Source organism: Streptomyces bungoensis, assembly GCF_001514215.1.
Lineage (GTDB): Bacteria > Actinomycetota > Actinomycetes > Streptomycetales > Streptomycetaceae > Streptomyces > Streptomyces bungoensis.
Genome location: NZ_KQ948860.1, coordinates 196083 through 253109, shown reverse-complemented (window position 1 = coordinate 253109; position 57027 = coordinate 196083). Strand labels below are relative to the sequence as shown.

The following is a 57027-nucleotide window of genomic DNA, read 5'->3' as shown; positions in this document are numbered from 1 at the left end:
ACTTGCCCTCGTAGGACTTGTGGTGGATCTGCTCGAACTCCTTGCCCTTCTCCAGCGAGACGCAGGCGGTCAGTTCGAACTCGGGGAACTTGTCACCGACAGTGAGCACAGGCTCTCCTAGCAGCAAAGAATCGCCCCTTTTGAGGGCTTTCCTCGTATGGGTTGGACGCTGTCGATGTTGGCACAGGGTGCATTGATTAGTGAAATAGCTACACTCGGTCGGGTTGATCGGAGGTATCTATCAGTGACCATCAGTAGCGGCAAGCGGCGACAGCCCAGTCTCGCGCAACTGCGCGCCTTCGCCGCCGTGGCCGAGCACCTGCACTTCCGGGACGCGGCGGCCGCCATCGGGATGAGCCAGCCCGCCCTGTCCGGAGCGGTCTCGGCGCTGGAGGAGACCCTGGGCGTCACCCTCCTCGAGCGTACGACCCGCAAGGTGCTGCTCTCGCCCGCCGGCGAGCGGCTGGCCGTACGGGCGAAGGCGGTGCTGGACGAGGTCGGGGCGCTGCTGGAGGAGGCCGAGGCGGTCCGGGCGCCGTTCACCGGCGCGCTCCGGCTCGGCGTCATCCCGACCGTGGCGCCCTACCTGCTGCCCACCGTGCTGCGGCTGGTGCACGAACGCTACCCGCAGCTGGACCTGCAGGTGCACGAGGAGCAGACCGCCAGCCTCGTGGACGGGCTGCACTCCGGCCGCCTCGACCTGCTGCTGCTGGCCGTGCCGCTCGGGGTGCCCGGGGTCGCGGAACTCCCGCTGTTCGACGAGGACTTCGTGCTCGTCACGCCGCTGGACCACCGGCTCGGCGGGCGCGAGGGCATCCCCCGCGAGGCGCTGCGCGAACTCAACCTGCTGCTGCTGGACGAGGGGCACTGCCTGCGCGACCAGGCCCTCGACATCTGCCGGGAGGCCGGCCGCGAGGACGCCCCCGTGACGACGACCGCGGCCGGCCTGTCCACGCTGGTCCAGCTCGTCGCGGGCGGCCTCGGCTGCACGCTGCTGCCGCGCACCGCCCAGCGGCTGGAGACGGCCCGCAGCAGCCAGCTGCTCACCGGCTACTTCGCCGACCCCGCGCCGAGCCGCCGCATCGCCCTCGCGATGCGCGCGGGAGCCGCCCGCGGCGCGGAGTACGAGGAGCTGGCGGCGGCCCTGCGCGAGGCGCTCCGGGCCCTGCCGGTACGGGTGCTGGACGCCGCCGCCTGAGCGGCGGCGCCGCCTACTCCGTCCGCAGGCCGTCCGGGCGCATCAGCCGGAACAGGGGCGGCATGCTGAGCAGGGTCACCGCGAGGACGACCGCCGCGCCGGCGCCGGCCATCGACAGGACGCTCGCCCAGTCGACGCGCACCGGTGTGCTCGTCATGCGCAGCAGCACCGCGCCCAGGGTCAGGCCCACCGTGGTGGCCAGCAGCAGGCCGAGGGCGATCGGCACGGCCGTCTGCCACAGCACCGACAGGCCCAGCGTGCGGCGCCGGGTGCCGAAGGCGACCAGGGCGGAGAGCAGCTTCCTGCGCTCGCGCAGCTGCTCCAGCTGGGACACCAGCAGGCTCGCGCCGATCAGCGCCAGCACGCAGGCGGCGCCCACGAGCAGGCCGGTGCGGATGGAGGTGAACCTCTTGGACTGCTCGGTCGACGCCCACGCCGCCGCGTCCGCCATGGGCGAGATCTCCGCCGCCGTGTTGCGCGCGTACTCCTTCGCCTCCGGAACGGACTCGTCCAGCGACAGGTAGACGTACTGGTACAGGGTCCGGGCCGCCCCTGCGGGCAGCGCGCCGGGCGTCATCAGGAAGCCGCTGCGCCGCACGTTCGTCGGGTCCTCGACGGACCGGGCCCGCTTCATGCTCCGCGGCACGGTCCAGGCGATCTCGGCGCCGCGATCGCCGGAGTAGGACGGGTCGAAGTACAGCGTCCGGCCGGAACGCGCGAGCTGCGGGGTGTCGTGCTGGCCTCCCTCGAGGACGAAGACGTCACCGTCCCGGCAGGACGGCAGCGCGGCCACCTCCCGCAGGGCCCGGCAGTCGCCGACGGTCAGCTCACCGGACGACCGGGGGTCCTTGCCCGAGTCCCCTAGTTCACCGCCGGCCAGTCCCTCGGCCCGGCGCACGCCCGGGGTGCGGGCGAACTTGCGGGCCGCCGCGGCGAGGGGGATCCCGCTCGGTACGGACACCTGCATCTGGGCCCGCGACACATCGTTCGCCGACTGCGTGGTGTAGACGCTGTCCACGCCCGAGAAGAGCATCTGCAGCGCGATCGCGCCGGCCACCGCCACCGCGATGCCGTTGACCATGCGGGCGGCCGTGCCGCTGCTCAACTGCAGCCTGCGGACGGCCAGTTGCCAGGCGACCGAGCCGGAGCCGAGCCGGGCGACGACCGTCTCCACCGCCCACGGCAGCAAGGCCGTGACGCCGACCAGCAGCAGGATGACACCACCGGAGACGAGGTACTGGTTGAAGTTCCCCTGGTCCCGGCCCTGCCCGAGCATCGGGGCGAGCATCGCGAGCCCGGCCACCGGCAGCAGCAGCCGCCACCACAGGCGCCGCCGGGCCGGCCGGGCCGCGCGCACCACGCCCAGCGGCTCGATCACCACCCCCCGCAGCGCGAGCAGGGTGACGGCCACCGTCGCCGCCGGAACGGCGACCGCGACCAGCACGACGAGCAGCGGGGAGGGGTTGAGGTAGCTGGGGAAGACGCTGATGTCGAGGATCTCGACCGAGCCCGCCGCCTGACGGCCGGCCAGGAAGAACACGGCGCCGAGCACCAGGCCGAGCAGCGAGCCCGCGAGGGCCTCGCCCGCCGCCGTCCGGCGGGTCATCCGGCTGTCGGAGCCGACCAGCCGCAGCGCCGCCAGCCGGCGGTCGCGCCGCTCGCCGCCGAACCGCGCGGCCGCGGCGATGAACACGGCGACCGGCATCAGCAGCACCACGAACACGACGAGGGTGAGCAGGACCAGCACGGGGTCCGCCCGTTCCGTCGACGGGGCGGGGTCGCCGTAGTGGTCGAGGCGGTTCACCTGGGAGTGGTCGATGCGCGCGGCGAGCCCCTGGGCCCCCGCGTAGTAGGCCAGTTCGTGGGAGCCGACCAGACCGGGCTCGCCGATCGTCCCGACGATCCGGTACGGCAGCCGCTTCCGCAGCAGCTTCCCCCCATCGGAGGCGAGCAGCGACTTCAGTGCCGGGGAGACCACCATCTCGCCGACCCCCGGGTACCGCCCGACGCCCGGCGGCAGCGGCGCGCGCGGGCCTTCGGGCTCCACCAGGCGCCCGCGGACCTCGCTCTGCCGGAACGTCGTGTCGGTGTCGGCGATGACGAAGGTGTCGTCCGCCCTGGGCTGGGTCGTGCGGCCGTACGTGTAGTCCAGCCGCGCCTCCTCGCGCTCGTGCCGCACCGCCAGCGCGTTCGGCACCGCGGTCGTCAGCAGGAGCAGGGCCACGCCCAGCCCGACGCCGACGCCCGTCAGCAGCATCCGCACCCAGCCCTCGCGCCCGCCGGTGAAGGCGAACCGGGCCCCCATGGCCAGATCCCTCCACCACTGCCGCACGTTCATACGGCCCGCTCCATGTCCCGGGACTTGCCGTCCCGTACGACGATCTCGCGGTCGGACCAGGCCGCCACCCGCGCCTCGTGCGTGACCAGGACGACGGCCGCGCTGGTCGACCGGGCCGCGTCGGTGAGCAGCTCCATCACCCGCTCGCCGTTGAGGGAGTCGAGCGCGCCGGTCGGCTCGTCGGCGAACAGCACCTTGGGGGTGGTGACCAGCGCGCGCGCCACCGCGACCCGCTGGCCCTGGCCGCCGGAGACCTCGCCGGGCCGTTTCTTCGCGAGGTCGTCGACCTCCAGACGCTCCATCCAGCCGAGCGCCGTCCGCTCCGCCTCCCTGCGGGACGTGCCGTTCAGCCGCAGCGGCAGCGCCACGTTCTCCACACAGGTCAGCTCCGGCACGAGCTGGCCGAACTGGAAGACGAACCCGAACTCGCTGCGCCTCAGCGCGCTGCGCTGGGCGTCGTTCATCGTGGCCAGCTCGCGGCCGGCGTAGGTGATCGAGCCGGAGTCGGGCGGCACGATCCCCGCGAGGCAGTGCAGCAGCGTGGACTTGCCGGACCCGGAGGGGCCCATCACGGCGACGACCTCGCCGGGGTGGATGGAGAACGCCGCGCCGTCGAGGGCGACGGTCGGCCCGTAGGCCTTGCGCAGGTCTTCGGCGGCCAGCAGGGAACCGGGGGGCGGGGTCATCGGGCCACCTCCGCACGGAGCTTGTCGAGCCGCGCCGCCGTCAGTTCCAGCCAGCGCAGGTCGGCCTCCAGATGGAACAGGGCGTGGTCGCAGATCAGCTGGTCCGCCAGGTCGCCCCTGCGCTTGCGGTCGGTCAGGATCCGCATGCTGCGCAGGTGCTCGGCGCGCTGGACGTCGAGGATGTCGGCGGCGTCGCGGTGGGTGAGCAGCGCCAGCACGACCTTGGTGTACAGGGTCGACTGGAGGTACTCCTCCGGCTTCTCCGGCGTCGCGAGCCACCGCTCGACGTCGGTGACGCCGGCGTCGGTGATGGCGTACCGCTTGCGTTCGGGGCCGCCGCCCGACTCGATCCCGTCGACTTCCACGAGGCCGTTCTTCAGCAGCCGGGACATCGTCGAGTAGACCTGGCCGTAGTGCAGCGGCCGGTCGTGACCGAACTTCTCGTCGAAGGCCCGCTTCAGGTCGTAGCCGTGGCGCGGGCCGGACTCCAGGAGCCCCAGGAGGGTGTGACCGATGGACATGCCCCGACTGTACACACGGTGTATACGCGAGGTGTATACGCGGCGTGTGCGGATCATGGCGGGTGGTGCGCCCGTGCAGGTGGGGGCCGATTGTCAGAGTTCGGTAACAACGCCCGGGCCGCACGGCGTACCCGGCGGGAGGCCGTCAGGCGGAGGGGGGTCCGGCGGAGTCCCCGGGCGGCCGGCCCCGCCGGGGCAGCGGGCCGGCGTCGCGGGGCAGGCGCCCGGTCTCCGCCAGCGCCTTGCGCAGCAGGAACTCGATCTGCGCGTTGGCCGACCGCAGCTCGTCCCCGGCCCAGCGGGCCAGCGCCTCGTACACCGACGGGTCCAGCCGCAGCAGCACCTGCTTGCGCTGCTGCGGCCGGCGCCGCGGGGACTGTTCGGGGGAGTCCGTCACTGGTACAGCGTCCCGGTGTTGAGGACCGGCTGCGGGGCCCGGTCCCCGCACAGCACCACCATCAGGTTGGACACCATCGCCGCCTTCCGCTCCTCGTCCAGCTCCACGATGTCCTTCCCCCACTGCCTGAAGGGCGTGGGAGGTGCCCCCATCGCGATCCGGGCGAGGGCCGCCTCCACCATGCCGACCGCGCCGTCGACGATCTGCCGCCGGGCGGCGACGACCGCGCCGGCCTGCTGCCGCTGGAGCATCGCCGAGGCGATCTCGGGAGCGTACGCGAGGTGCGTGAAGCGCGACTCGACGACCCGCACGCCGGCCGCCTCCACCCGGGCCTGCAGCTCCACGGCCAGCTTCTCGGTGATCTCCTCGGCGTTGCCGCGCAGCGACAGCCCGTCCTCCTCGTGGGCGTCGTACGGGTACTCGATGGCGATGTGCCGGACGGCCGTCTCGGTCTGCGTGGCGACGAACTCCGCGAAGTCGTCCACCTCGAAGGTGGCCTGCGCGGTGTCCTGGACCTTCCACACCACGACCGCGGCCAGCTCTATCGGGTTGCCGTAGGCGTCGTTGACCTTCAGGACGGCCGTCTCGTGGTTGCGCACCCGGGTGGAGATGCGGGTCCGGGAGGTGAAGGGGTTCACCCAGCGCAGGCCGTCCTGCCGGATCGTGCCCCGGTAGCGGCCGAGGAGCTGGACGACCCGCGCCTCGCCGGGCGCCACCGTGTTCAGGCCGCGCATCGCGATGACGGCGGCGAGGAAGACGAGGACGCCCGCCACGACGAGGCCGCCCTTGGCACCGGGGGCGGAGGCCGCCGAGGCGCCGGCGAACAGGGCGGCGGTCGCGGCCAGCCCGAGCAGGCCGAGGAGCAGGGCGAGCCCGCCGCCGATGCTGTGCGCCGGGAACTCCCGCACGCGCGGAGCGGGCATCTCGGGTACGTCGGCGGTCGCGGACGCGTCGTGTGCGGACACGAGTGGAACCCCCCGTTCTCGGGACGCTCGTACTCGGTCGAGCGTCTAGCGTGCTTCTAGCTAAGTGATATCACTTTTCCTTGTCAAGCAACCCTTCACCGGTGAGAACCGTCGGTTCCCTTGGGGCGGGTGCTGATTGTCACGTCCGTAAAGGAACGGATCGGACGTCCTTTGTCATATGGACGGGTGTTAGTTTTCGGAGCTGACCCCGATACGGAAGCGGAGTGCAGGGACTCATGGGACGAGCGGAAGAGAGACGAGCGCGACAGCGTGGTGGGCGCCGCGCGGCGCCCAAGAGCCGCCGCTCGCCGTCCACGGCCGGCGCCTCCACGGCGACCGCCACCCCGACCGCGCCCGCCAGCCCCGCGCCCGGCGGCCGGGCCGCCGCCCGCGGCCGGTCCGCGCCCGGCGGCAAGCCCGCCAAGGGCCGAATACGCCGGCTGTTCACCTGGAAGAAGATCCTCGGCACCTTCTTCGGCCTCTGCCTGCTGGGCATCGGCGGCTTCGTCGTGCTGTACCTGATGGTGCCGATCCCCGCCGCGGGCAACGTGGCGGCGAAGCAGGAGAGCAACGTCTACGAGTACGCCAACGGCGACGTCCTCGCCCGCTCCGGCAAGGTCAACCGGGAGAGCGTGTCCCTCGCCAAGGTCCCCAAGGACGTCCAGCACACCTTCGTCGCGGCGGAGAACAAGACCTTCTACCACGACTCCGGCGTCGACCTGAGGGGCACCGCCCGCGGACTGCTCAACACGCTGTCGGGCAAGGGTGCGCAGGGCGGTTCCACGATCACCCAGCAGTACGTCAAGAACTACTACCTCACGCAGAACCAGACCGTCACACGCAAACTGAAGGAACTGGTCATCTCGCTGAAGGTGGACCAGAAGCTGACCAAGGACCAGATCCTGGCCGGCTACATCAACACCAGCTACTACGGCCGCGGCGCCTACGGCATCCAGGCCGCCGCGCAGGCCTACTACCACGTCGACGCCTCCAGGCTGAGCGTCCAGCAGGGCGCGTACCTCGCCGCCCTCCTCCAGGCGCCGAGCCAGTACGACTGGGCCGTGGCGAGCCCGACCGGCAAGAAGCTGGCGAAGGCGCGCTGGAACTACGTGCTGGACAACATGGTCAAGCAGCACTGGCTCGACGCCGGCGACCGCCAGAGCATGACGTTCCCGGTGCCCAAGGAGCCCAAGGGGGCTCCCGGCCTCGAGGGCCAGAAGGGCTACCTGATCGAGCTCGCCAACAAGCAGCTGGAACAGAAGCTGATGAAGGACGAGGGCATCTCCGCGTCCCAGGCGGAGGCCGAGGTCGTGGGCCGGGGCTGGACCATCACCCTGAACATCGACAAGAAGAAGCAGGCCGCCCTGGAGAACGCCGTCAAGGACCAGCTGACCAGCAAGCTGAACCCGAAGAAGCGGAAGGTCGACGGGAACGTCCAGGCCGGCGCGGTCTCGGTCGACCCGAAGACGGGGAAGATCGTCGCGCTGTACGGCGGCCAGGACTACTTCAAGCACTACTACTCCAACGCCACCCGGAACGACTACCAGCCGGCCTCGACCTTCAAGCCGGTCATCCTGGCCGCCGCCCTGGAGCAGGGCGCCACGACCCAGGACGGCAAGCCGATCAGCGCGAACACCATCTACGACGGCACCAGCCGCCGCCCGGTCGTCGACCACGGCAACAAGGTCGGCTTCGCCCCGCCCAACGAGGACGACGTCGACTACGGGCCCATCACCGTCCAGCGGGCGATGAACGCGTCCGTCAACTCCGTCTTCGCGCAGATGGGCATCGACGTCGGCATGGACAAGGTGATGTCCGTGGCCGGCAAGCTCGGCATGGACACCAAGGGCATGCAGGCGGTGCCGGCGCAGACGCTGGGCTCCATGGGCGCCAGCCCGCTGGAGATGGCCGGCATCTACGCCACCCTCGACAACCACGGCAAGAAGGTCACCCCGACGATCGTCGCGCGCGCCGAGAACAAGACGCGCCAGGTGCAGATGGACGACCCGATCGGCGACCCGGTCATCAGCAGGGAAGCTGCCGACACCGTCACCTCCGTGCTGACCGGCGTGGTCGACGACGGTACGGCCAAGGTGTCCGTGGCCGGCAACCCGCTGCGCGCCGGCCAGCAGGTGGCGGGCAAGACCGGTACCTCCGACAAGAACCGGTCCGCCTGGTTCACCGGCTACACACCCGACCTGGTCACCTCGGTGGGCCTGTTCGGTGAGGACCCCAAGCCCCCCAACGCCCACGTGTCCCTCCAGGGCGCGACCGGTCTGCTCCCGCCGCCCGGCCGCATCAACGGCGGTGGCTACCCGGCGCAGATCTGGGCGGCCTACACCTTCGGGGTCACGCACAAGGCCAAGTTCGACCTGGAGACCACCCAGGGCGCGGCCGTCCAGCCGTCGGACACGCCGAGCCCCAGCCAGAGTACGTCCGAGACGCCGTCCAGCACGCCGTCCTCCAGCTCCCCGTCGGCCTCCCAGTCGCCGAGCCGGACACCCAGTCAGACGCCGAGCCGGACGCCGAGCCAGTCGCCGTCCAGCCAGACGCCGTCGCAGACCCCGAGTTCGGAGCCGCCGACCGGGGACGTCTCCCCGCAGAACCCGCTCGACCCGGCGGCCGGGTAGCAGCCCGGGCAGGAGCAGCGCACGAGGAAGGGCGCCCGGTGGACCGGGCGCCCTTCCTCATGCCGACGTGCCGGGCGTTCAGCCCCGGTTCAGCTCGAACCAGACCACCTTGCCGGTGCTCAGCCGGGTCGCGCCCCAGCGCCGGGCCAGCCGGTTGACCAGGTACAGCCCGCGGCCGCCCTCGTCCGTCGCCCGGGCCTGGCGCAGCCGGGGCAGCTGGGGGACGTCGTCGCCGACCTCGCAGCGCAGCACGTCCGTGCGCAGCAGCCGCAGGGTGACCGGCCGCGTGGCGTACCGCACGGCGTTCGTCACGACCTCGCTGACCAGCAGCTCCACCGAGTCCGACAGCTCCTCCAGGTCCCACCGGGACAGGGCGCGCCGGGCCAGCCGGCGCGCCTCGCGCGGGGCGGAGTGCTCCGGCTCCAGGGTCCAGTACGCCACGTCGCTCGGCGCGATCCCGTCGAACCGGGCCGCGAGCAGCGCGATGTCGTCGTCCCGGTCGCCCGGGCCGAGCATGTCCAGCACCTCGTCGCACAGCGCCTCGAGGGGTGGCGGATGGTCGGGACCGGTCAGCTGCGCGGTCGCGGCCAGCTTCTCGCGCAGCTGCTCTATGCCGGTCCACACGTCCCGCAGCCGGGACTCCACCAGACCGTCGGTGTACAGCAGCAGCGTCGCGCCGGCCGGTGCGTCCAGCTCCACCGCCTCGAAGTCCACCCCGCCCACGCCGATCGGCGCGCCCGGCGGCACCCGCAGGACCTCCGCGTGGCCGCCGAGATGCAGCAGCACGGGCGGCGGATGACCGGCGTTGGCGATCGTGATGCGGTGCGTGACCGGGTCGTACACGGCGTACAGGCAGGTCGCCATGCGGTCGGTGCCCAGCCGCTGCGCCTGCTCGTCCAGGTGGTGCAGCACCTCCTGCGGGGGCAGGTCGAGCCCGGCCAGGGTCTGCGCGGTGGTGCGCAGCTGGCCCATGATCGCCGCCGAGGTCATGGAGTGGCCCATCACGTCACCGACGACCAGCGCCACCCGGCTGCCGGGCAGCGGGATCGCGTCGTACCAGTCGCCGCCCACCCGCGCGGTCTCCGCGGCCGGCAGGTAGCGCGAGGCCAGCCGCACGCCCGTCGGGCGGGGCAGGGTCTCGGGCAGCATCGTGCGCTGCAGCTCGTCGGCGATGTAGGCCTCCCGGCCGTACAGCACCGCCTTGTCGATCCCGAGCGCGCTGTGCGTGGCGAGCTGGGCGGCCACCAGCAGGTCGTCCGCCTCGAACGCCGGCCGCTCCGGGCGGCGCAGGAACAGCGCCGCGCCGATCACCCGGCGCCGGCCGCGCAGCGGCGCGAGGATCGCGTGCCGCCCGTCCGGTACGACCGACTCGCCGCTCTCGCCGAGCAGCTCGGGCAGCGCGGCCCGGGCGGCCGGCGCGTCCGCGAACACCGGCCGCACCCCGCGCAGCACCTCGTTCAGCGCGCCGCCCGGGCGCACCTCGCACAGCTCGGTCGTCAGCGAGGACAGCTCGCCCAGCGCCGACGCCTCCGGCTCCGGCTCCGGGTAGGGCGGGAGCAGCAGACCGCTCTCGGTGTCCCGCTCGTCCGGTATCCGGTCGGTACGGCGCAGCCGCAGCACCACCGGGCCGGTGGGCCGCTCGTCGCCGACCGGCAGCGGGTCGCGCAGGTACACCAGGATCGCGTCCGAGAACGTGGGCACGGTGGCCCGGCACAGCCCCATCACGATCTCGTCCAGGTCTATGCCGCGCGCGATCCGCCGGGTCGCCGCGCCCACGAACCTGAGCCGGTCCCCGTCACGCCGCATCGGCATCGGCCGCCCCGGCGGCAGTCCCCGCCCGGTACGGCGTTCCGGGCCGCCGGGCGTCCGCTCCTGCTCGGTGCCCGGCTGTGGCGGAATCGCCTCCGGCGCGGGACGCGGGCGGTGCTCACCCACGCTGGAATCCGCTCGCGCGGGAGGTGCGCCCACCGACTCGGCGGTGGCCGGCTGGGAGTGCTCGGGGCCGTTGACTGAGGGCTCCTTCCCCTTGGTCCCCTGGCTGCGCCGGGGGTTCGCGGTGCCGTACGGCACGGCCGGTCCCGGGCCGGCGGGTGCTCCGTCGGCGCGGGCCTGCGCCGGTAAGGCGGAGTTCCCGAGCGGCTTCGGGGTACGCAGGAGCGCCCCGCGGGCCTCCGCGGGGTCGACGCCCGGCTGGGGGCGTTCGTAGGAGGTGGGCTGCTCCGTCACGCGTGTCGCATCCGTCCGTCCGGGGCTGCGTGCCGGGCACGCAGGTGGTCCCGCCGAAATGCCGATACCCGGAATACGTGCCCCAGGAACGGAATTCCCGCGTGGTCAGAGGCTGTTCCTGTGCCGCCCGCGCACCCGGCCGGGCCCGCGGTGGTCCTTCCCTCGTACCCCTCGCTCACGTCCTGCCGCCCCTCGGTGACGTATGGTCAGGCCCGGCACATGCTCCGGGAGTTGCTCCTTCGCGCCCTTGCGGAGGACGATCCTACGTTTCTTGCCCGGGGGCGCATCAAGGGTCTCATGAGGACACGTGCGCGGGCGTACGGTCCCAGTCCTCGGGGAGTGACGGTACCGCCCAGGAAGGCTCCGGGCGCCAGTGCTGCCAGCCTTGCGAGAACGGCGGGCCCCACGCGGCGATCACCTCCACCGCGGCCCGCCCGGCCGCCCGCACCCGCTCGGCGGTCGCCCCGTCCAGCAGCCCGTCCCGCTGGGCCTGTGCGAACTCGTCCTCGTCGCGCCAGTGCCAGCTGCGGTCCGGGTGCACGGAGATGTCCAGGAAGTGGTCCTCGGAGTCCACCCCGCCCGCCCAACGGGCCAGCGGCTGCTCGAGATTGACGTACCAGTTCTTGAACCGCCAGCCCGGCTCCCAGAACAGCCACACCGACCAGGGCTCACCCGGGCGGGCCAGCTTCAGCACGCCCGTGCCGAACCACCGGTCCCGCTGCACCGCGCGCGGCTTGGTGTAGCGGGACTCCAGCGGCTCCAGATGGACGGGCGTGCCGTCCGCCAGCACCGGCTTCACGCACTCGGTGCCCGGCGCCATCCACACCGCCAGCAGCTCCGCGTCGTCCCGGACGACGGTGACGGGCCGGGCGATGTGGAAGCGCTCACCGGCGTTCTCCCGGTACCGCCACAGGATCGGTGTCCCGGGAGCCCAGCGCCGCACCGAACCCTCTGCCGCTCGTCTCATCGCTCCGTCGTCCGCCATGGACAGATATTAGGTGCCCTGGCCATCCGACGCTGCGGCGGACGTCACGGTTCACCACTGCGGGGCGTGTCGTCCTACGGCCGGGTCATCCGCAGCACGTCCAGCGCCTCGTCGAGCTGCTCCAGGGTCAGGTCGCCGCGCTCCACGTAACCGCTCTCCAGCACGACCTCCCGGACGGTCTTCCGCTCGGCCAGCGACCTCTTGGCGACCTTCGCGGCCTCCTCGTAGCCGATGTACCTGTTCAGCGGGGTCACCACCGAGGGCGAGGACTCTGCGTACTCACGGGCCCGTTCGCGGTCGGCGGTGATGCCGTCCACCGTCCGGTCGGCCAGCAGCCGCGAGACGTTGGCGAGCAGCCGGACCGACTCCAGCACGTTCCTGGCGATCACCGGGAGCATCACGTTCAGCTCGAAGTTCCCGGAGGCGCCGGCGGTGGCGACGGTCGCGTCGTTGCCGATCACCTGCGCGGCGACCATCAACACGGCCTCGGGCACGACCGGGTTGACCTTGCCCGGCATGATCGACGAGCCCGGCTGCAGGTCGGGCAGCCGGATCTCGGCGAGGCCGGTGCGCGGCCCGGACGACATCCAGCGCAGGTCGTTGGCGATCTTCGTCAGCCCGACCGCGATGGTCCGCAGCTGCCCGCTGGTCTCCACGAGCCCGTCCCGTGCGCCCTGCGCCTCGAAGTGGTTCCGGGCCTCGGTGAGCGGCAGCCCGGTGACCCGCGCGACCTCCCTGATCACCGCGGCGGAGAACCCGGGCGGCGTGTTGATCCCGGTACCCACGGCGGTCCCGCCGAGGGGGAGTTCGGCGAGACGGGGGAGCGAGGCTTCGAGCCGCTCGACGCCGTAGCGGATCTGGGCAGCGTATCCGCCGAACTCCTGGCCGAGGGTGACGGGCGTGGCGTCCATCAGGTGGGTCCGCCCGGACTTCACGACGTCGGCGAACTCCTCCGCCTTGCGGGCGAGCGAGGCGGCGAGGTGCTCCAGCGCCGGGACGAGGTCGTTCGTGACGGCGGCGGTGGCCGCGATGTGGATCGAGGACGGGAAGACGTCGTTGGACGACTGCGAGGCGTTGACGTGGTCGTTGGGGTGCACGTCCCGGCCCAGCCGCTCGGTGGCCAGGGTCGCGATCACCTCGTTGGTGTTCATGTTGGACGAGGTGCCCGAGCCGGTCTGGAACACGTCGACGGGGAAGTGCTCGTCCCACCGCCCCTCGGCGACCTCCTGCGCCGCCCCCTGGATCGCCTCGGCCACGTCCTCGTCGAGGACCCCCAGCTCGGCGTTCACCTTCGCCGCCGCCCCCTTGATCCGGGCGAGCGCCTCGATGTGCGCCCGTTCGAGGCGCTGCCCGGAGACGGGGAAGTTCTCTACGGCGCGCTGGGTCTGGGCCCGCCACTTGGCGGTGGCGGGGACGCGGACCTCGCCCATGGAGTCGTGCTCGATGCGGTAGTCGCTCATGGCTGCTGTAGCGATCGAGCGGGCGGGGTTGTTCCCGGCCGTCACGGTGTGTGAGCGCGCCGGCCGGGAAGCGGCCCCAGCGGTCGGGTACTACGCCAGCCCGGGTCCCCGCACCGGAATGGACGTGAACGTCGGCTGGGGCGCCGGGTCCTGGAAGAAGTCGTTGCCCTTGTCGTCCACGACGATGAACGCCGGGAAGTCCTCGACCTCGATCTTCCAGACCGCCTCCATGCCGAGCTCCTCGTACTCCAGGACCTCGACCTTCTTGATGCAGTCCTGGGCGAGGCGGGCCGCGGGGCCGCCGATGGAGCCGAGGTAGAAGCCGCCGTGGGCGTTGCACGCGTCGGTGACCTGCTTGGAGCGGTTGCCCTTGGCCAGCATCACCTTGGAGCCGCCCGCCGCCTGGAACTGCTCCACGTAGGAGTCCATGCGGCCGGCCGTCGTCGGGCCGAAGGAGCCGGAGGCGTAGCCCTCGGGGGTCTTGGCCGGGCCGGCGTAGTAGACCGGGTGGTCCTTCAGGTACTGCGGCATCTCCTCGCCCGCGTCCAGCCGCTCCTTGATCTTGGCGTGCGCGATGTCGCGGGCCACGACCAGCGGGCCGGACAGGGACAGGCGGGTCTTGACCGGGTACTTGGTCAGCTCGGCGAGGACGGTGTCCATCGGCTGGCTGAGGTCGATCCGGACGACGTCGCCGTCGGTCTCGAGGTGCTCGTCCGTCGTCTCCGGCAGGAAGCGCGCCGGGTCGGTCTCCAGCTGCTCCAGGAAGACGCCCTCGGCGGTGATCTTGGCGACCGCCTGGCGGTCGGCCGAGCAGGAGACGGCGATGGCGACCGGGCAGGAGGCGCCGTGCCGGGGCAGGCGGACCACGCGGACGTCGTGGCAGAAGTACTTGCCGCCGAACTGCGCGCCGATGCCGATCTTCTGGGTCAGCTCGAAGACCTTCTCCTCCAGCTCCTCGTCCCGGAAGCCGTGGCCGAGCGGCGAACCCTCGGCCGGCAGGTTGTCCAGGTAGTGGGCCGAGGCGTACTTCGCGGTCTTCAGCGCGTACTCCGCGCTGGTGCCGCCGACGACGATCGCCAGGTGGTACGGCGGGCAGGCGGCCGTGCCGAGCGAACGGATCTTCTCCTCCAGGAACTTCATCATGGAGGCCTCGTTCAGGACGGCCTTCGTCTCCTGGTAGAGGAAGGACTTGTTGGCGCTGCCGCCGCCCTTCGCCATGAACAGGAACTTGTAGGCGCCGCCGTCGGTGGCGTAGAGCTCGATCTGGGCCGGCAGGTTGGAGCCGGTGTTCTTCTCCTCCCACATGGTGAGCGGAGCCATCTGCGAGTAACGCAGGTTGAGCTTGGTGTAGGCGTCGTAGATGCCGTGGGAGAGGTGCTTCTCGTCCTCGCCTGCGGTGAGCACGTTCTGGCCGCGCTTGCCCATCACGATCGCCGTGCCCGTGTCCTGGCACATCGGCAGCACGCCCGCCGCCGCGATGTTCGCGTTCTTCAGCAGGTCCAGCGCGACGAACTTGTCGTTGGCGGACGCCTCGGGGTCGTCGATGATGCGGCGCAGCTGGGCGAGGTGGGCCGGGCGCAGGTAGTGCTGGATGTCGTGGACGGCCTCGGCGGCCAGCTTGCGCAGTGCCTCCGGCTCCACCTTGAGGAACGTCCGCCCGTCCGGGCCCTCGACCGTGGAGACGCCCTCCGACGTCACCAGGCGGTACGGGGTGGTGTCCTCTCCCTGGGGGAGCAGATCGGTGTACGCGAACTCAGGCATCTCAGCCCATTCCTCACTCTGACGGACGGCCGCCCGCCGACGTTGGCGGGCCCGTCCAGCGTAGGACCTGCCGTCGGCGCGGAACCTGTGAGGTAAGGCTCACCTCGACACGCCCGGCCTGCCGCCGACCCCTAGTCGCGATCTATCGCGTTTCGGTACGCTGCCGTCGTGGACCTTCAGAAGCAGGCTCAAGACCAGGGCCCCGCACCGCGTCTCGCCGAGCTGCGTGCCTCGGACGCCGACCGCGACCGGGTCGCCGACATCCTCCGCGAGGCCCTGGCCGAGGGCCGGCTGACCGCGGACGAGCACGCCGAGCGCGTGGAAGGGGTGCTGCACGCCAAGACGGTCGGCGAGCTGGAGGTCTTCATGCGCGACCTCCCGGCCGCCCACCAGCAGCCCCAGGCGCCGGCGTACACCCCGGTGCCGCCGCGCCCCAGTCCCGGCGCCGTGCCGGCGGAGGCCGACGCCAACGTGGTGGCCGTCTTCAGCAGCGCGATGCGCCGCGGCCGCTGGCGCGCCGGGCGCCGGCTGCACGCGTACGCGGTCTTCGGCTCCGTCGAGATCGACCTGAGCGAGGCGATCTTCGAGTACCAGCAGGTCGTGATCAAGGCCGTCTCCGTGTTCGGGGACGTCCAGATCCGCGTCCCGGAGAACATCTCGCTGCGCGGCACGGGCGGCGGCGTGCTGGGCAACTTCGAGGTGAGCCCGCTGGACTCGGTGGAGTCCGACGCGCCCGTGGTCTACGTCGACGGCTGGGCCGTCCTCGGCAACGTCGAGGCACGGCCCAAGCGCGGCAGGCGGGTGGCGGACATCCTGGATCGCGTCCAGGACAAGGTCGACAGGAAGCTGCGCAAGCACCTGGACCGCTGAGGCGCGAACGCACCGGTGCCGGAGGGGGTTCGTGCGTCGCGCCGGGCGTGCGGGGGCGTGAACAAGCCGTCGCGCGCCAGCGGCCGGGAACGCAGTGCATAGGCGCGCGCACAGCGGGTAGGCCTTGCGCATCGTCGCTCACTCGCGAAGCCGTCGTCAGGAGTAGACCGTGCTGCAACCGCCGCATTCGTCCCTGCAGGTAGCTGCCGTTCCGGCCCAGCGGGTGCCAGCGCGAGACAGGGACCAGGACGCACCGTGGCACACCGAGGCGGTGTGCCGGCGCGACGAGGCGGGCCTGTTCTTCGCCCCCTCGAAGGAGCCGACGGCCGCGCGCCTGTCCCGCGAGGAGGCGGCCAAGCGCGTCTGCGCCCGCTGCCCGGTCATGGTCGAGTGCCGCGAGCACGCGCTCCTCCAGCCCGAGCCGTACGGCGTCTGGGGCGGCCTCACGGCGGCCGAGCGCCGCGTGGTCCTGGCCAGGCGCCGCCGCCGGGAGCTGGAACTGAAGAAGGCGACCCGCGCGACGGCGAACCGCATAGCGGGCTAGAGCACGGCGATGGGGACGCGCCCCCTCCGCACAGGAGGCGCGTCCCCACCCCGGATCCGTCCGCCGAGGCGCTACTTGGCGCGGTCGAAGTCGATCGCGCTGTAGGCCCGCAGCTTGCGCAGCCGGTGCTCGGAGTCGATCCGGCGGACCGTCCCCGACCTCGACCGCATCACGATCGACTCGGTCAGCGCCGTCTCCGACCGGTACCGCACGCCCCGCAGCAGCTCACCGTCGGTGATGCCGGTCGCCACGAAGAACACGTTCTCGCCGGAGACCAGGTCGTCGGTCGTCAGCACCCGGTCCAGGTCGTGCCCGGCGTCCACGGCCCGCGCCCGCTCCTCGTCGTCCTTGGGCCACAGCTTGCCCTGGATGGTGCCGCCGAGGCACTTCACCGCGCAGGCCGAGATGATGCCCTCGGGCGTGCCGCCGATGCCGAGCAGCAGGTCGACGCCCGTGCCCTCGCGCAGCGCGTAGATCGAGCCCGCGACGTCGCCGTCGGAGATCAGCTTGATGCGCGCGCCGGCCTCCCGGACCTCCCTGATCAGGCCGTCGTGCCGCGGCCGGTCCAGGATGACGACCGTGACGTCCTCCGGCGTGGACCGCTTGGCCTTGGCGATGCGCTTGATGTTCACGGCCACGGGCGCGTCGATGTCGACGAAGTCCGCCGCCTCGGGGCCGGTGACCAGCTTGTCCATGTAGAACACGGCGGACGGGTCGAACATGGCTCCGCGCTCGGCGGCGGCGAGGACGGCGATCGCGTTGGGCATGCCCTTGGCGGTCAGGGTGGTGCCGTCGATGGGGTCGACCGCGATGTCGACCTCGGGGCCGGTGCCGTCGCCCACGTGCTCCCCGTTGAAGAGCATCGGGGCCTCGTCCTTCTCGCCCTCGCCGATGACGACGACGCCGTTCATCGAGACGGTGGAGACGAGGGTCCGCATGGCGCGCACCGCGGCACCGTCGGCGCCGTTCTTGTCACCGCGGCCGACCCAGCGGCCGGCGGCCATCGCCGCGGCTTCGGTGACCCGGACCAGTTCGAGCGCGAGGTTGCGGTCGGGGGCCTCGGAGGGGACGTCCAGCTCGGACGGCAAGTGATGATGCTCGGTCATCGGAGCGCACCTTTCTGATACGACGACGGCCGGATGAGGGTGTACTGCCTTTCGACTCTATCGTTGGGCAGACAAAATGAGCAGGGGACCCCACGGATGAGCGCTCCGGACACCTGCGACGATAGAGGGCGTGGCAGGTTCGAACGGCAAGCAGAAGACGGTCCGGGACATGATCCTCTCCCTGGGCCTCATCGGGATCGCGGCGGCGCTCGTCTACTTCCTGGGCATTCCGCACGACGATCACGCTCCCGAGCTCAAGCGGGTCGACTACCAGGTCGAACTGCAGACGGCACGCCGGGCGGCGGGCTACCCGGTGGCCGCGCCCGAGGGGCTCCCGAGCACCTGGAAGGCGACCTCCGTGCGCTTCCAGGGCGAGAACGGCAACCGCTGGCACCTCGGCTTCCAGGTCCCCGGCGGTCAGTACGTGCAGATCGAGCAGTCGACTCAGAAGCGCGCCCTCTTCATCGACGACGCCACCCAGGGCGCCACGGCCACGAAGAAGAGCGAGAACATCGCCGGCCGCACCTGGACCCGCTACACCGGCGGCCGCTACGACGCCCTCGTGCTCGAGGGCACGCCGGGCTCCACGACGGTGGTGGCCGGCACGGCCCCCTTCGGCAAGCTGACGCAGATGGCGCAGGCCCTGCGGACGAAGTGAGCGCCCGCCCTGGACGGGCGCCCCGGCGCTTACTCGGCGTCCTCCCCGGCCTCCTCCGCCGCCAGGGCGGCGTCCAGCCGGGCCCGCGCCCCCTCCAGCCAGCGCCGGCACACCGCGGCCAGCTCCTCACCGCGCTCCCAGAGCGCCAGGGACTCCTCCAGCGTCGTACCGCCCGCCTCCAGCCGCCGTACGACCTCGATCAGCTCGTCCCGCGCCTGCTCGTACGAGAGCGCCTCGTCCACCTTGCCGGTCATTCGCCCACCTTCACCGTGAATTCACCGCCGGCGACGCGCGCGCGCAGCGCCTCGCCCGCCGACACCTCGTCCGGGCCGCGCACCACGTGCCCGTCGTCCTTCTGCAGCACGGCGTACCCGCGCCTGAGCGTGGCCGCCGGAGAGAGGCCCACCACGCGCGCGTGCGTGTGCGTCAGCTCCGAGTCGGCGCGGTCCAGGAGATGACCGAGGGTGCGCCGCCCGCGGTCCAGCAGCGCGGCCACATGGTCGGCGCGCTCGTCGATCATCCGGTGCGGATCCTCCATCGAGGGCCGCGCCAGCGCGTGCGCGAGCCCGCGCTCCTCCCGCTCCAGGGACGCGTTCACGCAGCGCCGCGCCCGGTCCCGCAGCATCCGCACCCGCTCGAACTCCTCGCCCACGTCCGGCACGACCTTCTTGGCCGCGTCGGTCGGGGTGGAGGCGCGCAGGTCGGCGACGTGGTCCAGCAGCGGGTTGTCCGGTTCGTGCCCGATCGCGGACACCACGGGCGTACGGCACTGCGCCACCGCGCGCACCAGCTGCTCGTCGGAGAACGGCAGCAGGTCCTCCACGCTGCCGCCGCCGCGGGCCACCACGATGACGTCCACGTCGTCCCGCGCGTCCAGCTCCTTCACGGCCTGCACCACCTGCGGGACGGCGTGCACGCCCTGCACCGCGACGTTGCGCACCTCGAAGCGGACGGCGGGCCAGCGGTGGCGGGCGTTCTCCAGCACGTCCCGCTCCGCGGCGGAGGCCCGCCCGCACACCAGCCCGATCAGCTGCGGCAGGAAGGGCAGCGGCTTCTTGCGCTCCGGTGCGAACAGCCCCTCGGCCGCCAGCGACTTCTTCAGCCGCTCCAGCCGCGCCAGCAGCTCCCCGACACCCACGGGCCGTATCTCGGCGGCCCGCAGCGACAGCTGCCCGCGCGGCGCGTACCACTCCGGTTTCGCCAGCACGACGATCCGGGCGCCCTCGCCGACCACGTCGGCGACCGCGTCGAACACCTGGCGGTAGCAGGTCACGCCGACGGAGATGTCGTGCGACGGATCGCGCAGCGTCAGGAACACGACCCCCGCGCCCGGCCGCCGCGACAACTGCGTGATCTGCCCCTCGACCCACACCGCGCCCAGCCGGTCGATCCAGCCTCCGATCAGCCGGGACACCTCACCGACGGGCAGCGGAGCCTCCGCAGACGTGTTCACAGCCATGCCGCGAGCGTAACGGCCACCGCCGACATTCCCGGCCGCCCCGCCCCTCGGGCGCAGGGGGTCGCCGACCGCACCTCTACGATGGGTGGCATGACCGCTTCGCCTGGCCGCCGTGTCCTGCTCGCCGCCCCCCGGGGCTACTGCGCCGGTGTCGACCGCGCCGTGATCGCCGTCGAGAAGGCCCTGGAGCAGTACGGGGCCCCGATCTACGTCCGGCACGAGATCGTCCACAACAAGTACGTGGTGCAGACCCTGGAGAAGAAGGGCGCGATCTTCGTCGAACGGACCGAGGAGGTGCCACCGGGCAACATCGTGATGTTCTCCGCGCACGGCGTCGCCCCGGTCGTCCACGAGGAGGCCCGGCAGGGCCGCCTGGCCACCATCGACGCGACCTGCCCGCTGGTCACCAAGGTCCACAAGGAGGCCGTGCGGTACGCCGGCGAGGACTACGACATCCTCCTGATCGGGCACGAGGGCCACGAGGAGGTCATCGGCACCTCCGGCGAGGCCCCCGACCACATCCAGCTCGTCGACGGCCCCGATGACGTCGCCAGGGTCGAGGTCCGCGACCCGTCCAAGGTCGTCTGGCTGTCGCAGACCACGCTCTCCGTGGACGAGACCATGGAGACCGTCGACGCCCTGAAGACCAAGTTCCCCGGCCTCGTCTCCCCGCCGAGCGACGACATCTGCTACGCCACGCAGAACCGCCAGCTCGCCGTGAAGCAGATGGGCGCCGAGGCCGAGCTGGTCATCGTGGTCGGCTCGCGCAACTCCTCCAACTCCAAGCGGCTCGTCGAGGTCGCGAAGCTCGCCGGCGCCCGCGCCGCGTACCTGGTGGACTTCGCCGACGAGATCGACGAGGCCTGGCTGGAGGGCGTCACCACGGTCGGCGTCACCTCCGGCGCCTCGGTGCCCGAGGTGCTGGTCGAGCAGGTCCTCGAGTGGCTGGGCGAGCGCGGCTACGGCGACGTGGAGATCGTGAAGGCCGCCGAGGAGTCCATCACCTTCTCGCTGCCCAAGGAGCTCCGCCGCGACCTGCGCGACGAGGCCGCCGCCCTGGTCGCCGAGCGCGGCGGTTCGGGCGCGCCGGACACCACCGCGCCCTGAGGCCGGCCTCGCGCCGGGGGAGTACGCCGTAGTGACCGTCAGTCGTCCGTCGTAACGTGGGGCCATGCAGATCTTCGGCGTGGACATCGGCGGATCCGGGATCAAGGGTGCCCCGGTGGACCTGGACAAGGGCGACCTGGCCCAGGAGCGGTGCAAGGTACTCACCCCGCACCCGGCGACCCCCGACGGGGTGGCCGACGGCGTGAAACAGGTCGTCGACCACTTCGGCTGGACGGGCCCCGTGGGCCTGACCTTCCCCGGAGTGGTCACCGGCGGTGCGATGGTCCGTACGGCGGCCAACGTCGACAAGGGCTGGATCGACACCGACGCGCGGGCGCTGTTCAGCGACCGGCTGGGCGGCCTGCCGGTGACCGTGGTCAACGACGCGGACGCGGCGGGTGTCGCCGAGATGCAGTTCGGCGCCGGGCAGGGCCGCCGCGGCACCGTCGTCCTGCTCACCTTCGGCACCGGCATCGGCAGCGCCGTCTTCGTGGACGGCCTGTTGCTGCCCAACACCGAGCTCGGGCACCTGGAGCTGAACGGCAAGGACGCGGAGAAGAAGGCCTCCAGCAAGGCCAAGGAGGACGAGGACCTCAGCTGGGAGCACTGGGCGCGCCGCGTCCAGAAGTACCTCGCCCACGTCGAGATGCTGTTCTCCCCCGAGCTGTTCATCATCGGCGGCGGGGTCAGCCGCAAGGCCGAGAAGTTCCTGCCCCACATCGAGGGCATCAAGGCCGAGATGGTCCCGGCCCAGCTGCAGAACAACGCGGGGATCGTAGGCGCGGCGATGAGGGCGGCGCAGGACCAGCACGTCTAGGGGTGCGGGCGCCGAGGGCGGGGCGCGCCCCGCCCTCGGCGCCCGCACCGGCGATGACGCCCGCTGCCGGCGGCCCCGCGCCCGTTGATCAGGTACTGCGCCGGCGGGCCCGCACTTCCAGTGCCCGGCGGACGAGCGCGAGGACGCCGGCGATCAGTGTCCCCCCGTACAGCCAGCCCGCCTCGGTGGCGAGGGCCGTGACAAGGCCCATCAGCCTTCCCGCTGTCCCCCCGCCCCCGTCGGCGACCGGGAGCAGGCCCACGGCGAAGGCGATCGGTGCGACGACGGGTGCGGTGAGCAGATCGCCCCCGCGCAGCCACAGCGCGGTCAGGACGCACACCGGCAGGAACAGCACGCCGTACAGGGTCAGCGACCCCCCGATCAGTACCTCGTCCAGCCAGCCGAGCAGGAACATGACGGCCGCGCAGAACACGCCCCCGCCGAGTCCGGTGAGCCGGAGCCCCGCCAGCCGCCCGCCCGCCGGGCCCGTCCGGGCGTCGGATAAGGGCCGTACGCCCCGCTGTGTCCCCGGCGCACTCCCGCCCTGGCCGCCCTGGTGGCGCCGGGCCTGCGGTGGCAGTGAGCGGGGCGGTGGGCCACCTCGCCGTCCGCCGTTCGGGGGTCGGATCCTGCGTTGCTCCATTGGACCAACTTAGGTCTGCTTATGTGCTTGATCGGCCATGAGACACGCCGGTGCAGGGAGCTTGGCCGGGCGTGCGACGCTCCCGCGAGTCAGCCACCGCGGACGCCGTAGACTGGTGGATCGGCCAGCGTTTCCTGGCCCCTGGCAGCCCTGGCCCACTCATCTACGGGAAGTCGCAACGTGTCGCTCACGATCGGAATCGTCGGCCTGCCGAATGTCGGCAAGTCGACCCTGTTCAACGCCCTGACCAAGAACGACGTGCTGGCGGCCAACTACCCGTTCGCCACGATCGAGCCGAACGTCGGCGTGGTCGGCGTCCCCGACGCCCGCCTCGCCCAGCTGGCCTCGATCTTCAAGTCGGAGCGCATCCTTCCGGCCACCGTCGACTTCGTCGACATCGCCGGCATCGTGCGCGGCGCCTCCGAGGGCGAGGGCCTGGGCAACAAGTTCCTCGCGCACATCCGTGAGTCCGACGCGATCTGCCAGGTCGTCCGCGCCTTCAAGGACGAGAACGTCGTCCACGTCGACGGCAAGGTCTCGCCCAAGGACGACATCGAGACGATCAGCACCGAGCTGATCCTCGCCGACCTGCAGACCATCGAGAAGGTCCTCCCGCGCCTCCAGAAGGAGTCCCGGATCAAGAAGGACGTGGCCCCGAAGGTCAAGGCGGTCGAGGAGGCCAAGGAGATCCTCGAGAAGGGCGACACGCTCTTCGCGCACGGCATCGTCCAGGGCGGCGAGCGCGCCGAACTCCTGCACGACCTGCACCTGCTGACGACCAAGCCCTTCCTCTACGTCTTCAACGTCGACGAGGACGAACTGGTCGACGAGGACTTCAAGAACGAGCAGCGCGCCCTGGTCGCCCCCGCCGAGGCGATCTTCCTCAACGCCAAGCTGGAGGCGGACCTCGCCGAGCTGGACGAGGAGGAGGCCCTGGAGCTCCTGCAGTCCGTCGGCCAGGAGGAGCCCGGCCTCGCCACGCTGGCCCGCGTCGGCTTCGACACCCTCGGCCTGCAGACCTACCTGACGGCCGGCCCCAAGGAGTCCCGCGCCTGGACGATCAAGAAGGGCGCCACGGCCCCCGAGGCGGCCGGTGTCATCCACACCGACTTCCAGAAGGGCTTCATCAAGGCCGAGGTCATCTCCTTCACCGACCTCCTCGCGGCCGGCTCGGTCGCCGAGGCCCGCGCCAAGGGCAAGGCCCGCATGGAGGGCAAGGACTACGTCATGCAGGACGGCGACGTGGTGGAGTTCCGCTTCAACGTCTGACACGTCCGGCGAAAGGCCGTCCGACCCGCGCAGGAGTGGGTCGGGCGGCCTTCGCCGTCCGCACGGAGTCCGCAAGCCGGCTGGATGAGTCCGGCACGCGGGGGAGCGGTTACGCCCGCCGACCGCCCCGCCGTGATCCGCCGCTGGGCCAACCAGGTGGCGGCCGCCGTGAGGGCGGTGGACCCCACGGCGTGACACGTCCGCGTTACCCGTTTCCTCGGCCGTGCGCCTAGGGTGATGAGCGTGGCGGAAGGGTGGAAGTCGTTCCCCGGACCTACGCCGCCGGGTTCGGACCGGCCCGGCCGTGCGCCTGTGTCCGGCAGCGGCGTACCGCCTCTGCTGAGCGCGATGCGTGCGGCGGCGCGCATCGGCAGCACGCTCGACGAGGAGACCACGTGGTCCGAGCTGACCGGGGTGGTCGCCGGGCTCGTGGGAGGTGCGGCCGCCGTGCTGCGCACCGGGCGCGACGACCGCCCGCGGTATCAGGCCGTCGTCGGGAATCCGGTGGTGCTGCCCGCTGCCGGGTGGGCCGGTGCTGCCGCGCGGGAGGCCGCGGGGGCGCGTCCCGTCCTGGGGGCCGGGGGGCTCGCGCTGTGCGTGCCGCTGGTCGTCGGCGGCCGTCCCTACGGCGTGCTGGTGAGCGGCCGCGAGGCGACGCCGTTCACCCCGGCGGAGGCGGACGTCCTGTCCGGCCTCGCAGAGATCGCCGCCGCCCACGTCCGGCACGCCCGGGAGCACGACGCGGTGAGCGGCATGGTCGGCACACTGCAGCGTGCCCTGCTGTCGGAACCCGGCCGGCCCCATCCGAACCTGGACGTGGCCGTCCGCTACCTCCCGGTGGGGCGGAACGCCATGATCGGCGGGGACTGGTGCGAGACCGTGCGGCTGCACTTCGGCCGGACGCTGCTCGTGGTCGGCGACGTCATGGGACACGGCCTGGAGGCCGCCGTCGACATGAACGCCTACCGCTCGGCCCTGCGCTACATCGCCTCCGCCGACCTGCCGCCGCACCGCATCCTGCGCCAGCTCGACGACATCGCCTCCGCGGAGCCCGACCGCAGGCCCGCCACCTGCCTCATCGCGCAGGTCGACCCCAACCGCGGCCGCGTGACCCTCGCCGGCGCCGGCCACCTGCCCCCGGCGGTGGTGGACGGGCACTCCGGCACCTCTCTGCTGCCGGTCCCGGTCGGCCCGCCGCTGGGCACCGGCCTGGGCGGTTACGATGCGGCCACCTTCCGGCTCGCCCCGTCCCAGACCCTGCTGCTCTTCACCGACGGGCTCGTCGAGCGCCGCGGTGAGGACATCGACCGGTCCCTGCACCGGCTGGCCCGTGTCGAGTTCGATGCGTGCTCAGGTGTCGAGGACATCCTCGACACGGTGCTGGCCCGCCTGGACGCCCGGCACGCGGAGGACGACGTCGCGGTGCTGGCCGCGCGGCTGCACCACCGCTGAGTCTGTTCACCTGCAGTTCGCCGGCAGTACCTCTCGACGGCACCCGCGGCGCGGGAAAAGGGTGCATCGTCGTTTTTCGGGACATCCGTATCCGAGAACAGAAAGTCAGCCGACATGGCCGAGATACTGGCAGCCGTGGCCACGAAGATCGTCGGAGCGCTCGTCGAGGCGCTCGTCCTGCGCCTCCTGTGGCAGATGTGGTCCGCCTACTCACCTTCTCTGCGCAGGGCCGTGCGTCCGGCCGCCGCGTAACAGCCCGGCGCGGCGGCGCGCACGCCACCGCGCGTCACTGGTCTTCGGGACCGCCTAGGCCCGGGCGCCGGCGGCCTGCCTCTCCTCCTTCCTCTTCCTCTCCTTCCGTCCGCTGCGCACCAGCCAGGTGGCCCCGCCGACGGCGAGGGCGACGGGCCACTCCAGAGCTCCCGCCACGGCCAGTGCTCCGAGCCCGCCGTAGAACGCGAGGTCCTTGACCGGGGGCGTACCGGGCATCCGCGCCGTCGCCGCCCGGGCCGTGCTCGTCAGCTCTTCCTTGGTGACGTACGGAACCGGCACCGGAGGATGCAGTGTGCGCAGGTGCAGGTGAAGGCCCCCGCCGTCGCCCGCGTGGGTCTGCTGTCGCGGTGTCTCCGCTGTCTTGGCCATCCCCCTCCTCCCTTCGTCGGAGTCGGTGTGACGTGCCCCTTCAATTCTCGTGCACGTTCGGCTTCGGGCAAGTGCCGGGCAACGTAAGCACCGGAGGCGCCAAAACTCTGGCAAAGGGGTCTGGGGGGACGGCCGGACCGCATGTCATCGTGCCTGCCATGACGACTGATCACCTCACCACTCACACCAGGCCCGCAGGCCGCATACGTCACGCGGCGAGCAAGGTGCCGGAGGTGACCGTCTACTTCTGGATCATCAAGGTGCTGACGACCGGCATGGGGGAGACGGCCTCCGACTACCTCGCCCATGTGCTCGGCCCGGTCCCCGCCGTCGGCCTCGGCGGCATCGCCCTGGTGGCCGCCCTCGTGGTGCAGTTCGCCGTCCGCCGGTACGTGGCCTGGGTCTACTGGACGGCGATCGTGATGGTCAGCGTCTTCGGCACGATGGCGGCCGACATCCTGCACGTCGGCCTCGGCGTGCCGTACACGCTCTCCACCCCGTTCTTCCTGGTCGCGCTCGCCGCCGTCTTCGCCCTCTGGTACCGCGCCGAAGGAACCCTGTCGATCCACAGCATCCACACCCGGCGCCGGGAGGCCTTCTACTGGGCCGCCGTGCTCGCCACGTTCGCGCTGGGCACCGCGGCCGGCGACCTCACCGCCACGATCGGCCTCGGCTACCTGGGCTCCGCCGTCGTCTACGGCGCAGCGATCGCCGTTCCGGCCGTCGCCCACCGCTGGGGCAGCCTGAACGCGGTGGCCGCGTTCTGGGCGGCGTACGTCATCACCCGCCCGCTCGGCGCCTCCGTCGCCGACTGGATGGCCGTCGGGCACGCCCGGGGCGGGCTCGCCCTGGGGCTGGGGCCGGTCACGCTGTCCTGGACGGTGGCCATCCTCGGTTTCGTCGGTTACCTGGCCCTCTCCCGCAAGGACGTCCAGCACGACGTCACGCCGTGACCCGGCCGGGCCGCCGGGCGGACGTGCCGCGACGACCGTGAACGGGGAGGACAAGGAGGACACCCCCGGCGCCCGCGCCGCCTTCGCGGGCATCGCGACGACCACCCTCGCCGACGTACCGGGCCGACGGCAGGTCATGGACATCGGCCTCCGCCCCCTGTGGCAGCCCGTGCCGCGGATCGCCGGGCCCGCGTTCACCGTGCGGTGCCCGCCGGGGGACGACCTCGTGCTGCACGCCGCGATCCACCGGGCCGGGCCGGGCGCGGTCGTCGTCGAGTCCCGCGACCGCGGCCACGTGCCGGCCGGCGGCGACGTGTGCGCGGTGGCGCAGCGCCGGGGCGTCGCCGCCTTCGTCGCGGACGGGCCGATCCGCGATCTCGCCGAGGTCCGCGAGACGGGCTTCCCCGTCTTCGCCCGCGGGTGATCCCCTTCCCCGGTGCCCAGCAGGCCGCCGGGCCGCTGAACGTGCCGGTGCGCTGCGGCGGGGTGGCGGTGGACGCCGGCGACATCGTCGTGGCCGAAGAGGAGGGCGTCGTGGCCGTCCCCGCCGCCCGCCGGGACGAGGTGCTGACCGCGGCCCCGGCGAATCCGGCCGAGGAGGCCGGCGAGACGTTCGACGTGTGGGAGGAAGCCCGCCGCACGCGTGTCGACGGGATCCTCCGCGACCAGGGCTTCGAGGACCGACCCGGGCTCCTTCCGCCGATCAGGACCTGCCGTTCCCCCGGCGCCCACCTGGTTCGGTGTCATGCGCTGCACGCCGAGCAGGAGATGGACGCTGCCGCCCTACAGGGTGCGGTGAACGGCCTTGCCAGGGGCCGGAGTCGGGGCGCAGCACCGTTCCCGTGAACGGCTGCACCGCGTCCAGGCCGGGCGCCGCCCCGACCGCGGCGAGCAGGCCCACCCCCGTACCGTCCCCGTTCGCGACCCGCTTACCATGCGCACTCGTACGTCAGTCCAGCCGCCGGCCGTCGCCGGTCCTGCGCTGCCGCCGCCCGAACCAGGAGCACGGTACCGGTGTCCATACCTCCGCCCCCCGGCCCCCACCAGCCGCAAGACCCCTGTCGGCCACCTCAGCAGCCGTACCCGCACAACCCCTACGGGCCGCCGCCGTACCAGCAGGGACCGCAGCAACCGCACCACCCGTACGGGCCGCCCGGGTACCAGCCGTGGGCGCAGGGCTACAGCCCCTACAACCAGCCCGCGCCGGTCAACGGCCTCGCCATCGCCTCCCTCGTGCTCGGTCTGCTGTGCTGTCTGCCGGGTGTCGGCCTGGTGCTCGGGCTGATCGCGCTGCCGCAGATCCGCCGGCGGGGCGAGCGCGGCACGGCGCTCGCGGTCACCGGGTCGGTGCTGTCGGGGCTCGGGCTCGCGCTGAGCGTGCTGATGTTCGCCACGGGCGGCGCGTCCGACTTCTGGAAGGGCTTCAAGGAGGGGGCGCGCGGCGGCGCGAGCATCTCCCTGGTGAAGGGCGAGTGCTTCGACGCGCCCGGCGGACGGCTCAGCGGGGAGACGTACGACGTCGACAAGGTGCCGTGCTCCGGCGTGCACGACGGCGAGGTCTTCGCCTCCTTCCGTCTGCGCGCGGGCCGTTACCCCGGCGACGACTCGGTGACCGGTACCGCCGACGAGCGCTGCTACGGCCTCCAGGACGCGTACGCGATGGACGGCTGGGCCGTCCCCGGGGACGTCGACGTCTACTACCTCACGCCCACCGAGGACAGCTGGTCCGCCGGGGACCGGGAAGTCACCTGCGTGTTCGGCAACGTGACCGAGGGCCGGAACCTCACCGGGTCGCTGCGCAACGACGAGACGGTCCTCGACTCCTACCAGGTGGCCTATCTGAAGGCCGCTCACATCCTCAACGCGGCCATGGACACCGCGCCGGACGCCGAGTACGTCGAGGACGACCTGCCCGGGCACAAGGCGTGGGCCGGGCGGGTGGCGGCGGCCCTGTCCGAGCAGGCCGGGGCGCTGCGCGCGCAGTCGTGGCCGGGCGGCGCCCGCGGGCCGGTCGGCGCGCTGGCCGCGGACCTGGACAAGGCGCGCGCGGAATGGGCGAAGGCGGCGAAGGCCGAGGACGCCGACGGCTTCTACCGGCACTACGACGCCGGCCTCGGGCTGCTCGACCCGAAGGAGTCCGTGCCCGCGCGCAGGGCCCTGGGACTGGAGACCACACCGCCCGCCGACGACAGCGGCAAGGGGGGCGCGGACGGCCGCGACACCGGCGGCGCCGGCATGCAGGTGTGAGCGCGCGCTCAGTGGGGAGTCTCAGGGCAGAAAGTGCCTGCGTAAAGGGCTCCTTAGCCGTAAGTCATCACATCGAGTGATTCTCTGGCCTTCACTTGCACGGCACAACCCACGGTTGCCAGTCTGTTGCTGTCTGTACAACCTGATGGGAGCGGCCAGTGACTTTCGGTGAGCAGCCGGCGTACCTGCGCGTCGCGGGTGATCTCCGCAAGAAGATCGTCGACGGTTCACTGCCGCCCCACACCCGGCTCCCCTCACAGGCCCGCATCCGCGAGGAGTACGGCGTCTCGGACACGGTCGCGCTGGAGGCGCGCAAGGTCCTGATGGCGGAGGGGCTCGTCGAGGGCCGCTCCGGCTCGGGGACGTACGTGCGCGAGCGGCCCGTTCCCCGCCGGGTGGCCCGCTCGGGCTTCCGCCCGTCCGGGGGCGCCACGCCGTTCCGGCAGGAGCAGGCCGACGTCACGATGCGTGGCACCTGGGAGTCCAGCAGCGAGCAGACCGAGGCCGGGGCGGCCATCGCCGAACGGCTCGCCGTCAGGCGCGGTGACCGGGTCATGCGCACCCGATACCTGTTCCGGGACGCCGGGGAGCCGATGATGCTCTCCACCTCCTGGGAACCCCTCGCCCTCACCGGGCGCACCCCCGTGATGCTCCCGGAGGAGGGCCCGCTCGGCGGCATGGGCGTGGTGGAGCGGATGCGGGCGATCGACGTCATCGTCGACAACGTCACCGAGGAGGTCGGCGCCCGCCCCGGCCTCGCCGAGGAGCTGCAGGCACTCGGCGGCGTCCCCGGCCACGTCGTCATCGTCGTCCAGCGCACCTACTTCGCCTCCGGCCGCCCCGTGGAGACCGCCGACGTGGTGATCCCGGCCGACCGCTACCGGGTGGCCTACCACCTGCCGGTGAAGTAGCCCGGCCGAGGGCGCGCGCGCCGTGAGGTAGCGCACACTCCGGCACACCCCCGGACGGGCGCGCACCCCCGCGATCGGCCGTCCGGGCCGTCACCGGGCCGCAGCGATCCGGCCGTTTTCCCAGGTGGTCCCCGGTGTGCCCGGTGCGGCCCCGACGCACGGCAGCGCCGTTCCGGGCGGCGCGTTCGGTGTCGTGCGCCCCCTGCGTTCTGGCTGGTTGCGTACCTCTTTGTGAAAAGGCGTATTCGCTCCGTGAAGGTTGGGCGTACGCTCGGGCATATGCGGATTGCGGTTTCCTTAGGCGCGGCACGCTGGAGCGCCCGGAGGGGAAGCGGGTGGGGCGGTGCGAGAAGGAACGGTGGGGGCGATGAGTGAGGGCACGGTCTCGCTGCCCTGGATCGTCATACGGCAGGACGACAACGGCAATCGCTACCGCGTGGGCCGGTACGCGACCCGGGCCGAGGCGCAGAAGATCGCCGACAGCCTCGACGACCGCGGCCACAAACAGCTCTACTGGGTCGAGCGCATCGGCCAGCACGGCGACGGCGCCCGCAACTGACCCGCCGCGCCGTCCCGTAGGCTCCGCCCCATGACCGAACGGATCGTGGTGGTGGGAGCCGCCCTGCTCGACGCCGGCCGCCTGCTGGCCGCGCGCCGCAGCGCGCCCCCGGAACTGGCCGGGCGCTGGGAACTGCCCGGCGGCAAGGTCGAGGCCGGCGAGCGGCCCGAGGACGCCCTGGTGCGCGAACTGCGCGAGGAACTCGGCGTCGACGCCGAGCCGGTCGCGCGTGTACCGGGGGAGTGGCCGCTGAAACCGCCGTACGTGCTGCGGGTGTGGACTGCTCGGCTGCGCCCCGGTTCCCGCGCGCCCCAGCCCCTCGAGGACCACGACGAACTGCGCTGGCTCACCCCCGACCGGCTCTGGGAGGTGCCCTGGCTCGACCAGGACGTCCCGGCGGTCCGCGCACTCCTGGCGCCGTCCCTCTTCCCGGCCGGGTCCTGAGAGCACCGGTCCATGCGCCGGATGCGCGAACCGGCTCGTACCCCGTTCGTGCCATCACGCGCCCCCTCGTGCGGTATTGCGCCCCCGATACCGGGTATGTGCCCAGTAGCCCCATTGATCCGGACATGAGTGGACTCACTGGCCTGGGAAGTGATCGGCGTGATCGACACCGATGGCGACTGCGCCGAGTGGTTCTTTCCCGCGGAGCCGGACGCCGTGCGCTCCGCCCGCGAGGCGGTCCGCGGCCAGCTGCACGGCTGGGACCTCGACGCCCTCGCCGACCTCACCGCCCTGCTGGTCAGCGAGCTGGTGACCAATTCCCTGCGGTACGCCACCGGTCCCATCGGCGTACGGCTGGTGCGCCCGGCCCGTCTTGACGGCGCGCTGCTGGTCGAGGTGTCCGACCCGCTCCCCGACCTGCCCCGCGAACGCGCCGCCGACCCGGAGGACGAGAGCGGCCGTGGCCTGCAGTTGGTGGCCGGCTCCTCGCGCCGCTGGGGCACCCGGCCCGGCGACGCCGGAAAGACCGTCTGGTTCGAACTGGCGGTGCCCGGGTGAACCGGGTGTACAGCGCGCCGTGTGCCGTCCACGGCGCGAGCGGGCGCGCGACCGGGTGCCGGGACAGCGACGGAACTCCGGGATTCGAGGGCGTGTTCCCTGGTTAGAAGACTGGAAGTGTTGTCGCGGCCCGGTCCGAAAAGCGCCTGGACCGAGCTGTGATCGTGAACACCGTGTCGTGCGGCGCCGTAGTGCTGGATACTGCGGGCAGCCGCCTTCGGTGACCGGTACCGGGCGCGGTGAGCTGGAGGGGACGGTTCGCGTGAGCGAGATACCAGCGAAGGCCACGGAGTCCGAGGACCCGTCGGGCGGCGCGAGGGGCCAGGCCACGGAGGCCGGACCCGGCGACGCCATGTGGCAGAGCAGTCCGCCCGGCTCGATGTACGACTACATCAGGGTCGCGTCCTTCTCCATCAACCCCGGCGGACTCGTCGAGCAGTGGAGCCTCCGCGCCGAGCAGATCTTCGGCATCCCCGCCGAACGGGCCGTCGGCATGGACCCGATCGAGGCCTTCATCGACCCCGATCTGCGCGAGCGCAGCCAGCGCAAGATGGCCGAGATCCTCGACGGGCGGGAGTGGACCGGCGTGGTCCCCTTCCGGATGCCCGACCGGGCGGACGGCGGACGCGGCGAGGAGGGGCTCGCCGAGGTCTACGTCATGCCCACCCGGACCGCCGAGGGCGACAAGGCCGCCGTCTGCATCGTCGTCGACGTCCGCACCCTGCGCAGCATCGAGACCGACCTCGCGGCCTCACAGGCGATATTCGGCCAATCCCCGTTCGGGTTCCTGCTCATCGACGGCGACCTGAGGGTCCGTCGGGCCAACATGCGGTTCGCCTCCATCTTCGGCGGAACCCCCGACGACCACCGCGGCAAGGGGGTTCACGACTACCTGCCGCGCAGCGAGGCGGAGCGGGTTTCGGCCACCCTGCGCCGGGTCCTGGAGACCGGCGACTCCATCACCGACATGCACGTCACCGGCTTCGTCCCCGGCTCCGACGAGCGCCGGCACTGGTCCATCAACCTCTACCGCGTGCACAGCGGCAGCGGCCGGCCCATCGGCATCGCCTGGCTCGGCACCGACATCACCGCCCGCCGCGCCGCCGCCCGCGAGGCCGCCGCCGCCCGGCGCAACCTCGCACTGCTCAACGAGGCCGGAGCCCGCATAGGCAACTCCCTCGACCTGGAGACCACGGCCCGCGAACTCCTCGACGTCGTGGTCCCCGGCTTCTGCGACCTCGCCACCGTCGACCTCTACCAGGGCCTGCTCACCGGCGACGAGACCCCGCCCGGCCTCGCCGACGGCAGCGCGGAACTGCGCCGCGTCGCCTTCGCCAGCGCCGTCTCCGACGCGCCCTTCAGCGGCTCCGGCGAACCCGTCGCGGTCGGCGCCGTCCACCACTTTCCGTTCAACTCGCCGTGCGCGGACGCCCTGCGCACCGCCCGTCCGCAGAGCGTTCCCGCGGAGGACGGCGGGCTCGTGCAGTCCACGCTGGCCGTGCCGATGGTCGCCCACGACACCGTCGTCGGCCTCGTGCAGTTCGCGCGGACCAAGGGCAGCGAGCCGTTCGGCGAACGCGACCGGGACCTCGCGGTCGAACTGGCCGCACGCGCCGCCGTCTGCATCGACAATGCGCGCCTGTACCGCCGCGAGCACGAACGCGCGCTGATCCTGCAGCGCTCCCTGCTCCCGCCCGGCGACCCCGAGGCCTCCGGCCTGGACATCGCCTGCCGCTACCTGCCCGGCAACGCGGCCACCGAGGTCGGCGGCGACTGGTTCGACGTCATCGAACTCCCCGGCCACCGCACCGCGCTGGTGGTCGGTGACGTCATGGGGCGCGGCCTGCGGGCGGCCGTCGCGATGGGCGAACTCCGCACGGCCGTACGCACGCTGGCGCTGCTGGACCTCGAACCGGCCGAGGTGCTCTCGGCGCTGGACGAGATCGCCCGCGGCCTCGGCACGCCCGGAGGCGTCCAGCAGGCCACCCGCACGGCACGCCAGCCGCGCGACGCCGACCTCTCCGAGGTGTACCTCGCGACCTGCGTGTACGCCGTCTACGACTCCGTCACCAGACGCTGCACCTTCGCCAACGCCGGCCACCTGCCCCCGGTGCTGGTGGAGCCCGGTGAGGCGGCCCTGATGCTCGACGTGCCGCCCGGCATGCCGCTCGGCGTGGGCGGCGAACCCTTCGAGGAGGTCGAGGTCGAACTCCCCGAGGGCGCGCTGCTCGCCCTCTACACGGACGGCCTGGTCGAGTCCCGCGACCACCCGCTCGACGAGGGCCTCCAGGCGTTCGTCGGCGCGCTGACCGACCCCGCCCACCCGTCACCCGACCACCACCCCTCAACGACGGCGCTGCGCGCCGACACCCATCGAAACCTCGAGGACGTCTGCGACCACGTGCTCAACACCCTGGACACCCATCACGGCGAGGACGACATCGCGCTGCTGATGGCCCGGGTGCAGGGGCTGCCCGCCGAGTCCGTCGGCGACTGGACCCTGCCGCGCGAGCCGCGGAGCGTGGGGCGGGCCCGTGAGTACGCCCGGGCCCAGCTGGTCGCCTGGGAGCTGGAACCGCTCGTCGACACCACCGAACTGCTGGTGAGCGAGCTGGTGACCAACGCGCTGCGGTACGGCGAGGGGGAGATCAGGCTGCGGCTGCTGCTGGACCGCACCCTGGTCTGCGAGGTGTGGGACTCCGGGCTGGTCCAGCCGCGCCGGCGGCGGGCCCGCGACACCGACGAGGGCGGCCGCGGCCTGCAACTGGTCGGACTGCTCAGCGCCGCCTGGGGATCCCGGCGGACGCCCCGCGGCAAGACGGTGTGGTTCGAACTGCCGCTCCCCGGAGGGGAGAACGGGCTGACCGACCCGGCGGAGGCCCTGCTGAGCCTGTTCTGACGCGGACGCCCGGTCCGTGGGACCTGCCTGGCGACTACCGCCGGCCCCGCGACGCCTGGCGCGTCCTACGGCAGCCGGCGGCGGCCCCGGGTCTCCGGGCCGCCGAAGCTCACCGGCGGGCCCGCGTCCGGTTCCTCGGCGAGCAGGATCCCGCCGAGCACGGCACCGGCGACACCGGCCGCGTGGCCGTCCGCCCCGGCGTACGGGTTGCCGTGCGTCCGGACGTCCCGCTCCGCCAGCTCCCGCGCCTGCCGGGCCGGCTCCTCCACCTCGGCACCCCGCGCGGCCCCCGCGCCGAGGGCCCGCACCGCCTCCGCCAGCCGCGCCCGGGCCGGTGCGCCCACCGCCGCCCGGTGGACGGCGACGTAGTCCCCGGCCGCGCCGACCGCGGCGCGCGCCACGAGCCCGGCGGCGGCGTCCATCACCCCCGACCGCCCGACCTCCAGGCGCTCCACGGCCCGGGTGACGCGCCGCAGGGCGTCCAGCGGGTCGTACGCCCCGCCGGTCAGTTCGGCGCGTACGGCCGACAGGACGGCGTCGGCGTGCGCGAGCCGGGCGTGCCTTTCCCCATCGGCCAGCCGCCCGGCCCCGCCGCCCTTGCGGGCTTCGGCGATGTCCGCCTCGGCGCCGGTCAGCGCGGCCGGCACCAGACCGGCGGCCTCCCGCAGCCGGGCGGCGAGCCCCTCGACCCCGCCCACCAGGACGCCGGCCTGGGTGACCCCGCCCTCGGCGGCGCGCAGCTGCCGGGCCGCCCGGGCCCCGTCACCCGCGTCGGCCGCCTGGCGGGCCTCGTTGAGCCGGCCGGTGGCGAACACCAGCCGGTCCTTGGCCTGTTCGACGTACCCCGTGACCGGCGCCCCGGCCGAGGCGCCGTAGCGCTCCTGCAACCGGGCGGCCGTGGTCTGGGCCGCCGCCGTCCGGGCCGTCAGCTCCCGGAACCGGGCCTCGGCGACCTCCAGCGCCTCGCCCACCCCCTGTTCCAGACCCCGCAGCCGGTCCAGCTCCGCCGCCCGCGCGTCCAGCAGCCGCCCCGCCTCCGCACACCGCCCGACCACACCCACCAGTGCCTGCCGCCGGGCGGCCGCGTCCCCGGGAACGCCCTCCTCGTATCGACGCCAGATGGCGAACGCCGCCGCCAGCTCGGTCTCCGCGGCCCGCAGCGCGTGCGCGAACGGCTCGACCGCCTCGGCCGGGAACAGCGCCCGCACGAACGCCAGTTCTTCTTCGCTGCCGCGCACGCAGTCGTCGGCCAGCACCAGTGCCGCTCGGGCCTGCCGCTCCGCCTCGTGCACGGTGGGCACGGGCGGCGCCGCCGACACCACACCCGGCGTCGTCCGGGTCCGGGCCCGCCGGGTGCGGCGCAGGTAGCTGTAACCGGCCAGCACGCCGGCCGCGCCGACGGCCACGAGGGGCAGGACGAGGTCGGCACCGGACATCTCGTCCTGCCGAGGCGCGACGGCACCGGCGACCGTCCGCTCCGGGGCGGCGGGAACCGGATCACCGCCCCCACCCGTCATCAAGGGCAACACCAGCCACCCCGTCCCGGCGAGCGCGCCCAGCACGGAGTGCACCACCCGCACCCGTATGTGCGCGGTGGCGCGCCGGGGGCGGCCCCGGATCAGGAACGGCGTCACGTTTCGGAGCGTATGGGCAGCTAGGCGCCTCCGCGAGCGGGGCGGACACGGGTGGGGGACGAGAAGGACAGGGGGCAGAAGTGCACATGCGACCCGAGGACCCGACAGGCCCGGAGCCACTCACCCACCGACCCCCGTCATCCACGACCCTCGGCTCCACCCGCACAGCCGACGAGCCCCCCGCACCGGCGGCCTCAGCCCGCGCCGAGGCCGAGCCCCCCGCACCGGCGGCCTCAGCCCGCGCCGAGGCCGAGCCTCCACGACCGAACGACCCCACACGCGCCGACGGCGCCCCCGCCCGACCGGGGCCGCCCGCCCCCTCCGGCCCTCAGACGCCCGCCGGGAGCGAAGGGCCCCCACCGCCGGCCCTCGCACCGCCCGCCGACGGGCCCGCCTCACCGGTGGCCTCTGCACGCGTCGACGGCGACCTCGCTCCACCGGTGGCCTCAGCCCGCGCCGAAGGCGACCCCGCCCCACCGAGGGCCCCGGCAGACGCCGAAGGCGGCCCCGCCCGACCGGGGCCGCCCGCCCCCGCCGACGCACCCCCCGCTCCCGCCGACGGCGATCAGCCCCCGGCGGGGCCGCCCGCACGCGACGACGAAAGCGGCACGGGTGGTACGGGTGGGAAAACGGACGCCGAGGGCGGAGCCGGGGCGCGACGTCCCCGCCGCCCCCGCCCCCGCTCCCTCCTCCTCGCCGCCGCCCTCCTCCTGCTCCTCCCCCTCCTCACCGCCGAGGCGGCCCTCCGCGTCAACTACACCGGCACCCCCGCCCCCGGCACCCTGACCCGCCACAAGGACGCCCTCTGGCTGGGCCACGCCTGGCTGGACGGCCGTAAGACGCATCGGGACGTCCAGGCCCTCGCCACCCGCCTGGAAGGCACCGGCATCCGCGACCTGTACGTCCACGCGGGCCCCCTGGAGCACGACGGCACCCTCCCCGCGTCCGCCCACCCCAGGGCGGCCTGGCTGGTGTCGGCGCTGCACCGCGCCGCACCGCACGTCCGCGTGCAGGCCTGGCTCGGCGACAAGCTCGCCACGGAGAGCCCCGACGGCCTGCGCCTGGACCGCGCCGCCACCCGCGCCGCGATCCTCGCCTCCACCCGGCAGGTCCTCGCCGCCGGCTTCCAGGGCGCCCACTTCGACCTGGAACCCCTGCACTCCGGCGACCGGGACTACCTCGCCCTCCTCGACGACCTCCGCGCCCTCACCCGAGCCCACCACGCCCTGCTCTCCGTGGCGGCCCACCAGATCGACCCGCTCCCGGCCTTCCACTCCTTCTGGGGCACCACCACCGGCCACCCCAAGTGGTGGTCGCAGGCCTACTTCGGGCAGGTGGCGCGCCGGGTCGACCAGATCGCCGTGATGTCGTACGACACCATGCAGCCGCTGGAGAGCCTGTACGGCGGCTACGTCGCCCAGCAGACCAGCCTGGCGCTGGAGGTCACCCCGAAGTCCACCGACCTCCTCATGGGCCTGCCCTTCTACCACGAGAACCGGTTCGGCCACCGGGCGCACGCCGAGACCGTCCGGGGCGCCGTGCGCGGGGTCCGCCTGGGCCTGTCCCGCACCGACGCCGGCCGCGAGAACTTCGGCGTGGCCGCCTACGTCGACTTCGCGGCGACGGAGGCGGACTGGCGGGAGTACGGCAGGGGCTGGGTCAGCGGCGCCTGATCTTCGACCCCAGCCACACCAGCGGGTCGTACTTGCGGTCGACCGCCCGTTCCTTCAGCGGGATCAGCGCGTTGTCCGTGATCCTGATGCCCTCGGGGCAGACCTCCGTGCAGCACTTGGTGATGTTGCAGTAGCCGAGGCCGTGCTCGTCCTGCGCCGCGCGCTTGCGGTCGAGCCCGGTCTCGGCGGCCGCGTCCAGCGGGTGCATGTCCAGTTCGGCCACCCGCATCAGGAAGCGCGGCCCGGCGTACACCGGCTTGTTCTCCTCGTGGTCGCGCACCACATGGCAGACGTCCTGGCACAGGAAGCACTCGATGCACTTGCGGAACTCCTGCGAGCGGTCCACGTCCTCCTGCATCATCCGGTACTCGCCGGGACCCAGCCCGGGGGGCGGCACGAACGCCGGGACCTCCCTGGCCTTCTGGTAGTTGAAGCCGACGTCGGTCACCAGGTCGCGGACCACCGGGAAGGCGCGCAGGGGCGTGACGGTGATCGTCTCCGACCGGTCGAACACCGACATCCGTGTCATGCACATCAGCCGGGGACGCCCGTTGATCTCCGCCGAGCACGAACCGCACTTGCCCGCCTTGCAGTTCCAGCGCACGGCCAGGTCCGGAGCCTGGGTGGCCTGGAGGCGGTGGATGATGTCCAGCACCACCTCGCCGTCGTTGACCTCGACCGTGAAGTCCGTCAGGCCGCCGCCCTCCGCGTCGCCCCGCCACACCTTGAAGCGGGCCTCGTAGCTGCTCATGCGTACCTGCTCATTCGTACAGCTCCTCTTCGGCGAGGTACTTGACCAGCTCCTCCTTCTCGAAGAGGGCGAGCAGGTCCGGGCGGATGGGGTCGGTGGTCTCGCGGGTCAGCCGGATCTGGCCGCGGGCCGGGTCGGTCGCCGCCAGGCCGCCGGTGGGGTCCGCCAGGGTGCACAGCAGGTTCACGTTGCGCCATCCGCGGTCCATCGCCGGATGGTCCTCGCGGGTGTGCCCGCCGCGCGACTCGGTGCGTTCGAGGGCCGCCCGGGCCACGCACTCGCTGACCAGCAGCATGTTCCTCAGGTCCAGGGCCAGGTGCCAGCCCGGGTTGAACTGGCGGTGGCCCTCGACGCCGGCCCGGCGGGCGCGCACCCGCAGCTCGGCGAGCCGGTGCAGGGCCTGCTCCATCTCGCCCTCGCGCCGGATGATGCCGACCAGGTCGTTCATGGTCTGCTGGAGTTCCTGGTGCAGGGTGTACGGGTTCTCCGGCGGGCCCGCCTCGCCCTCCGTCTCCGCCGAGAAGGGCCGCAGCGCCTCCGCGGCGGCCGTGTTGACCTGGGTGTCGTCGGCCGACGGGCGCCGGCCCGCGAGCCCCCGCGCGTACTCGGCCGCGTGCCAGCCGGCCCGGCGTCCGAAGACCAGCAGGTCGGAGAGCGAGTTGCCGCCGAGCCGGTTCGAGCCGTGCATGCCGCCGGCCACCTCACCGGCCGCGTACAGGCCCGGCACCCCGCGCGCGGCCGCCGTGTCGGAGTCGACCGCGACGCCGCCCATCACGTAATGGCAGGTCGGCCCGACCTCCATCGCCTCGGCCGTGATGTCCACGTCGGCCAGCTCCTTGAACTGGTGGTACATGGACGGCAGCCGGCGCCGGATCAGCTCGGCGGGCATCCGGGTGGAGACGTCGAGGAAGACACCGCCGTGCGGCGAGCCGCGGCCCGCCTTCACCTCGGCGTTGATCGCCCGGGCCACCTCGTCGCGGGGGAGCAGCTCAGGTGGCCGGCGGTGGTGGTCCGGGTCGTCGTACCACCGGTCGGCCTCCTCCTCCGACTCGGCGTACTTGTCCTTGAAGACGTCCGGGACGTAGTCGAACATGAACCGCTCGCCCTCGGAGTTGCGCAGCACCCCGCCGTCCCCGCGCACCGACTCGGTGACGAGGATGCCCTTCACCGACGGCGGCCAGACCATGCCGGTCGGGTGGAACTGCACGAACTCCATGTTCACCAGGGGCGCGCCCGCGAGCAGGGCCAGCGCGTGGCCGTCGCCGGTGTACTCCCAGGAGTTCGAGGTGACCTTGAAGGACTTGCCGATGCCGCCGGTCGCGACGACGACCGCGGGGGCCTGGAGGACGAAGAAGCGCCCCGTCTCGCGCTCGTAGGCGAACACGCCCGACACCCGGTCCCCGTCCTTCAGGATCCGGGTGACCGTGCACTCCTGGAAGACCTTCAGCCGGGACTCGTAGTCGCCGGTCTCCCGGAAGTCCTCCTGCTGGAGCGCGACGACCCGCTGCTGGAGGGTGCGGATCAGCTCCAGTCCGGTGCGGTCGCCGACGTGGGCGAGGCGCGGGTACTCGTGGCCGCCGAAGTTGCGCTGCGAGATGCGGCCGTCCTTCGTGCGGTCGAACAGCGCGCCCCAGGTCTCCAGCTCCCACACCCGGTCCGGGGCCTCCCGGGCGTGCAGCTCGGCCATCCGCCACTGGTTGAGGAACTTGCCGCCGCGCAGGGTGTCGCGGAAGTGCGTCTGCCAGGTGTCGTGCTCGTTGGCGTTGGCCATGGCCGCGGCGATGCCGCCCTCGGCCATCACGGTGTGCGCCTTGCCGAACAGGGACTTGCAGATCACCGCCGTGCGGGCGCCCCGCTCCCGCGCCTCGATCGCGGCCCGCAGCCCGGCGCCCCCGGCACCGACCACCACGACGTCCCACTCCTGCCGGTCGACCACGGACATCGGTTCAGTTCCTCACTGGGGTCTCTAGAAGAAACGGGGATCGGCGAAGACGCCGGACGCGACCAGGTAGACGTAGAAGTCGGCGAGCGCCACGCTCAGCAGGGACGCCCAGGCGAGCTGCATGTGCCGGGCGTTCAGCCGCCCCACGAACTGCCACGCCCGGTAGCGCACGGGATGCCGGGAGAAGTGCTTGAGCTTGCCGCCGACGATGTGCCGGCAGGAGTGGCAGGAGATGGTGTACGCCCAGATCAGCACGATGTTGACCAGGAAGACGAGGGTGCCGAGACCCATGTGGCCCCAGCGGTAGTGCGTGTCCCGGAAGGACAGCACGGTGTCGTAGGTCAGCACGCCGGCGACCAGGATCGCGGCGTAGAAGAAGTACCGGTGGACGTTCTGCAGGATGAGCGGGAAGCGGGTCTCGCCGGTGTACCCGCGGTGCGGCTCGGCGACCGCGCAGGCGGGCGGGGAGGCCCAGAAGCTGCGGTAGTACGCCTTGCGGTAGTAGTAGCAGGTCAGGCGGAAGCCGAGCGGGAAGATCAGGATGATGATCGCGGGGGAGATGCCCCACCAGCCGCCGAACAGGTCGGCGTTCGGGCCGGCGCGCATCGTCCGGCAGTTCTCCGCCAGGCAGGGCGAGTAGAACGGCGAGACGTACGGCGCCGCGTAGTAGTGCGCGTCGGCGAACGCCCGCCAGGTCGAGTAGACGACGAAGGCGAACAGACCGGCCGCGGTGACGGCGGGCGCCAGCCACCAGCGGTCGGTCCGCAGATGCGGTGCGGTGATCGCGGCGCGCGTACCGGCGCGTACGCCGCCGCTGTCTCGTTGTGGCTCCGTACCAGTGGCCAAGGCGGGACTCCGGTCGGTTCGGGGGACGGGTGCGGGCCGGCCGCGGTCAGGGTGCGTGCCGGTCGCGTGCGCCCAGTCCCTCGTCGTCCGAGTCCGTCCACAGGCTGATGTCGTACGGGGTGTCGGAGATGGTGACGAGTTCGGGCCGGGCGGCGGCGGCCGGGCCGCTGGCCGCCTCGCGCAGCAGCGCCAGGCTCTCGCGCAGATGGTCGGCGTCCATCCGGACCCGGCGCATCTCCAGGCCACCGCTGCCGAGCTGCTTCTCCAGGCGCCCCAGCGACCGGTAGAGGTCGTCGAGGCAGCGCTGTGACGATGTCAGGTCGTCGTGTACGGACATGACTTGCCCTCACTTCCACGGGTCCCGCGGGTCCTGGGCGGCTACGTTCAGGCGCCTTGGAGTGTTGCGCCTCACACCTGGTGCTGGGAAGAGATGTGCACCGATTGGCTGAGGCGTGCGGATGCACATCGGGGTTGCGTTGCGCCACTCGGGTGGCCTTACGTTCCGTCGCCGCCGTGTCGCCCGCTGTAGCCGGATCCTTTCCTCTTCAGTGGGTGCATAGATCTGATCAGCTCCTTATACCGCCAAAAGTGATCAGCTACACATATCGAACAAAGTGAGCGTAACGCCCGCGGCTTCCCGGAGGTAGCAGAGATGTCCTACGACGGCGTCGGCCTGCGCGCGGTCCTGCGCTCGGCCCCCTTCCTCACGGCCGGCGCCCTCGTGGTGCCCCTGCTCGCCGGGTGCGGCTCCGACGAGAAACCGAGCAAGCCGCTGGCCGGGCAGGACATCGCCGCGGTGACCCGCGACAAGGTCGCCTCGGGCGGCACCCTGAAGTGGGCCGTGGACGCCGTACCGGAGACCCTGAACACCTTCCAGGCCGACGCCGACGCGGGCACCACCCGGGTCGCCCAGGCGGTGCTGCCGTCGATGTTCCGCCTCGACGCGAACGGCACGCCGGTGGCCAACCCGGCCTATCTGGAATCCGCCAAGGTCATCGCGACCGAGCCGCGCCAGGTCGTGCTGTACAAGCTGAACCAGCAGGCCGTCTGGAGCGACGGCCGGGAGATCGGCGCCGCCGACTTCGTCGCCCAGTGGCGCGCCCTGTCCGGCCGGGACAGCGCCTACTGGACCGCCCGCAACGCAGGCTACGACCGCATCGAGAAGATCGAGCGCGGCGCGAACGACCTCCAGGTCCGGGTCACCTTCTCCCGTCCCTACGCCGACTGGCGCTCGCTCTTCTCCCCGCTGTACCCGAAGAGCGTCATGGGCACCCCGGACGCCTTCAACGACGGCGCCCGCCGCAAGCTGCAGATCAGCGCGGGCCCCTTCAAGGTGGAGAAGGTCGACACCGCCAAGAAGGACGTCGTCCTCACCCGCAACCCGCGCTGGTGGGGCAGCCCCGCCAAGCTCGACCAGATCGTGCTGCACGCCGTGACCCGCGACCAGCGCGTCTCCGCGCTCGCCGACGGCACCGTGGACCTGGCCGACATCGACGTCTCCGACGCCGGGCGCATCGGCCTCGCAGGGAGCCGGCAGGGCATGGGCAGCCCGTTGCGGGGCGGCGGGAAGACCTCCGCCAGGAAGCTGCGCTCCTGGGCGCTCGCGCACGGCCTCGGCGCCGACGAGGTGAAGGGCGACCGCAAGAAGCTGGGCAAGGCGATCAGCCGCTACCTCAAGGAGCAGCAGGAACTGCAGGCGGTCGAGGTCCGCCGGTCGCTGGAGCCCGCCTACACCCAGCTCGCCCTCAACGGCTCCCAGGGGCCCCTCGCCGACGAGCGGGTCCGCCGGGCCGTCGCCCGCTCCCTCGACCGCGAGGAGCTGGCCAAGGCCGTGCTGACCCCCCTGGGCCTGCCCGCGGTGCCGGTCGGCAGCCACCTCGCGCTGTCCGGCCAGGCCGCCTACGCCGACGGCAGCGGCGCGCTGGGCGACCAGGACACCGGGCAGGCCGAGGCCCTGCTCGCCGACGCCGGCTGGGTGGCCGGGGGCCCGGTGAAGGAGGAGAGGAAGGGCGAGAAGGCGGCCGGCTCCCAGAACCGGAAGGGCGACAAGGGCGACAAGGGCGAGAAGAAGTCCGACGGCGGCGACGACGGCGCGTACATCGTCGGCGAGGACGACAAGGGCAGGTACCACGACTCGGCCTCCGCCTCCTCCGAGGAGCGGCCCGAGAAGGGCGAGAAGGACGAGAAGGGCGAGAAGCACCGGGGGCAGGGCGGCGCGCCGGGTGCGTACGCCCCGCAGGGCACCGCGGCCCCGGCCGGCGTCGTCAGCAGGCCGCTCGCCAAGGATGGCAAGGCGCTCACCCTCCGCTTCGTGCTCCCCTCCGGACCCGGCTCCGACACGCTGAACACCGTCGCCGAGCGGATCGCGGCGATGCTGCAGAAGGTCGGCATCGGCACGGTGATCACGAAGGTCTCCGACGAGAGCTACTTCAAGGACCACATCGCCGCCGGCGACTACGACCTCGCCCTGTACTCCTGGCCGTCCTCCGCCTTCCCCGCGACCGACGCCCGCCCGATCTACGCCAAGCCGGTACCGGCCGCCGACGGCTCGGTGAACGTCGAGCAGAACTTCACCCGGGTCGGCACCGACCAGGTGGACCAGCTCTTCGACCAGGCCGCGGCCACGCTGGACGAGGACGAGGAGCGCTCGCTCATCCGCAAGGCCGACTCCCGCATCTGGGCCGCGGCGGCCTCCCTCCCGCTCTACCAGCGGCCCCAGCTGGTCGGGGTGCGAAAGACCCTGGTCAACGCCGGTGCGTTCGGGTTCCAGACACCCGTCTACGAGGACATGGGCTTCCTGAGGAAGGGGGCGAAGGTCCCGGCCCCCGCACCCGAGGCCAAGTGACCGACGGTCGGCCCGGCGAGCCCCAGGGGCGGCGGCCCCGTACCATGGGGTGAGGCCGTGGCGTGTCAAGCCCGGCAGGCCCGCGTCACACGGACGTACGCAGCAGGGCCTTTCTCAACTCCGGGAGTACGCCACAACATGGCCACGCGCCACGACATCCGCAACGTCGCCATCGTCGCCCACGTCGACCACGGCAAGACCACCATCGTCGACGGCATGCTGAAGCAGGCCGGCGCGTTCGCCGCCCACCAGCTCGACTCCGTCGACGACCGCATGATGGACTCGAACGACCTGGAGCGTGAGAAGGGCATCACGATCCTCGCCAAGAACACGGCGGTGAAGTACCACCCCAAGGACGGCGGGGACCCGATCACGATCAACATCATCGACACCCCGGGCCACGCCGACTTCGGCGGCGAGGTCGAGCGCGGTCTGTCGATGGTCGACGGCGTCGTGCTGCTGGTGGACGCCTCCGAGGGCCCGCTGCCGCAGACCCGCTTCGTGCTGCGCAAGGCCCTCCAGCAGCGCCTGCCCGTCATCCTGTGCATCAACAAGACGGACCGCCCGGACTCCCGGATCGACGAGGTCGTCAACGAGACCTACGACCTCTTCCTGGACCTGGACGCGGACGAGGAGCAGATCGAGTTCCCGATCGTCTACGCCTGCGGCCGGGACGGCGTCGCCTCGCTGACCAAGCCGCAGGACGGCACGGTCCCGAGCGACTCGACCAGCCTGGAGCCGTTCTTCTCCACCATCCTGGAGCACATCCCGGCGCCGACCTACGACGAGGACGCCCCGCTCCAGGCGCACGTCACCAACCTGGACGCCGACAACTTCCTCGGCCGCATCGCGCTGCTCCGCGTCGAGCAGGGCGAGCTGCGCAAGGGCCAGACGGTCGCGTGGATCAAGCGCGACGGGTCGGTGCAGAACGTCCGCATCTCCGAGCTGATGATGACCGAGGCGCTCACCCGCAAGCCGGCCGAGAAGGCGGGCCCGGGCGACATCTGCGCCGTCGCCGGCATCCCGGACATCATGATCGGCGAGACCCTCGCGGACACCGAGAACCCCATCCCGCTCCCGCTGATCACGGTCGACGAGCCCGCGATCTCGATGACCATCGGCACCAACACCTCGCCGCTGGTCGGCCGCGGCGGCACCGGCAAGGGCGCGGACGCGAAGGCGGCCGTCAAGGACCGCAAGGTCACCGCCCGCCAGGTCAAGGACCGCCTCGACCGCGAACTGGTCGGCAACGTCTCCCTGCGCGTCCTCGACACCGACCGCCCGGACGCCTGGGAGGTCCAGGGCCGCGGTGAGCTGGCCCTCGCCATCCTGGTGGAGACCATGCGCCGGGAGGGCTACGAGCTGACCGTCGGCAAGCCGCAGGTGGTCACCAAGGACGTCGACGGCAAGGTCTACGAGCCGGTCGAGCGCATGACGGTCGACGTGCCCGAGGAGCACATGGGCGCCGTCACGCAGCTCATGGGCGTCCGCAAGGGCCGCATGGACAACATGTCCAACCACGGCTCGGGCTGGGTCCGCATGGAGTTCGTCGTGCCCTCGCGCGGTCTGATCGGATTCCGGACGGAGTTCCTGACCCAGACCCGCGGCACGGGCATCGGCCACTCCATCCACGAGGGCTTCGAGCCCTGGTTCGGGCCGCTGCAGACCCGCAACAACGGCTCGCTGGTCGCGGACCGTGCCGGCGCCGTCACCGCCTTCGCGATGACGAACCTCCAGGAGCGCGGCGTGCTCTTCGTGGAGCCGGGCACCGAGGTGTACGAGGGCATGATCGTCGGTGAGAACTCCCGCTCCGACGACATGGACGTCAACATCACCAAGGAGAAGAAGCTCACCAACATGCGGTCCTCCACGGCCGACGTGGCGGAGTCGATCGTGCCGCCGCGCAAGCTGTCGCTGGAGCAGTCGCTGGAGTTCTGCCGCGACGACGAGTGCGTCGAGGTGACCCCGGAGGCGGTTCGCATCCGCAAGGTGAACCTGGACGCCCGCGAGCGCGCCCGCGCCGCGAGCCGCGCCAAGCACGGCTGACGCTCCCGTACGGCCCGGTCCTTCTCCGAGAGGGGGAGGACCGGGCCTTCGGTGTGCCTCCGCGGGGGCCGGCATGCCGGCCGTGCGCGGGGGTATCCATGGGCTGACCGTGCGTTCGGTGTACCGGAGATGGATCGACTGTTCGGATACCGGAGCGTCGCGCGCCACGTTTCGGACATGTAAACGGAAAAATGTAACGCTCTGTCCGATTCGCCGGGTTGTCGTTGGTCGTGTCAAGCGCGCACAGGTGTCGATCTTTGCAATTTTTGCTCAAAATAATGACGGTAGGGAGATCCCTATGTCTTCCGCCCTTGACGCGCGTTGAACACATTGGCGAAAGTTCCCCCAAACCGCAGAACTCTCCGGTATCTGCGCTGCGCTCAGCTCTCCAACCCCCCGGGGGAAGAACTCACATGACCAGTCCAGCCAAGGCTGAAGGCTCCGGGCCGACGGTTGCCTTGGAGCCCGACCTCGAGCCGAAGACCGAGCCCGTCCAGGCCGAGAAGAAGCTCGAGGGTCGCTCTCCCGGCCAGTTGATGTGGCAGCGCTTCAAGCGTGACCGTACCGGTGTCATCTGCGCCTGGATAGTTATTTTGTACTTCGTGGTGGCGCTCGCCGCGCCGCTGCTGACGAAGATCAGCGGGACCGACCCCTACACCCTGTACGGCCAGGACCCCACCTACCAGGACAAGCCCGTCCTCGACGACTTCGGCCTCCCCCTGGGGTACTTCGGCGGTCTGTCCGGATCGCACTGGTTCGGCGTCGAGCCGCAGTACGGCCGCGACGTGTTCGCGATGCTCGTGTACGGCATGCGCACCTCGCTGTACATGGCGCTGGGCGTCACCGTCCTGATGATGGGCACGGGCATCGTCCTGGGTCTGATCGGCGGCTACTTCGGCGGCAGGACCGACTACTGGATCGGCCGCGTCACCGACTTCTTCCTCGCCTTCCCGCAGCAGCTGTTCTTCATCGCCTTCATGCCCGTGGTGACCGCGTTCTTCGTGGACCCGCGGGAGGAGACGCCCACGTACTTCCGTGCGGTGGCGATGCTGATCGTGCTCTGGGTGCTCGGCTGGATGGGCATGGCCCGCCTGATCCGGTCGACCGTGCTGACCCTGCGCGAGCGTGAGTTCGTGGAGGCCGCCAAGGTCTCCGGGGCCTCGCCCGGGCGGATCGTCCGCAAGGAGATCCTGCCGAACGTGGTGACGCCCATCCTGGTGCAGTTCACGTACCAGTTGCCCAGCACCATCCTCACCATTGCCTTCCTCTCGTTCGCCGGCGTCGGCTTCGTCGAACCGACCCCGGACTGGGGCAAGCTGTTCGCCAACGGTGCCAAGTACACCGAGCAGGACCCGGCGTTCATCTTCTTCCCGGGCATCGCGTTGGTGATCTTCGTCCTCGCCTTCAACCTCCTCGGAGACTCGGTGCGGGACGCCTTCGACCCCAAGTCCGGGCGATAGATCGTCCACTGGTGGGGGGTGACTGCCGCCCCCGAGTCGGCCTACCAGCCGCGTCAGGCAGTACTCATGGATAACAACCGACAGGTAGGTGCATTCGCCTCATGAAGTCGTTCAGCTCGCGCAGAGCGCAGGCCATCGTCGTCGCCATCGCGGCCGGCTCCCTCGCGCTCACCGGGTGCTCCGAGAACAAGGGCACCAACACCGGGGACAACGCCAAGAAGGACCAGCAGCAGGCGTCGGTCCAGTCGAAGGCGGTCACCTACGCCGACGCTGCCGGCTCCACCGGTCCCGCCCCGGAGATCGCCGGTGCCCAGAGCGGCGGCACCATAACGGTCTACCAGGAGGCGGGCCTCTCGCACCTGGACCCGGGCCAGACCTACGTCTCCGACGCCGGCCAGGTCGCCAACCTGCTCTTCCGTCGCCTGACCCAGTTCCAGGAGGACGACAAGGGCAACGTCTCGGTCGTGGGTGACCTCGCGACCGACTCCGGCAAGATGTCGGACGGCGGCAAGACCTGGACGTTCACCCTCAAGGACGGCATCAAGGACGCCAAGGGCAACGCCATCACGTCCGCCGACGTCCGCCACACCGTCGAGCGCCAGTACGCGAAGTTCATCTTCGACGGCCCGACCTACCTGCAGACCTGGCTGAGCGGCGCCCAGTACCGCAAGGCGCTGCCGGGCGGCGGTTTCGACGGCAAGCACCTGCCGAAGTCGGTCCTGGACACCCCGGACGACAAGACGGTCGTCTTCCACTTCGACCAGCCGCGCACCGACCTGCCGCAGACGCTGGCCATGGCCGGCTACGCCATCGTCCCGGCGAAGGACGACACGAAGGCGAAGTACGACACGGCCCCGGTCGCCACCGGCCCGTACAAGATCGCCTCGTACAAGCTCGGCAAGTCCCTGGTGCTCACCAAGAACAGCAACTGGGACCCGAAGACGGACTCCGTGCGCCACCAGTACGTGGACGGCTTCAACTTCGACTTCGGCGTCACCGAGTCGACCCAGACCAAGCGTCTGATCGCCGACCGCGGCAACGACAAGAACGCCATCCAGCTCACCGGCGGCGTCGAGGCCACGCAGATCCAGGACGTCATCAAGAACCCGGCCGTCAGCAAGCGCACGGTCAAGGGCTACCAGCCCTACGTGATGCAGCTGACGTTCAACATGGACCGCGTGAAGGACCTGAAGGTCCGCCAGGCGATCACCTACGCCGTCAACTCCAAGTCGCTCATCGCCGGTGAGGGCGGTGTCTACGGCGGTGACGTGGCGCCGAACTACTTCGCGCCGACGCTGCCGGGCTACGAGCCGAAGTACGACCCCTACGGCCGTCTGAAGACGCCGCAGGGCAACATCGCCAAGGCCCAGGAGCTCCTGAAGGGCGTGCCGGCGGCCGAGAAGAAGGTCGTCTTCGCCTACCCGAACAGCGAGAACGGCCAGAAGCGCAAGGTCGCCATCGAGGACGCGCTGAGCAAGGTCGGCTTCAACGTGGTCTCGAAGGAGGTCGACTCCGCGAGCTTCTACGAGCAGATCGGCAAGCTCAACAACCCGTACGACATGTACATCACGGGCTGGGGCCAGGACTGGCCGTCCCCGTCGACGGTCGTCACCCCGATCTACGACGGTGACCAGGTCGCCGACGGTGCGCCGAACTACGCGCACGTCAAGGACGCGAAGGTCGACGCCCTCATCAAGAAGGCGCTGAACCAGAAGCCCGAGGACGCCGCGAAGACCTGGAAGGAAGCCGAGCACTACCTGCTCGAGAAGGTCGTCCCCGGCGCCCCGCTGTGGTACACCAAGCAGTTCCAGCTGTCCGGGTCCAACGTGGGCGGCACCCGCTACGGGTCGGTCTCGAGCCTCCTCGACATCAACCACCTGTACCTGAAGAAGTCGTAACTCTCTACGGCTGAACGCGGGGACGCGCACCAGGCGGAGCGCGTCCCCGCACCTCCGTGAAACCTCCCACTCGTCTGTCGCAGAGAGCAGCCCTCCCGCCATGCTTCAGTTCATCCTCCGGCGCACGGTCGGTGCCCTGGTCACCCTGTTCCTCATCGGCGCCGCGACCTTCTTCCTGTTCGTCGCCGCGCCCTCCGATTACGCCTCCCTGGCCTGCGGCAAGGACTGCTCTCCTCAGCGACTGGAGGACATCCGCCAGGCCCTGGGTCTCAACCTGCCGATCGCCCAGCAGTTCTGGGACTTCATGTCCGGCATCTTCATGGGCCGGGACTTCCCGACCGGCCACTGCAGTGCCCCGTGCCTCGGCCAGTCGTTCTACTCCGGCGACATGGTCTGGAACACGATCATGGACCGCTTCCCGACGACGCTGACGCTCACCGCCGGCGGTGCGGTCGTCTTCCTCGTGGTCGGTGTGGGCGCGGGCATGATCTCCGCCTACAAGCGCGGATCGATGCTCGACAAGTTCGCCACCGGCACCTCGATGGTGCTCAGCTCGTTCCAGATCTACTTCCTCGGCCCGATCGTCCTGTGGATCTTCGTCTACAGCACGGGCTGGATGGACAACCCGCAGTACACGCCGATCACCCAGGACCCGTGGGGCTGGTTCACCGGCATGCTGCTGCCCACGCTGGTGATGGCCTCCATCTTCACCGCGCAGTACACCCGTATGGCGCGCTCCTCGATGATCGAGCAGCTCGCCGAGGAGCACGTGCGCACCGCCCGGGCGAAGGGCATGTCGCGCAAGTACGTCTTCTACCGCTACGCCTGGCGCGGCGCGCTCATCCCGATCGTCACCGTCCTCGGTATCGACCTCAGCAGTATGCTCGGCGGTGCCGTCGTCACCGAGCTGACGTTCTCCCTGCAGGGCATCGGCCGGCTGGCCGTGGACGGCGCGATCCACAAGGACCTGCCCATGACCATGGGCGTCATGCTGTTCGGTGCCTTCTTCATCCTGATCTTCAACATCCTCACCGACATCGCGTACGCCTGGATCGACCCGCGCGTCCGGCTCTCCTAGGAAGAACGAACCACCGTGACCACACTGACCAAGACCGAGGACGCCCCGGCCCCGACCGGTCCGGAGAGCTTCCTCTCGGTGCGCGATCTCAAGGTGCAGTTCTCCACCGAGGACGGCATCGTCAAGGCGGTCGACGGCCTCTCCTTCGACGTCGAGCGCGGCAAGACCCTGGGTATCGTCGGCGAGTCCGGCTCCGGGAAGTCCGTCACCAACCTGACGATCCTGGGCCTGCACAACCCCCGCTCCTCGACCGTCGACGGCGAGATCGTCCTCGACGGCAAGGAACTCGTCACCGCCACCGAGCGGGAGCTGGAGCAGCTCCGCGGCAACAAGATGGCGATGATCTTCCAGGACCCGCTGACCGCCCTGTCGCCGTTCTACACGGTGGGCCGGCAGCTGTCCGAGCCGTACATGAAGCACCGCGGCGCCTCCAAGAAGGAGGCCAGGGACCGGGCGATCCAGATGCTGGAGAAGGTCGGCATCCCGCAGCCCAAGGTCCGCTTCGACGACTACCCGCACCAGTTCTCCGGCGGTATGCGCCAGCGCGCGATGATCGCCATGGCGCTGATGTGCGACCCCGACCTGCTCATCGCCGACGAGCCGACCACCGCGCTCGACGTGACCGTGCAGGCGCAGATCCTGGACCTGCTCAAGGACCTGCAGCAGGAGTTCGGCTCCGCGATCATCTTCATCACGCACGACCTCGGCGTCATCTCCCACATGGCCGACGACCTGCTGGTGATGTACGCGGGCCGGGCCGTGGAGCGCGGCAGCGTCCGCGAGGTGCTGCACGACCCGCGGCACCCCTACACCTGGGGCCTGCTGAGCTCGATGCCGCGCCTGGACAGCGACATCGACCAGCAGCTGACCCCGATCCCGGGCAGCCCGCCCTCGCTGCTCAACCCGCCCTCCGGCTGCCCCTTCCACCCGCGGTGCGCCTTCCGGGACGAGGTGCCGGGCACCCTGTGCACGGACGTTCGGCCGCCGCTGGGCGAGGGACGCTCCACGGCGTGCCACCTGACGCCGGAGCAGAAGCAGACCATCTTCATCGACAAGATCCAGCCCCGGCTGCGCTAGGGAGAACCGAGACATGAGCGAGAACCTCACCCTCCCCGCACCCCAGGGCACCACCGGCACCTCGGCGGAAAACCTCCTCGAGGTCAAGGGTCTGACCAAGCACTTCCCGATCTACGGCGGCTTCCCGATCAGGCGGAAGGTCGGCGCGGTGCAGGCCGTCGACGGCGTCGACCTGACCGTCGGCGTCGCCGAGAGCGTGGGCCTCGTCGGCGAGTCCGGCTGCGGCAAGTCGACCACGGGCCGGCTCATCACCCGGCTGCTGGAGCCGACCGCCGGCACGATCACCTACGCCGGGCAGGACATCACCCACGCCTCGCGCCGCCAGCTGGCGCCGGTGCGGTCCGAGATCCAGATGATCTTCCAGGACCCGTACTCCTCGCTGAACCCGCGGCAGACCGTCGGCTCGATCATCAAGTCGCCGATGGAGGTCAACGGGATCGAGCCGGAGGGCGGCCGGGAGAAGAAGGTCCGCGAGCTGCTCGAGCTCGTCGGCCTGAACCCGGAGCACTACAACCGCTTCCCGCACGAGTTCTCCGGCGGCCAGCGCCAGCGCATCGGCGTCGCCCGTGCCCTCGCGCTGAACCCGAAGCTGATCGTGGCGGACGAGCCGGTCTCGGCGCTGGACGTGTCCATCCAGGCGCAGGTGGTGAACCTCCTCAAGGAGGTCCAGAAGGAACTGGGCATCGCCTTCCTGTTCATCGCCCACGACCTGGCCGTCGTCCGGCACTTCTCGCAGCGCGTCGCGGTGATGTACCTCGGCAAGGTCGTCGAGGTCGGTGACCGGGAGTCGATCTACAACGGGCCCCGCCACCCCTACACCCACGCCCTGCTCTCGGCCGTGCCCGAGGTGTCGGCGGAGGAGGACGCGGGCCGCGAGCGGATCCGGCTCTCCGGTGACGTGCCCTCGCCGATCCACCCGCCGTCCGGCTGCCGCTTCCGCACCCGGTGCTGGAAGGCGCAGGACAAGTGCGCCACGGAGGAGCCGCCGCTGGTGCAGCTCTCCGGCAACCGGGACGGCCACCTGACGGCCTGCCACTTCCCGGAGGACCCGACCACTCAGCGCGACGAGGACGTCGTGCTCGACCCGGCGCTGAGGTCGCTGGAGGAGAGCGCCTCCGAGGACTGAGCCGGGGCCGCGGCCACGGTGATGATCTCGGGGCAGGCGGGGGTCAGCGGCCCCCGCCCCCAGTCCCCGTACCGCTCGGCGGCGGCCAGTCCGGCCGCGCCGAGGAAGCCGTCCAGGGCGTCGGTGCCGAGGAACCGCAGCGTGCTCCGGCACACCTGCGGCCCGGCCCACCGCGCTCCGGCGTAGGTCTCGGTGAACGTGAGCCGGTCCCCGACGGGGGCCGGCTCCGCGTCGTGCCAGACGCGCACCGGGGCGCCGTCCTCGTCGGTGATCTCGTACACCCGCTCCGGGGTCCAGCGCTCCCAGGGCCGGGCGGCCGGGTTCCGGGTCTCGAAGACGAACCGGCCGCCGTCGGCGAGCGCCCGCCGCACCCCGCGCAGACAGCAGCGCACCTCCTCGTCGGTGAGGAGTTCCTGGAAGGCGTGACCGGTCATCACGACCAGGTCGAACGCCCCGTCCCAGCGGTGGGTCGCGAGGTCCCCGAGCACCCATTCGACGTCCGGTTCCGCGCGCCGGGCCTGTACGAGCATGGCGGCCGCCGGGTCCACGCCGGTGAGGCGGCCCCGGTGTCCGGCCGCCCGGGCGCCGCGCAGCAGCCGGCCCGTCCCGCACCCGACGTCGAGGACCGTCCCGGCGGCCATCACCAGGTCCAGGTAGAAGTCGTCGCCGGCGCCCCACGGGTTCAACCGGTCGTACAGCGCTGCGAGTTCCACGTCGGTGAAGACACGATCGACCATGTCCGGGAGTCTGCCTGCTGATCCGCCGATCAGTAGGGGGATTCCGGGATTCTGTCGCGAAGCGTGTCCGCCGCCCGGACCACGACGGGCGTGGTGCCCCTTTTGGTGTGATATCAGCATATAAGGTGCCGGTGTCCGTCACGAGGAGGTAGCCCATGCGCGCAGCCCCGCACGCCCGGTGGGCCGCCGCCGTCGCGGCGCTGGTGCTCGCCGTGGCGGGGTGCGGGAGCGGCGGCGGCGCGGCCGGCGGTGCGGTGCTCAGTTCCTCCTGGGGCGATCCGCAGAACCCCCTGGAACCGGCCAACACGAACGAGGTGCAGGGCGGCAAGGTGCTCGACATGGTCTTCCGGGGCCTGAAGCGGTACGACCCGCGGACCGGCCGGGCGGCGAACATGGTCGCGCGGAGCATCGACACCACGGACTCGCAGCACTTCACCGTCCGGCTGAAGGACGGCTGGACCTTCTCCAACGGCGAGAAGGTGACCGCCCGCTCCTTCGTGGACGCCTGGAACTACGGGGCGAGCCTCCGGAACAACCAGAAGAACGCCTACTTCTTCGGGTACATCGCCGGCTACGACAAGGTCCATCCCGCAAGCGGCCGGCAGAGCGCCGGCACCCTCTCCGGCCTGAAGGTGGTGGACGACCGCACCTTCACCATCACGCTGGGCCAGAAGTTCTCCGGCTTCCCCGACACCCTCGGCTACGCCGCCTTCGCCCCGCTGCCCCGGGCGTTCTTCACCGACCACGCGCGCTGGCTGGACAAGCCCGTCGGCAACGGCCCGTACGCCATCGCCTCGTACACCAAGGGCTCCGCGATGTACCTGCGGAAGTGGGCCGCCTACCCCGGTCCCGACAAGGCGCAGAACGACGGCGTGACGCTCCAGGTGTACACCGACAACAACACCGCCTACACCGACGTCCTGGCCGGCAACCTCGACCTGGTCGACGACGTCCCCGCCAACCAGCTCAAGAACGTCAGGACCGACCTCGACGGCCGCTACCTCAACACCCCGGCCGGCATCATCCAGACCCTGGCCTTCCCGTACTACGACAGGAAGTGGAACACCAGCGGGGCGCGCAAGGTCCGCACCGGCCTGTCCATGGCCATCGACCGCCGGCAGATCACCCACACCCTGTTCCGCGACACCCGCACCCCCGCCACCGACTGGACCTCCCCGGTCCTCGGCGCCGCCGGCGGCTACCGGGCCGGCCTGTGCGGCCACGCCTGCGACTACGACCCCGGACAGGCCAGGAAGCTCATCCAGGAGGGCGGCGGGATCCCCGGCGGCCGGCTGCGGATCACCTACAACGCGGACACGGGCTCGCACAAGGAGTGGGTGGACGCCGTGTGCAACTCCATCAACAACGCGCTGGGCAACGACCAGGCGTGCGTCGGGAACCCGATCGGCACCTTCGCGGACTTCCGCAACCAGATCGGGCGGCACCGGATGCCCGGGCCCTTCCGGGCCGGCTGGCAGATGGACTACCCGCTCATCCAGAACTTCCTCCAGCCGCTGTACTACACCGGCGCCTCCTCCAACGACGGCAAGTGGTCGAACAAGCAGTTCGACCGGCTCGTCGACCAGGCCAACGCCGCGACCGACACCGCCACGGCGGTCCGGCTCTTCCAGCAGGCCGAGGGCGTCGTCCGCGACAACATGGCCGCCATCCCGCTCTGGTACCAGAACGGCAGCGCCGGCTACACCGACCGGCTCTCCCACGTGGCGCTCAACCCGTTCAGCGTGCCCGTCTACGACCGGATCAAGGTCGGCTGAGCCGCCATGGGACGCTACGTCGCGAGGCGGCTGCTGCAGATGGTCCCGGTGTTCTTCGGGGCGACGCTGCTGATCTTCCTGATGGTGAACGTGATGGGCGACCCCGTCGCGGGCCTGTGCGGCGAGCGGGCCTGCGACCCGGCGACCGCCGCCCAGCTCAAGCGGGAGTTCGGCCTCGACAAGCCCCTCTGGCAGCAGTACGCGACCTACATGGGCAACGTCTTCACCGGCGACTTCGGCACCGCCTTCAACGGGCAGAAGGTCACCGACCTGATGGCGACGGCGTTCCCCGTCACCGTCCGGCTGACGATCGTCGCGATCCTCTTCGAGATCGTCGTCGGCATCACGCTCGGCGTGGTGACCGGGCTGCGGCGCGGCCGGCCCGCCGACACCACGGTGCTCGTCCTCACCCTCGTCGTCATCTCCGTCCCCATCTTCGTCACCGGCCTGCTGCTCCAGCTGCTGCTCGGCGTCCGGTGGGGCTGGATCCGGCCCTCGGTCCCCCCGGAGGCCACGTTCACCCAGCTGCTCGTGCCCGGGCTGGTCCTCGCGTCCGTCTCCCTCGCCTACGTCACCCGCCTGACCCGCACCTCGATCGCGGAGAACCTGCGCTCGGACTACGTCCGCACCGCCGTCGCCAAGGGCCTGCCCAGGCGCCGGGTCGTCACCCGGCACCTGCTGCGCAACTCGCTCATCCCCGTGGTCACCTTCATCGGCACCGACATCGGCGCCCTGATGGGCGGCGCCATCCTGACCGAGCGCATCTTCAACATCCACGGCGTCGGCTACCAGCTCTACCAGGGCATCCTGCGCCAGAACGCGCAGACCGTCGTCGGCTTCGTCACCGTCCTCGTGCTGGTCTTCCTGATCGCCAACCTGCTCGTGGACCTGCTGTACGCCGTGCTCGACCCGAGGATCCGCTATGCCTGAGCAGCAGCAGCCGTACGACAGGAAGGGCGCCGTCGCCGGCACCGGGATGGGCGGCGCGATGGACCTCGCGGCGAGCGAGGCGACCGCGGCCTCCGCCGGCCGGCCGCGCAGCCTGTGGTCCGACGCCTGGCGCGACCTGCGCCGCAACCCCGTCTTCGTCGTCTCCGCGCTGGTGATCTGCTTCCTGGTCCTCATCTCGCTGTGGCCGTCGCTCATCGCCCCCGGGAACCCGCTGCGGTGCGACCTGGCCAAGGCCCAGGACGGGCCGGCCCCCGGCCATCCCTTCGGCTACGACGGGCAGGGCTGCGACGTCTACACGCGCACCGTCCACGGGGCCCGGGCGTCCGTCACGGTCGGCGTGTGCGCCACGCTCGGGGTGGCCGTCCTGGGGTCCGTGCTGGGCGGGCTGGCCGGGTTCTTCGGCGGGGCGTGGGACGGGTTCCTGTCCCGGATCACCGACGTCTTCTTCGCGATCCCCGTCGTCCTCGGCGGCCTCGTCCTGCTGTCCGTCGTCACCAGCAACACGGTCTGGCCGGTCGTCGGGTTCATCGTGCTGCTGGGCTGGCCGCAGATCTCCCGCATCGCGCGCGGCTCCGTCATCACCGCCAAGCAGCACGACTACGTCCAGGCCGCCCGCGCCCTCGGCGCCTCCAACACCCGCATCCTGCTCCGGCACATCGCGCCCAACGCCGTGGCCCCCGTGATCGTCGTCGCCACCATCGCGCTCGGCACCTACATCGCGCTCGAGGCGACCCTGTCCTACCTCGGCGTCGGCCTGAAGCCGCCGAGCGTCTCCTGGGGCATCGACATCTCCGCGGCCTCGCCCTACATCCGCAACGCCCCGCACGCCCTGCTGTGGCCCGCCGGCGCCCTCGCGATCACCGTCCTGGCCTTCATCATGCTC

The 57027-nt window shown here is 71.7% G+C and carries 49 protein-coding genes and 1 pseudogene (1 of these 50 cut by a window edge); 29 read left to right on the top strand and 21 right to left on the bottom strand.

What is annotated here, in order from left to right:
• Positions 1–109, bottom strand: the 5' portion of a protein-coding gene (locus AQJ66_RS21410; protein WP_061924628.1) for a peroxiredoxin. Its footprint begins 446 nt before the window's first position; only the first 109 of its 555 coding nucleotides appear in the window; its start codon is at positions 107–109; its stop codon lies beyond the left edge, outside the window.
• A gap of 135 nt (positions 110–244) precedes the next feature.
• Between AQJ66_RS21410 and AQJ66_RS21405 the strand changes: the two genes are divergently transcribed.
• On the top strand, positions 245–1198 hold the full coding sequence (locus AQJ66_RS21405) for a LysR substrate-binding domain-containing protein (RefSeq protein ID WP_061924625.1): 954 nt from the start codon (positions 245–247) through the stop codon (positions 1196–1198).
• 13 nt (positions 1199–1211) lie between these two features.
• Here the strand turns inward: AQJ66_RS21405 and AQJ66_RS21400 are convergent, their stop codons facing one another.
• The 5 genes from AQJ66_RS21400 to AQJ66_RS21380 all read right to left on the bottom strand — a co-directional run bounded on the left by AQJ66_RS21400 (position 1212) and on the right by AQJ66_RS21380 (position 6105).
• Positions 1212–3536 (bottom strand): ABC transporter permease, encoded by a 2325-nt coding sequence (locus tag AQJ66_RS21400; protein WP_061924622.1) that lies wholly within the window; start codon positions 3534–3536, stop codon positions 1212–1214.
• A complete protein-coding gene (locus tag AQJ66_RS21395; protein WP_061924619.1) occupies positions 3533–4222 on the bottom strand; it encodes an ABC transporter ATP-binding protein in 690 nt (229 codons plus the stop codon). The genes AQJ66_RS21400 and AQJ66_RS21395 overlap by 4 nt, the downstream gene beginning before the upstream one ends.
• A complete protein-coding gene (locus AQJ66_RS21390) occupies positions 4219–4743 on the bottom strand; it encodes a PadR family transcriptional regulator (protein ID WP_061924616.1) in 525 nt (174 codons plus the stop codon). Before AQJ66_RS21390 ends, AQJ66_RS21395 begins: the two co-directional genes overlap by 4 nt.
• A 145-nt stretch (positions 4744–4888) precedes the next feature.
• Complete coding sequence (locus tag AQJ66_RS21385) at positions 4889–5140, bottom strand: type II toxin-antitoxin system antitoxin (RefSeq protein ID WP_061924613.1); 252 nt, start codon at positions 5138–5140, stop codon at positions 4889–4891.
• Complete coding sequence (locus tag AQJ66_RS21380) at positions 5137–6105, bottom strand: SPFH domain-containing protein (protein ID WP_061924610.1); 969 nt, start codon at positions 6103–6105, stop codon at positions 5137–5139. Before AQJ66_RS21380 ends, AQJ66_RS21385 begins: the two co-directional genes overlap by 4 nt.
• Before the next feature lie 236 nt (positions 6106–6341).
• Here AQJ66_RS21380 and AQJ66_RS21375 point away from each other — a divergent pair, with 236 nt between their 5' ends.
• A complete protein-coding gene (locus AQJ66_RS21375; RefSeq protein WP_061924607.1) occupies positions 6342–8735 on the top strand; it encodes a transglycosylase domain-containing protein in 2394 nt (797 codons plus the stop codon).
• Between the two features lie 78 nt (positions 8736–8813).
• Here AQJ66_RS21375 and AQJ66_RS21370 read toward each other — a convergent pair whose 3' ends face one another.
• From AQJ66_RS21370 to AQJ66_RS21355, 4 genes are all read right to left on the bottom strand, one after another.
• The gene (locus AQJ66_RS21370; protein ID WP_061924604.1) at positions 8814–10961 is read right to left on the bottom strand and encodes an ATP-binding SpoIIE family protein phosphatase; all 2148 of its coding nucleotides are present in this window, start codon (positions 10959–10961) and stop codon (positions 8814–8816) included.
• A 295-nt stretch (positions 10962–11256) separates the two neighbouring features.
• A complete protein-coding gene (fomD, locus tag AQJ66_RS21365; RefSeq protein WP_079060325.1) occupies positions 11257–11946 on the bottom strand; it encodes a cytidylyl-2-hydroxypropylphosphonate hydrolase in 690 nt (229 codons plus the stop codon).
• A gap of 74 nt (positions 11947–12020) precedes the next feature.
• A complete protein-coding gene (locus tag AQJ66_RS21360; protein ID WP_061924597.1) occupies positions 12021–13406 on the bottom strand; it encodes a class II fumarate hydratase in 1386 nt (461 codons plus the stop codon).
• Positions 13407–13496: 90 nt separating this feature from the next.
• Positions 13497–15167 carry a fumarate hydratase gene (locus AQJ66_RS21355; protein ID WP_061924595.1) on the bottom strand — a complete coding sequence of 557 codons (1671 nt, stop codon included), beginning with the start codon at positions 15165–15167 and terminating at the stop codon, positions 13497–13499.
• 168 nt (positions 15168–15335) lie between these two features.
• Between AQJ66_RS21355 and AQJ66_RS21350 the strand changes: the two genes are divergently transcribed.
• Together AQJ66_RS21350 and AQJ66_RS21345 are read left to right on the top strand one after the other, a co-directional pair.
• Positions 15336–16037, top strand: coding sequence for a DUF1707 SHOCT-like domain-containing protein (locus tag AQJ66_RS21350; protein ID WP_061924592.1), 702 nt, complete (start codon positions 15336–15338; stop codon positions 16035–16037).
• Between the two features lie 169 nt (positions 16038–16206).
• Complete coding sequence (locus AQJ66_RS21345; RefSeq protein ID WP_079060324.1) at positions 16207–16581, top strand: WhiB family transcriptional regulator; 375 nt, start codon at positions 16207–16209, stop codon at positions 16579–16581.
• A gap of 71 nt (positions 16582–16652) precedes the next feature.
• On the opposite strand, the gene glpX is transcribed toward AQJ66_RS21345, so the two are convergent.
• Positions 16653–17687, bottom strand: coding sequence for a class II fructose-bisphosphatase (glpX, locus tag AQJ66_RS21340; protein ID WP_061924586.1), 1035 nt, complete (start codon positions 17685–17687; stop codon positions 16653–16655).
• A 130-nt stretch (positions 17688–17817) separates the two neighbouring features.
• Between glpX and AQJ66_RS21335 the strand changes: the two genes are divergently transcribed.
• Positions 17818–18345 (top strand): DUF4245 domain-containing protein, encoded by a 528-nt coding sequence (locus AQJ66_RS21335; RefSeq protein ID WP_061924584.1) that lies wholly within the window; start codon positions 17818–17820, stop codon positions 18343–18345.
• Positions 18346–18374: 29 nt separating this feature from the next.
• On the opposite strand, the gene AQJ66_RS21330 is transcribed toward AQJ66_RS21335, so the two are convergent.
• Together AQJ66_RS21330 and xseA are read right to left on the bottom strand one after the other, a co-directional pair.
• On the bottom strand, positions 18375–18599 hold the full coding sequence (locus AQJ66_RS21330) for an exodeoxyribonuclease VII small subunit (protein ID WP_061924581.1): 225 nt from the start codon (positions 18597–18599) through the stop codon (positions 18375–18377).
• Positions 18596–19804 carry an exodeoxyribonuclease VII large subunit gene (gene xseA, locus AQJ66_RS21325; protein WP_061924578.1) on the bottom strand — a complete coding sequence of 403 codons (1209 nt, stop codon included), beginning with the start codon at positions 19802–19804 and terminating at the stop codon, positions 18596–18598. The genes AQJ66_RS21330 and xseA overlap by 4 nt, the downstream gene beginning before the upstream one ends.
• Before the next feature lie 81 nt (positions 19805–19885).
• Here xseA and AQJ66_RS21320 point away from each other — a divergent pair, with 81 nt between their 5' ends.
• A complete protein-coding gene (locus tag AQJ66_RS21320) occupies positions 19886–20911 on the top strand; it encodes a 4-hydroxy-3-methylbut-2-enyl diphosphate reductase (RefSeq protein WP_107118996.1) in 1026 nt (341 codons plus the stop codon).
• Positions 20912–20975: 64 nt separating this feature from the next.
• Complete coding sequence (gene ppgK, locus AQJ66_RS21315) at positions 20976–21728, top strand: polyphosphate--glucose phosphotransferase (RefSeq protein WP_061924573.1); 753 nt, start codon at positions 20976–20978, stop codon at positions 21726–21728.
• Positions 21729–21816: 88 nt separating this feature from the next.
• Here the strand turns inward: ppgK and AQJ66_RS21310 are convergent, their stop codons facing one another.
• Positions 21817–22371, bottom strand: a complete 555-nt coding sequence (locus AQJ66_RS21310) for a DUF6542 domain-containing protein (RefSeq protein WP_107118995.1) — start codon at positions 22369–22371, stop codon at positions 21817–21819.
• Between the two features lie 180 nt (positions 22372–22551).
• Between AQJ66_RS21310 and ychF the strand changes: the two genes are divergently transcribed.
• The 3 genes from ychF to AQJ66_RS38905 all read left to right on the top strand — a co-directional run bounded on the left by ychF (position 22552) and on the right by AQJ66_RS38905 (position 25344).
• Positions 22552–23640 carry a redox-regulated ATPase YchF gene (gene ychF, locus AQJ66_RS21305; protein ID WP_061924571.1) on the top strand — a complete coding sequence of 363 codons (1089 nt, stop codon included), beginning with the start codon at positions 22552–22554 and terminating at the stop codon, positions 23638–23640.
• Between the two features lie 348 nt (positions 23641–23988).
• A complete protein-coding gene (locus AQJ66_RS21300; protein ID WP_244162878.1) occupies positions 23989–25092 on the top strand; it encodes a PP2C family protein-serine/threonine phosphatase in 1104 nt (367 codons plus the stop codon).
• A 114-nt stretch (positions 25093–25206) separates the two neighbouring features.
• Positions 25207–25344, top strand: coding sequence for a hypothetical protein (locus AQJ66_RS38905; protein WP_159052594.1), 138 nt, complete (start codon positions 25207–25209; stop codon positions 25342–25344).
• Positions 25345–25398: 54 nt separating this feature from the next.
• On the opposite strand, the gene AQJ66_RS37430 is transcribed toward AQJ66_RS38905, so the two are convergent.
• The gene (locus tag AQJ66_RS37430; protein WP_061924564.1) at positions 25399–25734 is read right to left on the bottom strand and encodes a hypothetical protein; all 336 of its coding nucleotides are present in this window, start codon (positions 25732–25734) and stop codon (positions 25399–25401) included.
• A gap of 158 nt (positions 25735–25892) precedes the next feature.
• Here AQJ66_RS37430 and AQJ66_RS21290 point away from each other — a divergent pair, with 158 nt between their 5' ends.
• From AQJ66_RS21290 to AQJ66_RS21255, 8 genes and pseudogenes are all read left to right on the top strand, one after another.
• Positions 25893–26687, top strand: coding sequence for a COG4705 family protein (locus tag AQJ66_RS21290; protein WP_061924561.1), 795 nt, complete (start codon positions 25893–25895; stop codon positions 26685–26687).
• Between the two features lie 37 nt (positions 26688–26724).
• Positions 26725–27365: pseudogene (locus tag AQJ66_RS21285) on the top strand (RraA family protein); the annotation flags it as partial.
• Between the two features lie 336 nt (positions 27366–27701).
• Positions 27702–28934: a DUF4190 domain-containing protein gene (locus AQJ66_RS21280; RefSeq protein ID WP_061924558.1), complete on the top strand. Its 1233-nt coding sequence runs from the start codon at positions 27702–27704 to the stop codon at positions 28932–28934.
• Positions 28935–29092: 158 nt separating this feature from the next.
• Positions 29093–29845: a GntR family transcriptional regulator gene (locus AQJ66_RS21275; RefSeq protein WP_061924555.1), complete on the top strand. Its 753-nt coding sequence runs from the start codon at positions 29093–29095 to the stop codon at positions 29843–29845.
• Positions 29846–30212: 367 nt separating this feature from the next.
• Entirely contained in the window at positions 30213–30404 is a 192-nt protein-coding gene (locus AQJ66_RS21270) for an SPOR domain-containing protein (protein WP_061924552.1), read from the top strand.
• 30 nt (positions 30405–30434) lie between these two features.
• The gene (locus tag AQJ66_RS21265; protein WP_061924549.1) at positions 30435–30848 is read left to right on the top strand and encodes a (deoxy)nucleoside triphosphate pyrophosphohydrolase; all 414 of its coding nucleotides are present in this window, start codon (positions 30435–30437) and stop codon (positions 30846–30848) included.
• A 129-nt stretch (positions 30849–30977) separates the two neighbouring features.
• A complete protein-coding gene (locus AQJ66_RS21260; protein WP_061924546.1) occupies positions 30978–31406 on the top strand; it encodes an ATP-binding protein in 429 nt (142 codons plus the stop codon).
• A gap of 262 nt (positions 31407–31668) precedes the next feature.
• On the top strand, positions 31669–34305 hold the full coding sequence (locus AQJ66_RS21255; protein ID WP_061924543.1) for a SpoIIE family protein phosphatase: 2637 nt from the start codon (positions 31669–31671) through the stop codon (positions 34303–34305).
• A gap of 65 nt (positions 34306–34370) precedes the next feature.
• Here AQJ66_RS21255 and AQJ66_RS21250 read toward each other — a convergent pair whose 3' ends face one another.
• The gene (locus AQJ66_RS21250) at positions 34371–35939 is read right to left on the bottom strand and encodes a hypothetical protein (RefSeq protein WP_061924540.1); all 1569 of its coding nucleotides are present in this window, start codon (positions 35937–35939) and stop codon (positions 34371–34373) included.
• 440 nt (positions 35940–36379) lie between these two features.
• Between AQJ66_RS21250 and AQJ66_RS21245 the strand changes: the two genes are divergently transcribed.
• Positions 36380–37612 (top strand): glycoside hydrolase family 18 protein, encoded by a 1233-nt coding sequence (locus AQJ66_RS21245; RefSeq protein ID WP_244162877.1) that lies wholly within the window; start codon positions 36380–36382, stop codon positions 37610–37612.
• Here the strand turns inward: AQJ66_RS21245 and AQJ66_RS21240 are convergent.
• The 4 genes from AQJ66_RS21240 to AQJ66_RS21225 are packed head-to-tail and all read right to left on the bottom strand — an operon-like array spanning position 37599 to position 41488.
• Entirely contained in the window at positions 37599–38363 is a 765-nt protein-coding gene (locus AQJ66_RS21240) for a succinate dehydrogenase/fumarate reductase iron-sulfur subunit (protein WP_061924538.1), read from the bottom strand. The genes AQJ66_RS21245 and AQJ66_RS21240 overlap by 14 nt on opposite strands.
• A 10-nt stretch (positions 38364–38373) precedes the next feature.
• Positions 38374–40305, bottom strand: coding sequence for a fumarate reductase/succinate dehydrogenase flavoprotein subunit (locus AQJ66_RS21235; protein ID WP_061924535.1), 1932 nt, complete (start codon positions 40303–40305; stop codon positions 38374–38376).
• A 24-nt stretch (positions 40306–40329) separates the two neighbouring features.
• A complete protein-coding gene (locus AQJ66_RS21230) occupies positions 40330–41151 on the bottom strand; it encodes a hypothetical protein (RefSeq protein ID WP_061924532.1) in 822 nt (273 codons plus the stop codon).
• A gap of 46 nt (positions 41152–41197) precedes the next feature.
• Positions 41198–41488, bottom strand: coding sequence for a hypothetical protein (locus AQJ66_RS21225; protein ID WP_061924530.1), 291 nt, complete (start codon positions 41486–41488; stop codon positions 41198–41200).
• Between the two features lie 315 nt (positions 41489–41803).
• On the opposite strand from AQJ66_RS21225, the gene AQJ66_RS21220 reads away from it, so the two are divergent.
• The 7 genes from AQJ66_RS21220 (at position 41804) to AQJ66_RS21190 (ending at position 52681) form a co-directional block, all read left to right on the top strand.
• Positions 41804–43996: an ABC transporter family substrate-binding protein gene (locus AQJ66_RS21220; RefSeq protein WP_061924527.1), complete on the top strand. Its 2193-nt coding sequence runs from the start codon at positions 41804–41806 to the stop codon at positions 43994–43996.
• A gap of 138 nt (positions 43997–44134) precedes the next feature.
• Complete coding sequence (gene typA, locus AQJ66_RS21215) at positions 44135–46042, top strand: translational GTPase TypA (RefSeq protein WP_061924524.1); 1908 nt, start codon at positions 44135–44137, stop codon at positions 46040–46042.
• A 413-nt stretch (positions 46043–46455) separates the two neighbouring features.
• On the top strand, positions 46456–47502 hold the full coding sequence (locus AQJ66_RS21210; RefSeq protein WP_061924522.1) for an ABC transporter permease: 1047 nt from the start codon (positions 46456–46458) through the stop codon (positions 47500–47502).
• Positions 47503–47603: 101 nt separating this feature from the next.
• Positions 47604–49400, top strand: coding sequence for an ABC transporter substrate-binding protein (locus AQJ66_RS21205; protein ID WP_061924520.1), 1797 nt, complete (start codon positions 47604–47606; stop codon positions 49398–49400).
• Positions 49401–49500: 100 nt separating this feature from the next.
• The gene (locus tag AQJ66_RS21200) at positions 49501–50478 is read left to right on the top strand and encodes an ABC transporter permease (RefSeq protein WP_061924516.1); all 978 of its coding nucleotides are present in this window, start codon (positions 49501–49503) and stop codon (positions 50476–50478) included.
• 15 nt (positions 50479–50493) lie between these two features.
• A complete protein-coding gene (locus AQJ66_RS21195) occupies positions 50494–51555 on the top strand; it encodes an ABC transporter ATP-binding protein (protein ID WP_061924514.1) in 1062 nt (353 codons plus the stop codon).
• A 13-nt stretch (positions 51556–51568) separates the two neighbouring features.
• Entirely contained in the window at positions 51569–52681 is a 1113-nt protein-coding gene (locus AQJ66_RS21190; protein WP_061924511.1) for an ABC transporter ATP-binding protein, read from the top strand.
• On the opposite strand, the gene AQJ66_RS21185 is transcribed toward AQJ66_RS21190, so the two are convergent.
• Positions 52612–53418, bottom strand: coding sequence for a class I SAM-dependent methyltransferase (locus AQJ66_RS21185; RefSeq protein WP_079060321.1), 807 nt, complete (start codon positions 53416–53418; stop codon positions 52612–52614). The genes AQJ66_RS21190 and AQJ66_RS21185 overlap by 70 nt on opposite strands.
• A 155-nt stretch (positions 53419–53573) precedes the next feature.
• Between AQJ66_RS21185 and AQJ66_RS21180 the strand changes: the two genes are divergently transcribed.
• The 3 genes from AQJ66_RS21180 to AQJ66_RS21170 form a co-directional block, all read left to right on the top strand.
• A complete protein-coding gene (locus AQJ66_RS21180) occupies positions 53574–55193 on the top strand; it encodes a peptide ABC transporter substrate-binding protein (RefSeq protein ID WP_061924508.1) in 1620 nt (539 codons plus the stop codon).
• A 6-nt stretch (positions 55194–55199) separates the two neighbouring features.
• Positions 55200–56123 carry an ABC transporter permease gene (locus tag AQJ66_RS21175; RefSeq protein WP_061924505.1) on the top strand — a complete coding sequence of 308 codons (924 nt, stop codon included), beginning with the start codon at positions 55200–55202 and terminating at the stop codon, positions 56121–56123.
• Positions 56116–57027 (top strand): ABC transporter permease (locus AQJ66_RS21170; RefSeq protein ID WP_061924502.1); only part of this gene is annotated, 912 nt, incomplete at its 3' end. The genes AQJ66_RS21175 and AQJ66_RS21170, both read left to right, overlap by 8 nt.

Excerpts from the sequence above, each read along its gene's own strand:
- ppgK (WP_061924573.1), top strand. The coding sequence starts at position 20,976 with ATGCAGATCTTCGGCGTGGACATCGGCGGATCCGGGATCAAGGGTGCC.
- AQJ66_RS21395 (WP_061924619.1), bottom strand. The coding sequence starts at position 4,222 with ATGACCCCGCCCCCCGGTTCCCTGCTGGCCGCCGAAGACCTGCGCAAG.
- AQJ66_RS21310 (WP_107118995.1), bottom strand. The coding sequence starts at position 22,371 with ATGGAGCAACGCAGGATCCGACCCCCGAACGGCGGACGGCGAGGTGGC.
- AQJ66_RS21205 (WP_061924520.1), top strand. The coding sequence starts at position 47,604 with ATGAAGTCGTTCAGCTCGCGCAGAGCGCAGGCCATCGTCGTCGCCATC.
- AQJ66_RS21355 (WP_061924595.1), bottom strand. The coding sequence starts at position 15,167 with ATGCCTGAGTTCGCGTACACCGATCTGCTCCCCCAGGGAGAGGACACC.
- AQJ66_RS21210 (WP_061924522.1), top strand. The coding sequence starts at position 46,456 with ATGACCAGTCCAGCCAAGGCTGAAGGCTCCGGGCCGACGGTTGCCTTG.
- AQJ66_RS37430 (WP_061924564.1), bottom strand. The coding sequence starts at position 25,734 with ATGGCCAAGACAGCGGAGACACCGCGACAGCAGACCCACGCGGGCGAC.
- AQJ66_RS21290 (WP_061924561.1), top strand. The coding sequence starts at position 25,893 with ATGACGACTGATCACCTCACCACTCACACCAGGCCCGCAGGCCGCATA.
- AQJ66_RS21375 (WP_061924607.1), top strand. The coding sequence starts at position 6,342 with ATGGGACGAGCGGAAGAGAGACGAGCGCGACAGCGTGGTGGGCGCCGC.
- AQJ66_RS21185 (WP_079060321.1), bottom strand. The coding sequence starts at position 53,418 with ATGGTCGATCGTGTCTTCACCGACGTGGAACTCGCAGCGCTGTACGAC.
- AQJ66_RS21330 (WP_061924581.1), bottom strand. The coding sequence starts at position 18,599 with ATGACCGGCAAGGTGGACGAGGCGCTCTCGTACGAGCAGGCGCGGGAC.
- xseA (WP_061924578.1), bottom strand. The coding sequence starts at position 19,804 with ATGGCTGTGAACACGTCTGCGGAGGCTCCGCTGCCCGTCGGTGAGGTG.
- AQJ66_RS21300 (WP_244162878.1), top strand. The coding sequence starts at position 23,989 with ATGCGTGCGGCGGCGCGCATCGGCAGCACGCTCGACGAGGAGACCACG.
- fomD (WP_079060325.1), bottom strand. The coding sequence starts at position 11,946 with ATGGCGGACGACGGAGCGATGAGACGAGCGGCAGAGGGTTCGGTGCGG.
- AQJ66_RS21265 (WP_061924549.1), top strand. The coding sequence starts at position 30,435 with ATGACCGAACGGATCGTGGTGGTGGGAGCCGCCCTGCTCGACGCCGGC.
- AQJ66_RS21225 (WP_061924530.1), bottom strand. The coding sequence starts at position 41,488 with ATGTCCGTACACGACGACCTGACATCGTCACAGCGCTGCCTCGACGAC.
- AQJ66_RS21180 (WP_061924508.1), top strand. The coding sequence starts at position 53,574 with ATGCGCGCAGCCCCGCACGCCCGGTGGGCCGCCGCCGTCGCGGCGCTG.
- AQJ66_RS21360 (WP_061924597.1), bottom strand. The coding sequence starts at position 13,406 with ATGAGCGACTACCGCATCGAGCACGACTCCATGGGCGAGGTCCGCGTC.
- AQJ66_RS21240 (WP_061924538.1), bottom strand. The coding sequence starts at position 38,363 with ATGAGCAGCTACGAGGCCCGCTTCAAGGTGTGGCGGGGCGACGCGGAG.
- glpX (WP_061924586.1), bottom strand. The coding sequence starts at position 17,687 with ATGACCGAGCATCATCACTTGCCGTCCGAGCTGGACGTCCCCTCCGAG.
- AQJ66_RS21175 (WP_061924505.1), top strand. The coding sequence starts at position 55,200 with ATGGGACGCTACGTCGCGAGGCGGCTGCTGCAGATGGTCCCGGTGTTC.
- AQJ66_RS21270 (WP_061924552.1), top strand. The coding sequence starts at position 30,213 with ATGAGTGAGGGCACGGTCTCGCTGCCCTGGATCGTCATACGGCAGGAC.
- AQJ66_RS21190 (WP_061924511.1), top strand. The coding sequence starts at position 51,569 with ATGAGCGAGAACCTCACCCTCCCCGCACCCCAGGGCACCACCGGCACC.
- AQJ66_RS21320 (WP_107118996.1), top strand. The coding sequence starts at position 19,886 with ATGGGTGGCATGACCGCTTCGCCTGGCCGCCGTGTCCTGCTCGCCGCC.
- AQJ66_RS21390 (WP_061924616.1), bottom strand. The coding sequence starts at position 4,743 with ATGTCCATCGGTCACACCCTCCTGGGGCTCCTGGAGTCCGGCCCGCGC.
- AQJ66_RS21220 (WP_061924527.1), top strand. The coding sequence starts at position 41,804 with ATGTCCTACGACGGCGTCGGCCTGCGCGCGGTCCTGCGCTCGGCCCCC.
- AQJ66_RS38905 (WP_159052594.1), top strand. The coding sequence starts at position 25,207 with ATGGCCGAGATACTGGCAGCCGTGGCCACGAAGATCGTCGGAGCGCTC.
- AQJ66_RS21235 (WP_061924535.1), bottom strand. The coding sequence starts at position 40,305 with ATGTCCGTGGTCGACCGGCAGGAGTGGGACGTCGTGGTGGTCGGTGCC.
- typA (WP_061924524.1), top strand. The coding sequence starts at position 44,135 with ATGGCCACGCGCCACGACATCCGCAACGTCGCCATCGTCGCCCACGTC.
- AQJ66_RS21200 (WP_061924516.1), top strand. The coding sequence starts at position 49,501 with ATGCTTCAGTTCATCCTCCGGCGCACGGTCGGTGCCCTGGTCACCCTG.
- AQJ66_RS21400 (WP_061924622.1), bottom strand. The coding sequence starts at position 3,536 with ATGAACGTGCGGCAGTGGTGGAGGGATCTGGCCATGGGGGCCCGGTTC.